Genomic DNA, 55,428 nt, shown 5'->3' with positions numbered 1-55,428 from the left:
AACACATATACGCTCTCAACTGCGATGCCCCCATAGCCCAATTGGCAGAGGCAGCGGACTTAAAATCCGTCCAGTCTGGGTTCGAGTCCCAGTGGGGGCACATCTGGTGACCAGGCCGACGACCGGGTGCACGCCAAGCACCCTGGCGGATCCGAACTTTCAGCCCGCCCGCGGGCTGTCGCCAAGTTGATTCCGCAAACTGTCCGGCATCTGATCGAAATCGCATGTTGCCGCAAGGAACTAGCGAATTACCGGCATTATCCGTCCGCGGTGACGGTACGCTCATTAACACGCAAATTCTGACCAGCAAGGCTGTTGGGCTAATGCGCCGCGCTGATCGGTTGAGTTACGGCGGGGATGCGGGATGAACACATGCGCTATCTGAAGGCCGCACGCGCCGTCGCGGCCATCTGCCTTCTCACCACCGCATGTGGCGGCGGCAGCGATCACGCCGCCGTCAAGTCGACTACGACCAAAACGAAGCCACCGCCTCCTATTACAGAGGCGGGGCTGAAGGGGTTGCTGCTAACCCCTGAAGACGTGAGCGCCGTCATGGGGGCAGGCGAGCTGAAGGTGACGAGATATCGCACCGAGATGTCTGACGACAGCGCCACGATGGAGCCCAAGGAATGCCTGGCCGTCGACGGTGCGGCGCAGGAAAAGGTCTATGCCGGCATCAAATACACCGCTGAGCGCGATGAGACGCTCCAAGAGGGCGATAACTTCACCCACTTTGTCGAGCAGGCGGTAGTGCTGTTTCCCTCCGCCAAGCAGGCCAGCGCCTTTGTCGCCGCCTCGGGCCTCCAGTGGTCAGCGTGTCACCAGTACACCCATACCCAGAGCCACACCGTGTGGGACGTGGGACCGGTATCCAACACCAACGGCATGTTGAGCACCACCGCGACCCAAGAGAACGCCAATGTCGGCGGATGGGGCTGTGGACGGGCGCTGACCTCCCGGAACAACGTGGTCATCGACATCAATACATGCGCGGCCGATCCGAAGAACTCAGCTGTCGAGATCGCCAGCCGGATCGCGGCCAAAGTCCCGAACCAATAAAGCCGTCACCGCAGCCGGCGGCCCCGGGGCGGTCGAAGCCTTCCTGCGCGCGGCATAGACGCCGCCAGTCCAGCGCGCGCGGTATCCATGTGACCTTCGACTCTTTTCAATACCGATGCTGAAAAATTCTTAATTTTTCACACCGTCGCGCCGGCCGCCGGTCAGATTAGCGAGCAACATCCAAAGGCCTGCAAAACTACATTCCTATGTTCGCTCTACGGCGAGCGACTGAGAAGCGGCGATCGACGTCTAAGCGTATCCTGAGATTTTCTCCCCTGACCCTGGGGTAGGCGTCGAAATGCTTGCGTCTTGTGGCAAATTCGGCCGCTAGACTCGGCCGGAAGCGGCGCTGCCTGAGTGCCGAAATCGTGCTTAAGCAGGACCTATTCCGGTCGTCTTGCTGCGGTGACCATTGTCGCGCGGCGTCAAAGCGCGACAAGTACAGCAAAGGCTGGTGTCAATGTGAGCAATGTGGATTATGTGAAAAGCAAGTCAGGCGATAACCCGTCATTCGCCGATGTCCCGACGGCGATGACTTTTTCGGTCGTGGCCGGAATGGCGCTGCATCGTGGGCCCATCAGTGGCATTGACGCCAGCCCTGACGGTGGTCGGCTGCTACTGAGCAACTACGGCGACGACAGTGTGTCGGTTATCCGCACCGGCAGCTGGGCCGAAGTCAACGCAGTCGCCGGGATCAACGAACCCTTCGCCATCGCCATCAGCGGTGCTGACCCCGGCCACGCATACGTCAACGCAGTGTCGCCGGCCTACGACGGCATCGCGGTCATCGACCTGGAAAGCAACAGCGTCGTCGCATCCCATCCCGTGGATCTCACTGTGACCGACTTGGCGGTGAGTCCCGACGGCAGACACGTGTACGTCAGCCGCGTCGCAGCGACGGGCGCCGACGTCGCCGTCCTCGAAACGGCGACCGGCCGGGTCGAGCCGATCGACATCGCCGCCTCAGCCGGCAGCAGCACAGAGTGCGTGCGCGTGACGCCCGACGGCCGGCGTCTCTACGTCGCCGTCCAGCGGCCGTCTGGCGGCGAAGTCGTCGCGATCGACACGCACCTTCGGCGTGTCATCGACACCGTCGACATCGGTTGGGCCATCCGCGATGTCGCGATAAGCCCAGACGGCCGAACCGCCTATGTCGTCAGCAACGGCGCGGACTTCGGGGTGGTCGTCGACGTGATCGACACTCATACCAACAAAGTCACTGTCACGCGCAAGCTGAGCGAGACCGGGGGACTGGTCACCCAGCTGAAGCTCAGCGGCGACGGCGACCGCGCCTACCTGGTCGGCGATGACCGCGTCGCCGTGATGTGCACCTCGACCTATGACGTCATCGGCGCCGTCACCGTGGGCGGCCAGCCGTCATGCGTCGCGGAAAGCCCCGACGGGAAGTACCTCTACGTCGCCGACTATTCCGGCGCGGTCACGGTCATCTCGATTGCCTCGCCGACCGCATCGCTGACCGAAACAGAGGGCGAGCACACCGCGCCGCTCGAGCAGCGCACACGCGAATTCCCGCAGCTCGAACCCGCGTTGACCTAGTTCGAAGTGGTTCACCTGCGCTTCTCGCGGGAACCACTCACAACGGGCCGTCTCGGCGCTAGCATTCGCGCGATGCGAACATGAAGCGACGCTGGGAACGATAACGGGGGCCGTCGATGCAGAGCACAATGCAGAACTTCCCGTTGACCATCACCGCCATCCTGCGGCACGCCTCCGGCGTTCACGGTGCGCGCAAAGTCACCACCGCCACCGGCGACGGCTACCGGCAGTGCACCTACCGCGAACTCGGCCAGCACGCGGCCCGGTTGGCGAACGCGCTGCGCCGTCTTGGCATCACCGGAGACCACCGCGTCGCGACGTTCATGTGGAACAACGCCGAACACCTGACGACCTACGTGGCAGTGCCGGCGATGGGTGCGGTGTTGCATACCCTCAACATCCGGCTCTTCCCCGACCAAGTCGTCTATATCGCCAACGAAGCCGAAGACCAAGTCGTTGTGGTCGACATGTCGCTGACCCAATTGCTGGCGCCGATGCTGCCCCGCCTGGAGACCGTGCACAGTGTGATCGCGGTCGGAGAGGGGGACATCGCGCCGCTGGAACAGGCCGGCAAGACCGTGCTGCGCTACCACGAGCTCATCGCCGGCGAGTCCACCGAGTTCGACTGGCCCGACATCGACGAGAACTCCGCTGCTGCGATGTGCTACACCAGCGGCACCACAGGCAATCCCAAAGGCGTTGTCTACAGCCATCGTTCGAGCTTCTTGCACACCATGGCGGCGTGCACTGCCAACGGAATCGGTGTCGGGTCCAGCGATTGCGTGCTACCGGTTGTGCCGATGTTTCACGCCAATGCCTGGGGCCTGCCGTATGCGGCGCTGATGGCCGGTGCGGATCTGGTGCTGCCCGACCGGCATTTGGACGCCAGGTCGCTGATCGACATGATCGAGAAGCTGCGGCCCACCGTCGCCGGAGCGGTCCCGACCATCTGGAACGACGTCCTGCACTACATGGATAAGAATCCCGACCACGACCTGTCGTCGTTGCGGCTAGTAGCCTGCGGCGGCTCGGCCGTCCCGCTTTCGTTGATCCGGACCTTCGAGGAAAAGCACGGCGTCCAGATCCGCCAGCTGTGGGGCATGACCGAAACATCGCCGATGGCGACCATGGCGTGGCCGCCGCCGGGGACCCCGGACGAGCAGCACTGGTCGCTACGCGCCACGCAGGGCCAGCCCGTATGCGGGGTGGAGGCCCGCATCGTCGACGACGACGACAACGTGCTGCCCAACGACGGCGAAGCCGTCGGCGAATTGGAAGTTCGCGGTGCGTGGATCACCGGCTCCTACTACCGCGGGCATGACCCGTCGAAGTTCGCCTCCGGCTGGCTGCGCACCGGCGATGTGGGCCGTATCGACGAGCGCGGCTTCATCACGCTGACCGACCGCGCCAAGGACGTCATCAAGTCCGGTGGGGAATGGATCTCGTCGGTCGAGCTGGAGAACTACTTGATCGCCCATCCCGACGTGGTGGAGGCCGCGGTCGTCGGTGTGCCCGACGAGCGCTGGCAGGAGCGGCCGCTGGCCGTGGTGGTCCTCAAGGAAGGTGCTGCGACGGATGCCGCCGGGCTGCGAAAGTTCTTGGCGGACAAGGTAGTTCGATGGTGGTTGCCGGAACGGTGGACGTTCGTCGACCAGATTCCGCGCACCAGTGTCGGCAAGTACGACAAGAAGGCGATCCGGGCCAACCACGCCGAGAACTCGTATCAGATCATCGAGTTGCGAGACTAGGGCCAGCAGGGACGGAAGCACCCGATTCGTACCGAAACGGGTGCTTACCCGTCTTCTCGTAGGCAGTCGCTACGGTCGACACCATGTGTCGACTGTTTGCATTGCACGCCGGGACCAACGTCGTGACCGCCACCTTCTGGCTGCTCGACGCCCCCGACAACCTGGACGCTCAGAGCCGGCGGAACCCAGACGGCACCGGGTTGGGTGTCTTCGACGGCCGGGGCTGCCCGGAACTGCGCAAGCAGCCGATCGCGGCTTGGCAGGACCGTGATTTCGCCACCGAAGCCCATGACATGACCGGCACCACCTTCGTCGCACATGTGCGATATGCAACGACGGGCGCACACGACGTGGTCAACACCCATCCGTTTTTGCAGGACGAGCGCATCTTCGCCCACAACGGTGTGGTCGAGGGCCTCGATGTGCTCGACGAGCGGCTCCGCGAGCTCGGCACCGCCGACCTGGTGTTGGGCCAAACCGATTCCGAGCGCGTCTTTGCGTTGATCACCGCGTCGATACGTGCCCGTGGCGGCGACGTGCCGGCCGGTCTGGTCGACGCCATGCAATGGCTGGCGGCCAACGTGCCGATCTATGCGGTCAACGTCCTGCTGAGCACGGCCACCGACGTCTGGGCGCTGCGCTATCCGGAGCCCAACGAGCTGTATATGCTGGACCGCCGCGAATGCCCGCCAGCGGCACGTTTCCACTTGCGCACCAACAGGATTCGTGCGCAGTCCGAACAGCTGGACACCTGTTCGTCGGTGGTGTTCGCCAGCGAACCCATGGACGACGACCCGCGGTGGCGTCTGATCGCGCCGGGCGAACTGGTGCACGTCGACGCTGCCCTGAAGGTCAGCTGCGACGTGGTGCTGCCCGACCCGCCCCGCCACCAGCTGAGCCACGATGATTTGAGCTCGGCGGCTCAGGCGGCGCAGCACACGTCGGCGCGCTAACCGTGTCAGCCAAACGTGCACTGGTCCTCGCAGGCGGGGGAGTCGCAGGGATTGCTTGGGAGACAGGGGTTCTGCGGGGAATCTCCGATGAGTCGCCGGACACGGCGCGAATGCTGCTGGATTCTCACGTACTGGTCGGGACATCGGCCGGCTCAGCGGTCGCGGTGCAGATCAGCAGCGGGCTGGCCCTCGACGAGTTGTACGCGCGGCAAGTCACCGCCACGTCGGCCGAAATAGATCCTGGTGTCGGCATTGACACCATCACCGAGCATTTCCTGACCGCCGTGACCCAGCCGGGCACGACGCGTCAGAAGCTGCAACGGATCGGGGCGATCGCTGCGGCGACCAAAACCGTTCCCGAGCCGGTTCGCCGTGAGGTGATCGCCCACCGCCTGCCGTCACATGACTGGCCGGACCGCGTCTTGCGGGTCACCGCGGTCGACATCGCCAGCGGTGAACGTGTCGTCTTGGACCATGAATCCGGGGTGAGTCTGGTCGACGCAGTGGCTGCCAGCTGCGCGGTACCCGGAGCGTGGCCGCCGGTGACGATCGGAGACCGGCGCTACATGGACGGCGGGGTCGGCAGCAGCGTCAATCTCGACGTCGCGGACGACTGCGACGTGGCTGTGGTGCTGGTGCCTTCCGGTGCGTCGGCACCGTCGCCGTTCGGCGCTGGACCGGCTGCCGAGGTCGCAGCATTCCGTGGCGCGGCGTTCGGGGTGTTCGCCGACGACGACTCGCTGGCCGCGTTCGGGCCCAACGCGCTGGATCCACGGTGCCGGGAAGCGTCGGCGAAAGCCGGTCGGGCGCAGGGTCGCCGAGAGGCGGCCGCCGTCGCCGCATTTCTGGACAGCGTCTAGCGGATCACCGGGATCAGCAGCCGCGCATCCCGGTCCGGTCCCCAATGCAGCGTGCAGTTGTCGCGGGGCCCGCGCTCGTATGCGGCGGGGAACTGGCCGGTGAGCGGGTTGCGTGGCCACAGCCAGCGCCCGGCGACGACCAGCCGAAGTTGTTCGCCGGCCCGAAACAGCGTCGACGATGGCCCGAGCGCAATGTCGACCCCGACAACCTGACCCGGCCGCAACGGGTTCCGCGCATCCAGCCTCGGTACCGGCTCGAACGGCCGGGAAAGCTTCTGGTCGAGCGCCCGCATCGAGGCCTTCAGCCACCCGCAGGTGACCCGATCGCGCCCGAACCCATACGAGCCCTCGAACGGAACGAACTCGCCTCCACGCCACTTTTCGACACCGACGAACAGGTTCACGTCGTCGCCGTGGTGAACCTCCACGAACAGCCGCAGCGCCATCGGCCCGGTGATCTCCGTGTCCTCCGGCAGCGTCCAACCGAAAGACGTTCCGTTCCAACGGGTGTGGAATGTGGTGGAGCCGTGTTGCTCCGCGGGTGTGCTGCCCAGGCCGGCACTGCCGAGATGCAGTGCCGTCCACTGTGTGGACTCCAGCGGCCAGCTGTTTTCGGCTCGCACCTCGACAACACGGTCGCGATCCTCGCGCACCTCCAACCGGACCCGCGGCATCGGTGCTTCGGTGGCGCCTCGCAGGTGCCGGTCGAAGAACGCCAGTTGCGCCTGCAGCGCCGCTGCGGAGTAGAACGTTGCCCACTTGCCGCCACGGTGGGTATGCAGATGCCGATCCGGCGAGCTGATCTGCTCGAAGCCGCGCACCGATCCGCGGCTGTGCAGATTGTCCGCCTTCCACTGCGAGATCGCCAGGTAGGAAACACCGATCATGCCGACCGCACCATCGCTCCACGACTGCGTCGCCGCCCACTCGATGAGGTCGTAGACGTCCTCACCTTCTTGGTCGGACAGCAATGCCCCCACACCGTCGGAGCGTCCGGCCCCGCGCAGATCGCAATTCAGCACGGCGAAACCCTGCGCCGTCCACCACGCGGGATCGGGTGCCTCCCAACTGGTCAGCGTCGAGAACCGCACCGGTGAGGGTTGCCGCAGCACCCGGTATTGAATGGGCACCGAATAGCCGCGTCTGCGCTTTCGGGGAAGGTTGTCCTTGCCGTACGGATGGGCGCACACCAGCACCGGGAAGGGGCCTTCGCCAATCGGCAGGTAAACATTGGCGCGCAGCACGGTCCCGTCGCGGGTCGTCACCGCCACATCACCGCGCACCACGACGGTGTCGGGTTGCGGAGCGTAAACCTCGACGGGCGAACGCCAGAACCCGCGCAGTCGCGTCAACGCGTACCTGAGCGCGCCGGGCCGTTTCCATGGTCGGTCGGCGGCCACGGCGTCCGGAGCAGCGCGTCGAACCATGCTTGGTCAGCTTTCGATTGCCGGCGGTGCAGCTTCGTCGGCGTCGGTGTTCAGGCTGTCCAGCGCACGGGTGGCCAGCGTGCGGCCGACGTCGATCACCTCGGCTGCACGGTGAAAGTCCAGACTGCGGCACACCGATCTGGGCACCTCGATCAGCAGATCGGGCGGATAGGCAGCGATTGTGTGCCGCGCCAGCGCGGCCTGGGCAATATCGATGGTCCGGTTCATCACTTCAAAACTGCCCAGCTTGGGCACTTCGAGCGGCTCGTCGGCGTCGGGCAGCTCGGACTCGTCGTCGGGTTCGGGAATGGCGGCGCCGAACCGGCTGAGCACCGCCCGCGCCGTCGGCCGGTCCAACAACGACCGGGCAGCATTGGTGTCGAACAACGCCGAGGTGCTGCGCACCATGCGGTTCAGCCACTCGGTCGTGGCGCGCGGCTCCGACTCGCGGCTGCCGCCGGTTTCGCTGCCGCTCAGGCTGACTGCGATGGTCAGGTCTGCGTTGACTGCCGAGATCGGCGCCATCGGCAGCGGGTCGAGGATCCCACCGTCGGCCAAGAGCCGCCCGTCGGACACGTGCGGTGCGATCACGCCCGGTATCGCGATGGAGCCACGGATGGCCTCGTCGACCGGGCCGCGCTGCATCCACACGGATTTGCCGGCCAGCAGATCGGTGGCCACTGCGGTGTAGGGAATGGGAAGTTCCTCGATGGTGACGTCGCCAAGGATGTCGCGCACCGCGTCGAGAATCTTTTCGGCCCGAAGTACTCCGGCTGAGGTAAGCGACGGATCCAGCAGACGCAGGATGGCGCGTTGCGTCAGTGACCTTGCCCAATCAGCGAATTCGTGCAGCTTTCCCGCCGCCTGTAGGCCACCGACGAGCGCGCCCATCGACGAACCGGCGATCCCGACGATTTGATACCCGCGCTCCTGCAGCTCGTTGATCACCCCGATGTGGGCGTATCCGCGGGCGCCGCCGCTGCCCAGCGCCAGCGCCACGCGCGGACGCGATGAATTGCTCACCCGAAGCGCAGCAGGCTGCGATGCGCCGAGCGAACGCACCGGATCAGCTACAGCCATCAGTTCATTCTGCGCGCCGCCGCTTGTTCTTTGGCCCGTCTCGCTCACGGGGCGTGCATTTCTTTCACGCCTGATTCGAATTGCGGCGCGGGCGGTGTGCTAGCCGCACTGGTCGTCGGCAGCCGCTTGTACCGCGACGATCACCGCAGCTTGCTGCCCCGGCGTCAGCTGCGCCCACGGCCTGTTGAATGTGCCCTTGCCGGGTTTGGCGTTCGGCGCTTGGACGGTCGCCAGATACGGCTCGATCAGAGCATGGCGGTCGCTGCCGCGGCCGGCCATCCACTCCTGAGCAGCGCGGCAGGCCAGGCCATATTCGTCCTGGGACGAGTCCGCGGGCACGTCGACCTTGGTCGTGACCCCGCCCGGCGAGACGCCGATGGCGCCCGGCGGTGGCGGGCTCGTCGCCGGTAAAGGCGCCAACGTCGTCGGCGCAGAAGACGGAGCAGCCGTGCCGCCGTGATCTGCTGACGAGCAGCTTGCGGTCACCGGCAATCCCGCCGCGAACACCGTGGCCCACACCAGCGGGCGATATCGACACCAGCGCACGCAGCCAATCTATGCAACACTGGCTGCCGTGATGGAGCGCGCCACAGTTCTGGAGTGTTGTCGGCCCTGACGCATCGCCGACCCCAGATCCGTCCATCCCTTCCGGAGTTCTCATGGTTCTCGCCAGCCCTCTCGCGCTGCGGACATCCACCATCCCGTCGGTTTCCGGGCCCACCCGGCTGCGGGTGCCCGACCTGTTGCATGCCACCGACCAGGCCGCCGACGAGGTGCTCAGCGGGCACTACGACCACCTGCTGCCGCCCGACGGTGTGCCGGCCAACGACCGCTGGTTCAGCCGCATCCACGGCGACGACGAGATCGACATCTGGCTGATCAGCTGGGCGCCCGGGCACTCCACCGAGCTGCACGACCACGGCGGATCACTCGGGGCGTTGACGTTGCTGTCCGGGGCCCTCGACGAATTCCGCTGGGAGGAAGAGCAATTGCGTTGCCGACGGCTTGAGGCCGGCGACCAGGCCGGGTTTCCGTTGGGCTGGGTGCACGACGTGGTGTGGGCTCCGCCACCCGCGGACGCACCGGCGGGGCCGACGCTGAGCGTGCATGCGTACTCGCCGCCGCTGACGGCGATGTCGTATTACGAAGTCACCGACCGCAACACGCTGCGCCGCCGGCGCACTGAATTGACCGACCAGGTGCCATGACCAGCCGCATCGACCGGATGCTGGGTGTCGCGCGGGCCCGGTTGTGCCGGCTCACCGCCGAGCAGGTGCCCGATGCGCTGCGACGGGGCGCGGTGCTCGTCGACATCCGTCCGCACGCCCAGCGTGCTGCCGAAGGCGAGGTGCCGGGCGCGCTGGTGATCGAACGCAACGTGCTCGAATGGCGATGCGACCCAACCAGCGACGCCCGGCTGCCCCAAGCCGTCGACGACGACGTCGAGTGGGTGATCGTCTGCTCGGAGGGCTACACGTCCAGCCTGGCGGCGGCCGCCCTGCAGGATCTCGGGCTGCACAAGGCAACCGACGTCGTCGGCGGATATCACGCGTTGGTGTTCGCGGGCGTGGTGGCCTCTACCGGTGCGTGAAGTTCGGCGGGCGTTTCTCGATGAACGCCGCCATGCCTTCCGACTGGTCGTCGGTGGCGAAAGCCGAATGAAATAGCCGACGTTCGTAGAGAAGCCCTTCGGCCAGGGTGGATTCGAACGCGCGGTTGACGGCTTCCTTGGCCATCCGGGTCGCTGACAGCGACATTCCAGCGATGGTGCTGGCCACAGCTTTAGCCTCGGTGAGCAGGTCGTCGGCGGGGACCACGCGTGAGACGAGGCCGCTGCGCTCGGCTTCGGCGGCGTCGATGGTGCGCCCGGTCAGGATGAGATCCATAGCCTTGGCCTTGCCGATGGCCCGCGTCAGCCGCTGCGAGCCGCCCATGCCGGGCAATACGCCGAGTTTGATCTCCGGCTGGCCGAATTTCGCTGTGTCGGCCGCAATCAGCACGTCGCACATCATCGCCAGCTCGCACCCGCCGCCGAGCGCGTGCCCGGCCACTGCGGCGATCGTCGGGGTACGTACCGCGGCCAGCTTCGACCAGGGAGCGAAATAGTCGGCGCTGAAGACGTCGGCGAACGTCAGGTTGGCCATTTCCTTGATGTCCGCACCGGCGGCGAACGCTTTTGCCGAACCGGTGATGATGATCGCGCCGATACCTCGGTTGCTATCGAATTCTGTTGCAGCGCTTGTGACTTCGTTCATCATCTGGCTGTTGAGCGCGTTGAGCGCCTGCGGCCGGTTCAGCGTGATGGTGCCGACGCGTCCGTCGCGTTCGACCAGGATGGTTTCCCATTTGTCGATCATCTGCCGCCTTTCTAGAACTTCAGGTCGTCGTCGACGGGCACGAAATACGCGTCAACATCGGCCGCGCTGACCTCGGCAAGCGACGCCGGCGACCACTTCGGATTGCGGTCCTTGTCCACCAGCTGGGCGCGGATACCTTCGACCAGGTCGTGTGAGCGCAGGGCGGCGCATGACACCCGGTAGTCCTGGGTCAGGACGTCTTCCAGCGTGTCGAGCTTGGCGGCGCGGCGCACCGCCTCGAGTGTCACCGACAACGCGATGGGCGAGCGGGTGCCGATCAGGTTGGCCGCGTCGTTTGCCGAAGCGGAGTCATGACCGCGCAGCGCGGCGACGATGTCGGCAACAGTGTCGCCCGCGTAACACTCGTCGATCCAATCCCGTTGGGCCACAAGGCTGCTGGCGGGCGGTTCGACGGCGTGGTCGGCGAGCGCGCGGTCGACGTTGTCGGTGATGATCGCCTGTGTGAATGCTTGCATCTGGTCGTGCGGCACGTAGTGGTCGGCGAATCCCATTGCAATGGCGTCGGCGCCGGAGAACGGCGCCCCGGTCAGTGCCGCGTGCAGGCCCAGCGACCCAGGAGCCCGCGAGAGCAGATACGTACCGCCGACGTCGGGGATGAACCCGATGCCCACCTCGGGCATCGCCATCTTCGTCGTATCGGTCACCAGCCGGGTGTTGGCATGCGCGCCGACACCCACACCGCCGCCCATCACAATGCCATCCATCAACGACACGTACGGTTTGGGAAACCTGGCGATTTGCGCGTCGAGCAGGTATTCGTCGCGCCAGAAGCGCCGCGCCGCAACACCGTCCGCGCGTGCGCTGTGGTAGATCGCCACGACGTCGCCGCCGGCGCACAGTCCGCGGTCGCCGGCCCCGTCGAGAACCACCGCGTGCACGGCGTCGTCGTGTTCCCATTCGGTGAGAACTGCGCTGAGCGCGTTGACCATGTTCTGGGTCAGCGAGTTGATCGCCTTGGGGCGGTTGAGTGTCACAACGGCGACGCCATCATCGATGCGGGTCAGGACCTCGTCCGATTCGCCCGTCACGCGCCCGGTCTCCTTCCGTCGGATGCACGCCAAGACTGATCAGCAATCTAGATCGTTGCCCCAGGCGGGGCGCCCGCGGGTAAGGTTTAGCTGGAGAGCGGCTTCAAGACGTTTTCGGGCCGGGAACCCGGCCGAGCCGTTGATCGTTGACCAGGTGTTCGCACAGCTCGAAGCCACAGCTCAAGGAGAGGATCCGACGGTGCGGGAAACTAGCAACCCGGTATTTCGTTCGCTGCCCAAGCAGCGCGGCGGATACGCGCAGTTCGGTACTGGCGCTGCCGGTGCCGCGACCCAGTATGGGTACCAGACGGACCCTTACGTGGCTCCGTACGACCGGCGGACCGGCGTTTCGCGCCCGCTGACCATTGACGATGTCGTCACCAAGACCGGTTTCACGCTGGCATTGCTGTCGGCGGTCGCGGTGGTGTCCTACTTCCTGGTGGCGGGCCACCTAGCCCTGGCCATGCCGTTTACCTTCGTCGGCGCGTTCGGCGGGCTGGCCTTGGTGCTGATCGCCACCTTCGCCCGCAAGCAGGACAGCCCGGCGCTGGTGTTGACCTACGCCGCGCTGGAGGGCCTGTTCCTCGGCGCCTTCTCGTTCGTCTTGGCCCACTTCGCCGTGTCGTCCACCAACGCCGGAGTGCTGATCGGGCAGGCGATCCTGGGCACCCTTGGGGTGTTCGCTGGCATGCTCGTCGTCTACAAAACCGGCGCCATTCGTGTTACGCCGAAGTTCACCCGCATGGTCGTCGCCGGGTTGTTCGGCGTGCTGGCCCTGATGATCGGCAACCTGGTCCTGGGCATGTTCGGTGTCGGCCACGGTGAGGGCCTGGGCCTGCGCAGCGGCGGGCCGTTGGCCATCATCTTCTCGCTGGTCTGCATTGGCATCGCGGCGTTCAGCTTCCTCATCGACTTCGACGCGGCCGACCAGATGGTGCGTGCCGGCGCGCCGGAGAAGGCGGCGTGGGGCATTGCTCTGGGCCTGACCGTCACGCTGGTCTGGCTGTACATCGAAATTCTGCGGCTGCTCAGTTACCTGCAGAACGATTAGCTTTGGCGACGAAAAGCCGGCATGCGCACAGCGTGTGCCGGCTTTTCATTGCGCCGTGTCTGCGGGGAACCGCGCCGAGTCTGCGGTGACTCCGTCGAGTCTGCGGTGACAGCCCGGTCCCGGCCCGCAGCAGCGCCGTAGACGCAGAACCGATGTCAACGATGCAGACTCGACGCGGTGGGCGGTTACGAGAGCCGCTCGACGATCATCGCCATGCCCTGGCCGCCGCCGACGCACATGGTTTCCAGGCCGAACGTCTGGTCGTAGGTCTGCAGGTTGTTGAGCAGCGTTGCGGTGATGCGTGCGCCGGTCATGCCGAAGGGATGGCCCAGCGCGATCGCCCCGCCGGACACGTTGACCTTGTCCTCGTCGATACCCAGCTCGCGAGCCGATCCGAGTACCTGCACGGCGAAAGCTTCGTTGATCTCGACCAGGTCGATGTCGCGGATCGACATGCCGGCGTTGGCCAGCGCTTTCTTGGTCGCTTCGATCGGGCCCAAGCCCATGATCTCGGGTGACAGCGCCGACACACCGGTGGCCACGATGCGCGCCAGCGGCGTCAGGCCCAGCTCCTTGGCCTTGGTGTCGCTGCTGATGATTACCGCGGCGGCGCCGTCGTTCAGCGGGCAGGCATTACCCGCGGTGATGGTGCCGTTGGGCCGGAACACCGGCTTGAGCTGGCTGACCTTCTCATAGGTGGTGCCGGGTCGTGGTCCGTCGTCGACGCTGACCGTGGTGCCGTCCGGCAGCGTGACCGGCTCGATCTCACGTTCGAAGAATCCGCTCTTGATCGCCTCTTCCGCGCGGTTCTGGCTGCGCACACCCCAGTGGTCTTGGTCTTCGCGGCTGATCCCGGTCAGCAGCGCGACGTTTTCGGCGGTCTGACCCATCGCGATGTAGATGTCGGGCAGTGTGCCGTCGACGCGTGGGTCGTGCCATTCGTCGGCGCCCTCGGTCGCGGCGGCCGTGCGTTCCTGGGCTTCGGTGAAAATCGGGTTCTTGGTGTCCGGCCAGGAGTCGGAGGTGCCTTTGCCGAAGCGGGATACCGTCTCGACGCCGGCGGAGATGAACGCGTCGCCCTCGCCGGCCTTGATCGCGTGGAAGGCCATCCGGGTGGTCTGCAGCGACGACGAGCAGTACCGGTTGACGGTGGTGCCGGGCAGGAAGTCGTAGCCCAGCTGCACGGCGACCACGCGCGCGATGTTGAAGCCGGACTCACCGCCCGGCTGGCCGCAGCCCATCAGCAGGTCGTCGATCTGGTGCGGGTTGAGCTCGGGCACCTTGTCGAGCGCGGCGCGCACCATCTGCGCGGCGAGATCGTCGGGCCGCATGGTGACCAGGGATCCTTTGGCGGCGCGGCCGATCGGTGAGCGGGCGGTTGAGACGATGACAGCTTCCGGCACGATCGGCTCCCTCCATCGAATGTGGGTTAGACCGGACTATCCGGCTTGCGTTCTGGCCAGGCTGAATCGAATCTAGCGCGACGTCGACGCGGGCCGTGGACCGGGAGCGGTCCGCCCGCGCTAGCCGCCGGTGGGTACGACGACGGGTGCGGGCACCCCGGTCGTGGGCCGGCGCCACAGCCGGGACAAGATCCGCAGGCGGATGCGGCCCACGCCGGTTCTGGCGGCAGCGGACGTGGACGGCAGTTCAGCCGCTAACCCGCCGGTCGATTCGCCCAGCGCACTGCACAGTGCCGGCAACAGCTGATCGGACACCAGGGCATATCCGGCCGCTGACGGGTGGTAGCGGTCTTCGGAGAACAACAGGTCGGGCGACGTGCGGAAATGAGGCACCAGCAGATCCGCCAACGGCACCGGGACACCACCGGCTGCTCTAACCGCTGCGGCCTGGGCGCGAGCCAGCCGCAAACCCCGGGTGCGCGCCAGCCAGCGCAGCGGCTGCGGGATCGCCGTGATCACGCCGAAGTCGGGGCACGTCGCGACGACCACAACCGCGCCGCTGGCCCGCAAGCGCCAGACCGCCGCCCCCAACCGACGCGCCGAGGGCGCGATCCCGTTGAGGGCGGTCACGTCGTTGGCGCCGATCATGATCACTGCCACATCCGGCGGCGGTCCGGCCACGAACATCGCGTCGACCTGGCCGGACAGTCCTTTGGAGGTGGCGCCCACAATCGCTTTGGTGCTCAACCGGATTCGTTTGCCAGTTCGTTCAGCGAGCGCGCGGGCGAGCAGCACACCGGGGACTTCGTCGGCGCTGCGACAGCCGTATCCAGTTGCCGTCGAGTCCCCGAAGACCATCAGGTGCAGATCGAAAGGCACACCGCGATGCCACCGCTCCACCGGCCCGCCTCCGCGGGTGTAGACACCGTCGGCGCGTGGCGGGATGTCCCAAGCCTTGGGAATGACGCTGCGCGCCTGTTGCGCTTGGCCGATCAGCAGGTTACGTGCACCCAGGTAAGCCGTCCCCGTCGACGCCAGTGCACCCGCTGCGGCCAGCGCGATCAAAGATCGGCGTGGCGCGCGTATGTCCACGCCCATAGTTTAGGGCGGGCACTAGCCCGAATCCGGTAGCTGCGTCCCGGGGCGATCACAGGCCGGATCAAATCCGGTATCGAATCGGACTCTTTGATTGTTGAAGTTCTTGTCGGTGCCAAGCTAAGTTGACGAGGTTGGCTGGGTGCCTGGAGCGGGTATACCGAAATATGGAGATCGATGGACCGGTCGCTCCGCTACCTCGTCTACATGCTGTACCGCACTACAACGGCGTAGGAAGTGTTGAGCATGACCGCACCTAGCAAAATAGCGGGATCCCGCGACGACAGATCCGGCGTTGTCCTCCGCGAGACGTTTCGGTCCCCGCAGCTTCCGCGCCGCACTCCGATCAGCGACGGCGTCCCCGTCGAAGTTATCGAGACCGGCCCCAGCCTCCCTGCTCGAGTGCTTTATCTGGCATCGCGGCTGACGATCCGGCCCGCATTGGCATTCGGAAGTCGCATCCCGCATATGCCCTGGCCATTCGGTCTGATCGACTTCGCGTGCCGTGTACTGCTCCCGGCTCCCGGCACCGTTCGCACGACTGTCGAGTTGCCCCACGCGACTGCACAGCTGGTTCGTGCTCCGGGTGTGCTGCCCGCTGACGGCAAGCGTCGGGTCGTGCTCTACCTGCACGGCGGTGCCTTCCTGACCTGCGGGGCCAACTCGCACAGCAGGGTGGTCAACGCGCTGTCCCGATACGCGGACTCACCCGTCTTGGTGGTGAACTACCGGCTGATCCCCAAACACTCCGTGGGCATGGCCATCGACGACTGTCACGACGCCTACCGTTGGCTGCGGCTACGCGGCTATGACCCCGACCAGATCGTGCTGGCGGGCGATTCCGCCGGTGGCTACCTGGCGCTGGCACTTGCGCAGCGGCTGCAGGAGGCCGACGAGGAGCCGGCTGCGATGGTGGCGATCTCGCCGCTGCTGCAGCTGGCCAAGGAGGGTAAGCAGTCGCATCCCAATATCAATACCGATGCCATGTTCTCGGCGCGGGCCTTCGACGCGTTGGTGGCACTGGTCGCCGCTGCCGCCGCCAAGCACATCGTCGACGGTGAGCCGGAAGAGCTTTACGAGCCGCTGGACCACCTCCGGCCGGGACTGCCGCGCACCTTGATCCACGTGTCGGGTTCCGAGGTGTTGCTGCACGACGCGCGCTTGGCGGCCCGCAGGCTGGCTGCGGTCGGGGTGCCGGCCGAGGTGCGGATCTGGCCCGGCCAGATTCACGACTTCCAGCTTGCCGCCCCGGCGGTCCCCGAGGCCAAGCGCTCGCTGCGCCAGATCGGCGAGTACATCCGCGAAGCCACCGACTAGCCGACGGCGACGACGGGCGGCTCACCAGTTGAGGAGCCGAGCGGCGATCGCGCACCTAGCCTGAGACGATGAATGCATGCGGATCGCCCGGCACATCAGTGAACTCATCGGCAATACACCACTGGTTCGGCTGAACTCTGTGGTGCCGCCGGGGGTCGCCACTGTGGTGGCCAAGGTCGAGTACCTCAACCCGGGCGGGAGCGCCAAGGACCGGATCGCGGTCAAGATGATCGACGCCGCCGAGACCGCTGGTCAACTCCAACCGGGCGGCACCATTGTCGAACCGACATCAGGCAACACCGGGGTTGCGTTGGCCATGGTGGCCCAGCAGCGCGGATACAAGTGTGTGTTCGTCTGCCCCGACAAGGTCAGTGAGGACAAGCAGAACGTGCTGCGCGCCTACGGCGCAGACGTGGTGGTCTGCCCGACGGCGGTGCCGCCCGACCACCCGGATAGCTACTACAGCGTCTCCGACCGGCTGGCCTGCGAGATCGACGGTGCCTGGAAGCCGGATCAGTACGCGAATCCCGAAGGGCCGGCGAGCCACTACCAAACCACCGGACCGGAGATCTGGGCCGACACCGACGGCAAGGTCACTCATTTCGTTGCCGGGATCGGCACCGGCGGGACGATCAGCGGCGCCGGCCGTTACCTCAAGGACGTGTCCGGGGGAGCAGTGCGGGTGATCGGCGCCGACCCGGAAGGGTCGGTCTACTCGGGCGGCAGCGGACGGCCTTATCTGGTCGAGGGAGTGGGCGAGGACTTCTGGCCGGCGGCCTATGACCCGAGCGTCCCGGACGAAGTCATCGCGGTGTCGGACGCGGATTCGTTCGAGATGACCCGGCGGCTGGCTCGCGAGGAAGCCATGCTGGTCGGCGGGTCGTGCGGGATGGCGGTGGTGGCGGCGCTCAAAGTCGCGGAGGAGGCCGGCCCCGACGCGCTGATCGTGGTGCTGTTGCCCGACGGCGGCCGCGGTTACATGTCGAAGATCTTCAACGACGCGTGGATGTCCTCGTACGGCTTCCTGCGCAGCCGGCTGGACGGATCGGTGGAACAACCCACGGTCGGAGACGTTTTGCGCGGAAAGTCCGGCGCGCTGCCCGACTTGGTGCATACCCATCCGTCGGAGACCGTGCGCGACGCCATCGGGATTCTGCGCGAGTACGGGGTGTCCCAGATGCCGGTCGTCGGCGCCGAGCCGCCGGTGATGGCCGGCGAGGTGGCCGGGAGCGTGTCCGAACGCGAGCTGCTGTCAGCTGTTTTCGAAGGTCGCGCCAAGCTGGCCGACGCGGTGGGGCTGCATATGAGCCCGCCGCTACCCATGATCGGGGCGGGCGAGTTGGTCAGTGCCGCCGCCAAGGCGCTGCGAGACTGGGACGCGCTGATGGTGGTCGAAGACGGCAAGCCGGTGGGGGTCATCACCCGCCACGACTTGCTGGGCTTTCTGTCTGAGGGTCCAAGGCGCCGGTAGCGAGAGCACCCCGCCGGTAGCGAGAGCGCTGCCAAGCAAATTAATTGCACTACCAAATCAACGGGGCGGTTGGTCCGCTGCCGCCTCCAGGCTTCGGCGACGACATCTTTGGCTGGGCCGGTGGTCGGGTACCGTAAGGCCGCCTGCAGCTAGTTCCTCGTCCATGGAAGGCATCCATGACCGACCAATCCGCCTCACCTACCGCCGGGCCGGATCCCCAGCATCCGCCGCAGGGTGCGTACCCGCCACCGCCTCCGCCGCCAGCGGGCGGATATCCGCCGCCGCCCCCGTCGGCCGGCGGGTATGCACCGCCCCCGCCCGGCCCGGTTATCCGCGGGTTGCCGGCGCACGCCTACACGTCTTGGGTGACCCGAGTCCTGGCGTTCGTCGTCGACTACATCCCGTACGCGATCATCGTCGGTATCGGCTGGCTGGTGCTTGTCGGTACCGAACAGACGGCTTGCGTCACCAACATCTCCCGATACACGGTCGACCAGGTGTGTGCCAGCGGCTACTCCATGTTCGGCGTTACGACATTCTGGTTGGCGCACCTGGTGGGGCTTGGCTACGTCATCTGGAACTACGGCTACCGGCAGGGCACCACCGGCTCGAGCATCGGCAAGTCACTGATGAAGTTCAAGGTTGTCAGCGAAAACACCGGCCAGCCAATCGGATTCGGAATGTCGCTGGTCCGTCAACTCGCGCACTTCCTCGACGCGGTCATCTTTTGCATCGGCTATTTGTTTCCGCTGTGGGACGCCAAGCGGCAAACCTTTGCCGACAAGATCATGTCGACGGTTTGCCTGCCGGTCGAGTAGGTGCCCGTCTGGGTGTCAGCGGCGATTTTCCGGCCGTCGTTAGGCTGATCATCGATGAGCCAACAGCGCAAGACATCCGGCGCCGGCAACGAACGGCGGCTGCGGGGGCAGGCTACTAAGGCCATTCACGCCGGTTTCTCACCGGACCCCTCGACCGGCGCCGTCAACCCGCCAATCAACATGAGCAGCACGTTCGCTCAAGACGGCGTCGGCGGCCTGCGCGGCGGATTCGAATACTCGCGATCCGGCAACCCGACTCGGGCCGCGCTGGAAGCGGCCCTCGCCGCCGTCGAGGAGGGCAGGTACTGCCGCGCGTTCAGTTCCGGGATGGCAGCCACTGACTGTGCGCTGCGGGCGTTGCTGCGGCCGGGCGACCACGTCGTCATCCCCGATGATGCCTACGGCGGCACCTTCCGGCTGATCGACAAGGTGTTCACCGGTTGGGGTATCGACTACACGCCGGTGGCGCTCGGCGATCTCGACGCGGTGCGCGCCGCGATCACCTCGCAGACGCGGCTGATTTGGGTGGAAACGCCCACCAATCCGCTGCTTTCGATCGCCGATATCGCGGCGATCGCCGATATCGGTCAGAAGCACTCGGCAAAAGTTTTGGTTGACAACACGTTTGCCTCCCCGGCACTGCAGCAGCCGCTGACCCTGGGCGCCGACGTGGTGCTGCATTCGACGACCAAGTACATCGGCGGGCACTCCGATGTTGTGGGCGGCGCACTGGTCACCAACGACGAAGAGCTCAACGCGACGTTCGGCTTTCTGCAGAACGGGGCCGGCGCGGTGCCGGGCCCGTTCGACGTCTACCTGACATTGCGCGGGCTGAAGACGCTGGTACTGCGGATGCAGCGGCACAGCGAAAACGCCGCGGCGGTAGCCGAATTCCTTGCCGAGCATCCCGCCGTCGGCACCGTGCTGTATCCAGGCCTGCCGAGTCATCCCGGTCATGAGCTCGCTGCGCGACAGATGCGCGGTTTTGGCGGCATGGTCTCCGTGCGGATGCGCGGAGGCCGGCAAGCCGCGAAGGAGCTGTGCGCCAACACCTCCGTGTTCATCTTGGCCGAGTCGCTGGGCGGGGTGGAGTCGCTGATCGAGCATCCGGTGGCAATGACGCATGCCTCGACCGCCGGCTCGCAGTTGGAGGTTCCCGACGATCTGGTGCGGCTGTCGGTGGGCATCGAGGATGTCGCCGATTTGCTGGCCGACCTCGAGCAGGCCCTGGCCTAGCTGGCGAGCAGACGTAAAAGTCCTCAAAATCAGTCGTTCTGGGGTGCTTTTGCGTCTGCTCGGCGGCGAGTCACGTCAGTGCGTGACGGACGGCCGCGGTCGTCACCGCCAGGTTGACTTCGGGTAGCTCGGGCTCGGATTCATTCACCCAGCTGCCGCTGGCGATATCGCCGGCACGGTCGAGGACCCACTCCCAGCCGCGGTGGTCGAGGCTGTATATCGCTCCCAGCCCATTGACAGCGTGCAGCAGCGAGATGATCGTCGCCGTCGTGGGATCAGGACGCTGCTCATCGAACAGCGCCGCCGTCATCGCCGCCCGTACTTGCGACACCCGGCTGCGGTCCGTCAACTGCCAGCCGTCCACCGGTTTGGATCCATTGGAGTACAACCGGACCCGATGCACTTGACCGGTGCGTTCGAGCTGCGAGAGCAACGCGGTAGGAGTGTCGCGGCGCAGCTTGGCGATCGCCGCAGCGGGGCTCAGTGGACGGCGCAGCAACAGCTGCAACGCAGGCGCGACCGCCGGATCGCCCGGGTCGGGTCCGGTCAGGACCAGCAGGTGTCCCGCTTGAACCGGATCCCCGTCGACCGCCGGGCGGATCCGACATGCGTGCGCCAAATCCAGCAGAACGGCTGCGGCCAGCACGCGCCCAACCCGCGTGCGATCCAGCTCGGGCTGGCCCGACGCATTGTCGAGCAGCAGCAGCAACAGATCCTCGGCGATCTTCGCCATGAGCAGCGGGCCTACTACCGCCCGATTCCCCGACCCCCAGTTCTGCCCTAGGCGCGATATGGCTCCGCGCTGACCAATGTCACCTCGACGGTGTTGCCGTTAGGCACCTTGTAAGTACGGGTTTCGCCGACCTTGGCATTGATGAGCGCACCGCCCAGCGGTGAGTTCGGCGAGTACACCTCGAGCTTGCCGTCGTTGACGCCCTCCTGCCGAGTGGCGATCAGGAACGTTTCGGTGTCGGACTCGTCGCCGTTGTAGTAGACGGTCACCACCGAGCCGGGCAGCGCCACCCCGGACTGCGCGGGCGGTTCGCCGACCTTCGCGTTGTTGAGCAGGTCCTGCAACTGACGGATGCGCGCTTCTTGCTGACCCTGTTCCTCGCGGGCGGCGTGGTATCCGCCGTTCTCCCGCAGGTCACCCTCTTCCCGGCGGTCGTTGATTTCCGCGGCGATGACCGGACGGTTTGCGATCAGCTGGTCGAGCTCGGCCTTGAGTCGGTCATGTGACTCCTGGGTCAACCAGGTCACCTGAGTGTCCGTCATCTCGTCGCGCTCCTTGTATTCGTCGTTTCCACGGTATTCGCGTGGGCAGGCTTTCGGTTCGCTGCCGGCGTATGCGGTTTCGCTGCGCGTGCCGCCGCGCTGTGCCGCGTATGTCGCGCTAATGCAGCAATACACGGTCCCATCAGGAACCGTGTACCCAAATAGGGTACCACTGTGACGCGTGCCGCGACTCACGTTTCGCCGGTTGGCGGTTTTGCTCGGTTACGGCAACCGCGGTGTGGTCACGACGGCCGCATGTAGCTGGGCACGTCGGTGCCGCAGCCGTAGACGTCTCCCATCGTCGGCGGCTGGAAGGACTTCACGATCGTCGTCACCTGCACCGTAGGGCTGTCTGAGGGTGGGATGAGCACTTCCCGCCGGCCGGTCTCGCTGCCGTCTTTGGATCGCGCCCGCACGATGCAGTCGACCGGCCGCGACGGGTCGCGGCGCGTCACGCCGATCGTCACTGCCACGGTCTCGTCGTCGATCAGGCGGTAGCCGACCAGCATCCCGGTTACGTCGCTGGTGCCCAGCCGTTGGTAGCCGATGATCGCCACGACGACGCCGATCGCTACCGCGAGAACTGCCAGGGCGATGACGAGACCGCGGCGCGGCCAGCGGGGTGACCGAGGAGGCCCGTAGCGGGCCGGCGGGGGCTGTGCGGGCCGTTCGCTCATAGGCAGGCTTTTCCGAACCCGGTGGACAGGATGCAACGATTAGGACTGCAACTATAGGGGCACGCCCGGTGCAAGACGGACAGAGAGCAGGTGAGCGAACTGCGACTGATAGCGGTGCATGCGCACCCGGACGACGAGTCCAGCAAGGGTGCTGCGACCCTCGCGCGCTACGCGGACGAGGGTCATCGCGTGCTGGTCGTGACGCTGACCGGCGGCGAACGCGGCGACATCCTCAACCCTGCGATGGACCTGCCCGAGGTGCACGGCCGCATGGCTGAGATCCGTCGCGACGAGATGGCTAAGGCCGCCGAGATCCTCGGCGTCGAGCACACCTGGCTGGGTTTCGTCGACTCCGGTTTGCCGAAGGGTGACCCGCCGCCGCCGCTGCCCGAGGACTGCTTTGCGCTGGTGCCGCTGGAGGTGGCCACCGAAGCGCTGGTGCGGGTTGTCCGGGAGTTTCGGCCGCACGTGATGACGACCTACGACGAAAACGGCGGCTACCCGCATCCCGACCACATCCGCTGCCACCAGGTTTCGGTTGCCGCGTACGAAGCGGCCGGCGACTATCGCCGGTTCCCGGACGCCGGTGAGCCATGGACGGTGTCCAAGCTGTATTACAACCACGGGTTCCTGCGTCAGCGGATGCAGTTACTGCAAGACGAATTCGCCAAGCACGGGCAGCAAGGCCCGTTCGAGAAGTGGCTCAAGCATTGGGATCCCAAGCACGACGTGTTCGCTGCCCGGGTGACGACCCGGGTGGAGTGCTCGGCGTATTTCAGTCAGCGCGACGACGCGCTGCGCGCGCACGCCACCCAGATCGACCCGAAAGGCGACTTCTTCGCCGCGCCGATCGAATGGCAGCAGCGGCTGTGGCCGACCGAGGAGTTCGAGCTGGCCCGTTCGCGGGTGCCGGTCAAGCTTCCTGAGACCGATCTGTTCGCCGGAATCGAGGACGAGTGATGCCTCCAGCGGTGCTCAGCGCGTTCGTCGTGCTGACCGATTTTCAAGCTGACGGCGCACCCCGTCGTACCGGCCCAGATTTCGGTAAGGCCAGCCCGATGGGTCTGCTGGTTATCGTGTTGCTGCTGCTCGCCACGGTGTTTTTGATCCGGTCGATGAACCGGCAACTCAAGAAGGTCCCCGAGTCGTTCGACCCCGAGCACCCCGAGCCGGACCAGGCAGCCGACGAGGGCACGCCGCCCGGCGGGGCGCCGCCCGCCGACCAGCCGGCCGACCACGAGGGACCACCACATGAACCCGACGGCTAGGGCGCGGCGATGAGCCCTGCGGCCAACACGCTCGCCGGGGCGGCCAGCCCCTATCTGCGCCAGCACGCCGACAACCCGGTGCACTGGCAGCAGTGGACGCCGCAGGCCCTGGCCGAGGCGGCCGAGCGCGACGTGCCGATCCTGCTCTCGGTCGGCTACGCCGCCTGCCACTGGTGTCATGTGATGGCGCACGAATCATTCGAGGACTCAGAAGTGGCCGCCGCGATGAACGACGGGTTCGTGTGCGTCAAAGTGGACCGCGAGGAACGGCCCGACATCGACGCCGTCTACATGAACGCCACCGTTGCGCTCACCGGGCAGGGCGGCTGGCCGATGACATGTTTCCTCACACCCGACGGCCGCCCATTCTTCTGCGGCACCTACTACCCGAAACATGCTTTCTTACAGTTGCTTTCGGCTGTGACCGAAACCTGGCGCACCCGGCGCGAGGAAGTCGAGCAGGCCTCCGACCACATCGCGAGCGAGCTGCGCGCGATGGCTTCAGGGCTGCCGGGCGGTGGCCCGCCGGTCGAGCCTGCCCTGTGCGACCACGCCGTCGCGGTGATACTTCGAGACGAAGACACCGCCCGCGGCGGCTTCGGCGGGGCACCGAAATTCCCGCCGTCGGCGCTGCTGGAGGCGTTGCTGCGGCACCACGAACGCACCGGACCGCAGCCAGCCCTGCTGGCCGTCGAGCGCACCTGCACCGCGATGGCCCGCGGCGGCATCTACGACCAGCTGGCCGGTGGATTCGCGCGCTACAGCGTCGACAATGCCTGGGTTGTACCGCATTTCGAGAAGATGCTGTACGACAACGCGCTACTGCTGCGCGTCTATGCGCACTGGGCGCGCCGGACCGGGAATGTGCTGGCTCGTCGGGTGGCCGCGGAAACGGCCCGATTTGTGCTCGACGAGCTCGGCGACCGCGACATGTTCACCTCGTCGCTGGACGCTGACGCCGCCGGCCGGGAGGGCTTGACCTACGTGTGGACGCCGGACCAGCTGACCGAAGTTCTCGGCGAGGACGACGGGCGTTGGGCCGCTTCGGTTTTCGGGGTCACCGCGACAGGAACGTTCGAGCACGGCGCATCGGTGCTGCAACTGCCCGCCGATCCCGACGACCCCGATCGCTTCGAGCGGGTCCGCGCCGCGCTGCTGGACGCCCGGTCGACCCGCCCGCAGCCTGATCGCGACGACAAGGTCGTCACCGCCTGGAACGGCTTGGTCATTACCGCGTTGGCCGAAGCCAGTGTGGCCGTTAGTGATCCACAGTTGGCGGACGCGGCGACGCGGTGCGCGGCCGCGCTGGTGGCCCTGCACATGGTGGACGGGCGACTGCGGCGGGCCAGCCTCGGCGGGCAGGTCGGCGACAGTGCGGCCATTCTGGAAGACCATGCGATGCTGGCCACCGGGCTGTTGACGCTGTACCAGCTGACAATGGACCCGGCATGGCTAGACACGGCCACCCAGCTACTCGATATCGCGTTGGCGCACTTCGCCGATCCTGACCAGCCGGGCCGCTGGTTCGACAGCGCCGACGACGCCGAACGGCTGATGTTCCGTCCGGCCGACCCGGTGGACGGTGCGACACCTTCGGGCGCGTCCTCGATCACCGAGGCGCTGCTGATAGCGGCGCACCTGGTCGGCGGCGAACGCGCCGATAGTTATGGCCAGGCGGTGGCCGATGCGCTGCGGGTGCATTCCCCGCTGCTGGCCCGCGCGCCGCGCTCGGCCGGGCACTGGCTGGCAGTGGCCGAATCCGCCGTGCGCGGGCCGCTGCAGATTGCGGTGGCCTGCGATGCGCCGGGGTCGTCGCTGTTGGCCGACGCGCGCCGGCTGGCGCCGGGCGGGGCGATCGTGGTCGGCGGGGAAGCGGACTCCTGCGAGCTGTTGATCGGCCGCGACCGGGTGGACGGAGCCGACGCCGCCTATGTATGCCGCGGCCGGGTCTGCGACCTGCCGGTCACCACCACCGAGGACCTCGAAGCGGCACTGGCGCGGTAGCCTTCGCCTCATGCCGAGTGCTGAAGTCATCGCCGACACGGTCAACCGCTACATCAGCCTTATTGCCAAGGGCAGCGCCGACGACATCGCCGAGCTCTACGCCGACGATGCGACCGTCGAAGACCCTGTCGGAGGCGAGGTGCACATCGGCCGGCAGGCCATTCGTGGTTTCTACTCCGCGATCGAAGGCGCCGAGCGGGAGTGCGAATTGGTGTCGCTGCGAATCGCGGGCAACGAGGCGGCTTTTCAGTTCCGACTGACGGTGAAGGCCGGTGGCGGTGGGATGGTGATCGAGCCGATCGACGTGATGGTGCTGGGCGACGACGGCAAGGTCACCGCGATGAAGGCCTACTGGTCAGCCGAGAACGTCACCCAGCTCTAGCCCCGGCGAGCAGACGCAAAAGCCCCCATTTCGTGCCGAAATAAGGGGCTTTTGCGTCTGCTCGCCCTATAAGACGGCGAACCACATCGCGATGTAATGGCACGTCGCTGCCACCGCGGTGCAGGCATGGAAGAACTCGTGGTAGCCGAACACCCTCGGCCACGGGTCGGGCCAGCGTAGCCCGTAGAACACGCCGCCGACGCTGTAGATCACCCCACCGACGATGAGCAGCACCATCGCGGCCACCCCGGCGCCGTGCACAATCGGGCCGATAAACCAGATCGCTACCCAACTCAACAGCAGATACAGCGGCACGCCCACCCAACGCGGCGCCGTAGGCCAGCACATCTTCAGGGCGATCCCAGCCAGCGCGCCGCCCCACACGATCCACAGCACCAGGTGCCCATCCCCGGGTGGCATGGCGCATACCGCGAACGGTGTGTAGCTGCCGGCGATGAACACGAAGATCATCGAGTGGTCGAGCCGCCTCATCCAGGTACGCGCAGTCACCGAGTTCCAGTGGATGCGGTGATAGGTGGCGCTGACCCCGAACATGGCCACGATGGCTGCGGTGTAGGCCAGCGTGGCCAGCCCCGCGGAGGTGCCTGACAACGCCCACGACACGGCCACCAGGGTCGCGCCCGCGATGATCGACACAATCGCCGAATAGACGTGGATCCAGCCCCGAAACCGCGGCTTCGTCAGGACCTCTGCTGTGCCCTCGGCGAGCTGCTCGCCCAAATGCTCGGCCGCAGCCAACGGCCCGGACGGAGCGGGATCGTCTGTTACGCCGGTCGAAGCGTTCATATCCCTCCCTCATCAAGATCGCTGGACGCCTACTAGCCACAGTAATGGGCGCGCCGGTGAACCCCCGGGTGCCGCGCATTGAGATCGCCGGTAATTCTCGGCTTCGGCACTAGTCTGGATACCCGTGGAGATCATTCCGCCGCGGCTCAAGGAGCCGCTGTACCGGCTCTATGAGCTGCGGTTACGGCAGGGCCTGGCGGCATCGAAATCCGCGTTACCCCGCCACATCGCCGTTTTGTGCGACGGCAATCGGCGCTGGGCGCGCAGCGCGGGCTACGACGACGTGAGCTACGGCTACCGGATGGGCGCCGCCAAGGTCGCCGAGATGCTGCGCTGGTGCCAAGAAGCCGGCATCGAAATGGCCACCGTCTACCTGCTGTCCGCCGAAAATCTGCAACGCGACCCCGACGAACTCGCCGCACTCATCGAGATCATCACCGACGTCGTCGAGGAGATCTGCGCGCCGGCCAACCGCTGGAGTGTGCGAACCGTGGGCGATCTGGGGCTCGTCGGTGAGGAAACGGCACGCCGACTGCGCGAGGCCGTCGACTCCACCCGGCCCAACAGTGGCTTTCACGTCAATGTCGCCGTCGCCTACGGCGGTCGCCAAGAGATCGTCGACGCCGTGCGCGCTCTGCTCAACAAAGCACTGGCCAACGGAGCCGGCGCCGAAGAGCTCATCGAGGCGGTCACGGTCGAGGCCATCTCCGAAAACCTTTACACGTCAGGGCAACCCGACCCCGATCTGGTCATCCGGACCTCCGGAGAACAGCGGCTGTCGGGTTTCCTGTTGTGGCAGAGCGCCTATTCCGAGATGTGGTTCACCGAGGCGTACTGGCCGGCGTTTCGCCGAGTCGACTTCCTGCGCGCGCTCCGCGATTACAGCTTGCGCCACCGCCGTTACGGCATGTAATTAGCGACGGCCGCCGTGCGACACTGAACGCATGGCTGCGCTGTCAGCGGTGGTGTTCACGCTGAGCTGGTGGCTGGGGCTCTATCTGCTGGCCCGCGACCCGCGCAAACCGGTGCTGGTGCTAGCGGCCATCGGACTATGCGGATTTGCCGCCGTCGTGGCGCTGGACGCGGTGCGGCTCACCGGGCATGCCGACGCGCTGAGCCACGCCGAGATTTACCTGGTCGGGGTGCCCGGCGTGGCGTGGTTCGCGGTGCTCCTCGAGCTGTCCCGGCCGGGCGACAGCTGGCGGGCCCGCACCGGCGAGGTGTTGCTGGTCGCGGCGATGGCTGCGCTGACCTTTCTGGGCGCCGTGCTGGCCGGCAGCGTCGACGGGCCGCTTCGGCCCGGCCACATGCTGATGTTTGCGGTGATCTCGGTCTCCACGCTGGGCGCGATGGTCGTTGCGCTGGTTCGGCCCGCCCAGCCCGTCCCGATGGTCGGGTGGGTCATCGTCGCGACGTTGTTCTTTGCGTTGAGCAACGCCATCCTGATCATTCCGCTCGGTTTGGTGCCCAGCTGGCTGGCATTGGCGTCGACGGGTTTCGACGTCTGCTTGCTCGGGATTGCGGTCGCGCTGTGGGACGCGTTCGACGAGGGCCAGGCGCTGCGATTCGACATGCTGCGCTCATTTGCCGGCAGCATCGTGGTGGCGGTGCTGTTCGGCAGCCAAGCCCTGATCGCCATCGCGGTGACCCGGCAGGAAGCCACTGCACAGCTCGCGTTGACGGTGCTGCTGTTCACCAGCGTGGCGATCGCGATCGCCGCGCAGGTGCTCGCCAACCCGTGGGCCGGGATGCTCGACCGGATGGCGTTCTGGCAGTCGCCGACACTGCGCGCCGACCGGGCCACGCTGCGGCGCACCGAGGCCGCATTGCCGCTGCGCTCGGCTGACCCGCTGGACGACATCGACGACGACACGTTCGCCCGGCTCACCCGCCGCGCGCTCGCCCATTACGGCGACCTGTCCAAGCTGGTGGCCAGCCCCTTGACCGCGCTGCCCGTGATCGACGAGCGGTTGGCCGCCCGAGGCGCGCCTGATCAACCGTTGGAGCGGGCCAACGAGCTCAGGGCTTTGCTGGCGGAGCACATCGCGCGGCTCAAGCCCCGCGACGGCGGCGACTTCGGCACCACCGAGCACTGGCGGTACTACAACTCGCTGTATTTCCCATACGTGGTCGGTGTGCGCGCCTACGCGCAGAACGCCACCGCCGCCGGCTTGGACCCCACAGCCCGGCAGGCGTGGCAGTGGCTGGTCACCGAGGTGCCGCAGCGCTCCCTGCACAACTGGCAGAACGCGGCGGCCAGGCTGATTGCCGCCGACTTACGCGGGCGGGTGCAGGTACACAGCGCGTGAACCCGCGCGGGAATAGCCGCGTATTAAACATAGGTTGAGTTGCGCATGGCAGTGCTTGGCAGTGCCATGTCTCGATCTGGCAGCGCCTAGACCGCAGGCTCAACTATGTGCCACCGCAACCGACGTCCCAAGGAGTTCTGACATGACCGCTGTCTCTGGTCTGGCAACCCGGCCCCTGTACGACTCGACCGATTCGTTGCTGCGCTTTGCGATGCGTGTCGACGCCACCGTCACCGGGCTCGTGGGGCTGGCCGTGGCGGCGGCCGCCGACCCCTTCTCGTCGCTGACCGGGTTCAGCTCCGGCACCGAATATGGCCTGGGCGCGGCCTTCGTGCTCTGCGGCCTGGTCGTGTTCAGCCTTGCGGCGCTGCCGAACCTGCGGCGCGCCGGCATCAGCCTCGCCATCGCCAACATCGTCTGCACCCTGGCCGCGATCGCCGTGGTGGCCGCCGACTGGGTGCCGTTGACCTCGGCTGGCGTCGCCGCCACATTGGGCAGCGGCATATACACCGCCGTTTTCGCGCTGTTGCAGTACCTCGGAGTGCGCCGGCTACCGGCCTGACTCCCACATCGCCGGTGCGGGGACACCGCCGTTCGAGGTTTCGGTGGGACGTCCCCGCATCGGCCCGCGCATCCGACGTGGCTACGCCATCCGTGCCCGTTCGACTCGCGCCCACAACGGCTTGCCGCCGGGCAGACGCGGAAGCACCACCTGTGCGAGCTGATCACGGCGTCGCTGTCGAGGAGGCGCCGTGGTCTTCGCGGTGGCCAAGTCATGCCAGCCGAAAATCGCCCAGGCCGCAGCGACGACCGTATCGAAGATTCCGCCGCGCGCCCGATGAGGATTGACGACCGCTAGGCCGAGCGTGGTCAGCGAATGTACCGAGTCCACCCATACACCCGCAGCGATGACTTCTGGGCTTGGCTTGAGGCCCGACAGCGACGCCTGCACAAGGTGGCGTGCCCCGAGGATCCGGGTGACGACAACGGCGTTGCGGTCGACGTCCACGCCGTGCAGACGAGACAAGACCGCCCGAGGAGCCGTCAAAAGCGTGGTGCCCCACAAAAACCGGGCAACCTCGATCCATCGAAAGCTCATCGAAGGCGAGGTTACAGCTTGCGCAGCCGCAGCCGGTTGATGGAGTGGTCGGCGTCCTTGCGCAGCACCAGAGTGGCCCGTGGCCGCGTGGGCAGGATGTTCTCGACGAGATTGGGCCGGTTGATCGAACGCCAGATTTCCCGGGCGGCAGCGATGGCCTGCTGGTCGTTCAGCCGCGCGTAGTGGTGGAAGTGCGAGGCCGGGTTGGCGAACGCGGTGGTACGCATGGCCAGGAACCGCGAGATGTACCACTGCTCGATATCTTCGATGCGCGCGTCGACGTACAGCGAGAAGTCGAACAGGTCAGAGACCATCAGAGTGGGTCCGGTCTGCAGCACGTTGAGGCCCTCGAGGATCAAGATGTCGGGGTGGCGAACCACCTGCTTGGCGCCCGGGATGATGTCGTAGAGCAAATGTGAATACACCGGCGCGCAGGCATATTCCGAACCGGACTTCACCGAGGTGACGAACCGCATCAGCGCGCGACGGTCATAGCTTTCCGGGAAACCCTTGCGATGCATGAGGTTTCGGCGCTCCAGCTCGGCATTCGGGTAGAGGAAGCCGTCGGTGGTCACCAAGTCCACCTGAGGGTGGTGCTCCCAGCGGGCGAGCAGCGCCTGCATTACCCGGGCGGTGGTCGATTTGCCGACCGCGACGCTGCCGGCCACCCCGATGATGAACGGGACCGGCCGATCGGGGTTCTGTTGCGGCTCGCCGAGGAATTCCGCGGTGGCGGCGAACAGCCGCTGGCGGGCGGCGACCTGAAGGTGGATCAGCCGGGCGAGCGGCAGGTAGACCTCTTCGACTTCGAGCAGGTCGAGCTTTTCCCCCAGACCACGCAGCTTGACCAGCTCTTCCTCGGTGAGTTTGAGCGGTGTCGACATGCGCAGCGCACGCCACTGACTTCGGTCGAACTCCACATACGGGCTCGGCTCGCTCAGCCGCGGCATAGGGGTCAGTCTTGCAGCCGCCGCCGCGCCGTGAGCGGCTGGGGCGACCCCGATAGCGTGGGCCGCTATGGAGCCTGCCGCGCTGATCCGCGAGTACCTGCTGCTGGGTTTGCGCTTCGACCGCGTCGAGCCCGGCTACGTCGACGCCTTCACCGGTGATCCGGGGCTGCGCCGGGCGGCGCGAGACGAGCCGACGCCCGATCCCCGCGAGTTGGCCCGCCAAGCCCAACGGTTGCTCGCGCTTCTGCGGGATGCCCAGCGAATCAAGGGATTTGACCACGCTCGCGCCGACTACCTGCGGGCCCACTTGCGCGCCCTGGCGTGCGCGGGACGCAAGTTCGCCGGAGAGCGGGTCGGGTTCGTCGACGAGGTACACGACTACTTCGACGTCCACATCGGCAAGGGCGACGTGGACAGCTATCGGCAGGCTCACGCCCGGCTCGACGAGGTGCTCGGCGGGGCCGGCCCGCTGGCCGAGAGGATGGCAGCTCATCGCGCTGCCGAGGAGATCCCGCCACAGCGGCTGGCCGACTGTATCGGTGCGTTCTCCAGCGCGCTGCGGGACCGGGTTCGCGCCGAGTATCCGCTGGCGGACACCGAAACCGTCGACTACGAGGTGGTCAGCGACAAACCGTGGTCAGGGTTCAACTACTACCTGGGCAACTACCGCTCGAAAGTCGCTGTCAACGCCGACATCAAACAGTTGATGTCCAACCTGCCGCGGCTGGTGGCCCACGAGTCCTACCCGGGGCATCACACCGAGCATTGCCGCAAGGAAGCCGGGCTTGTCAAGCGCGAAGGCCACGCTGAGCACACCATTTTTCTGGTCAACACCCCGCAGTGCCTGATGGCCGAGGGCCTGGCCGACTTGGCGCTGTATGTGGCGATCGGCCCGGGCTGGGGCCGCTGGGCGGCAGACATCTACGCCGATCTGGGGCTGCGTTTCGACGGCGAGCGCGCCGAAGCCGTCGCGGAGGCTTCCGCGCCGCTGATGAGCGTGCGCCAGGACGCTGCGCTGATGTTGCACGACGAACACCGGGACGCCGACGACGTGACGGACTATCTGCGGCGCTGGCTGCTGGTGCCGGAGAAGCGGGCCCGGCAAATGCTGCGGTTTTTGTGCTCGCCGCTGTGGCGGGCCTACACCAGCACTTATGTCGAGGGTTATCGGCTGCTACGAGCCTGGCTCGATGACCGGCCACCCGGCGTCAGCCTGCAAGAGCGGTTCCGCCGGCTCCTCGACGAGCCGCTCGTCCCGTCGTCGTTGCGAGCAGAGTAGGTTCGGGTGCATGGCAGCTGACTCGACTGGAACCGCCACCTCAGCCCCACCTCTTGGCGCCGAATACGCCGATACCGCCAGCGCCGCCTACCGCGCCGCACTGGACGTCATCGAATCCGTCGAACCTCGTATTGCCGCTGCGACACGTAAAGAGCTTGCTGATCAACGTGATTCGCTCAAGTTGATCGCCAGCGAGAACTATGCGTCGCCCGCGGTGCTGCTCACCATGGGCAGTTGGCTGTCTGACAAATACGCCGAAGGGACCATCGGCCACCGCTTCTACGCCGGATGCCAAAACGTCGACACCGTCGAGAGTGTGGCCGCCGAGCACGCCCGCGAGTTGTTCGGCGCGCCGTATGCCTACGTCCAGCCTCACTCGGGCATCGACGCCAATCTCGTTGCCTACTGGGCGATCCTGGCCACTCGCGTTGAGGCACCCAGCTTGGCCGAGGCCGGCGTCAAGCATGTCAACAACCTCTCGGAGGAAGACTGGGAAACGTTGCGGCACAAGCTCGGCAGCCAGCGGCTGCTGGGCATGTCGCTGGACGCCGGCGGCCACCTCACCCACGGTTTCCGGCCGAACATCTCCGGCAAGATGTTTCACCAGCGCAGCTACGGTACCGACCCGCAGACCGGGCTGCTCGACTACGGCGCGGTCGCCGCAGCCGCGCGCGAATTCAAGCCGCTGATCCTGGTCGCCGGATACTCCGCTTACCCGCGGAGGATCAACTTCGCCACGATGCGCGAAATCGCCGACGAGGTGGGCGCCACCCTGATGGTGGACATGGCCCACTTCGCCGGGCTGGTGGCCGGCAAGGTGTTCACGGGCGACGAGGATCCGGTGCCGCACGCCCACGTCACCACCACCACGACGCATAAGTCGTTGCGCGGACCCCGCGGGGGGCTGATCCTGGCGCAACCGGAGTACGCCGACGCCGTCGACAAGGGCTGCCCGATGGTGCTGGGCGGCCCGCTGCCGCACGTGATGGCCGCCAAGGCGGTGGCGTTGGCCGAGGCCCGCCAGCCCGCGTTTGCGACCTACGCCCAGCGCGTCGCCGACAACGCTCAGGCGCTGGCCGACGGATTCGTGCGACGCGGCGCGCGGCTGGTCACCGGCGGCACCGACAACCACATCGTGCTCCTTGACGTCACCTCGTTCGGGCTAACCGGCCGACAGGCCGAATCCGCTTTGCTGAACGCCGGCGTCGTCACCAACCGCAACTCCATACCCGCCGACCCCAACGGCGCCTGGTACACCAGCGGCATTCGGTTCGGCACTCCGGCGCTGACCACCCGCGGCTTCGGCGCCGCCGACTTCGACCGGGTCGCCGAGCTCGTAGTCGACGTGCTGACCAACACCGCGCCGGTGGGCACCTCGAAGGCGAAGTACACGCTGGCCGACGGCACCGCCGACCGGGTGCGCGCCGCGGCCGCCGAGCTGCTGGCCGCAAACCCGCTCTACCCGGGCCTGACGCTGTAGACAGCCCAGAGGGTCCGACGTGGCCCCCAATTCGTCGGTCTCCCATGCCAGACTGACCTGCGTGACCGCCGCACCTGACACCGCCACCTCCCTGATGTCGGCCCCGCTCGCTGAGGTCGACCCCGAGATCGCCGGCCTGCTGGGCAAAGAACTCGGCCGCCAACGCGACACGCTGGAGATGATCGCCTCCGAGAACTTCGCGCCGCGCTCGGTGCTGCAGGCCCAGGGCAGCGTGCTGACCAACAAATACGCCGAAGGCCTGCCGGGCCGGCGCTACTACGGCGGCTGCGAGTACGTCGACGTCGTGGAGAACATCGCCCGCGACCGGGCCAAGGCGTTGTTCGGCGCCGACTTCGCCAACGTGCAACCGCATTCCGGCGCCCAGGCCAACGCGGCGATCCTGCACGCGCTGATGACACCGGGCGAGCGGCTCCTGGGGCTCGACCTTGCCAACGGCGGTCACCTGACCCACGGCATGCGGCTGAACTTCTCCGGCAAGCTCTACGACGCCGGCTTCTACGGCGTCGACCCGGTGACGCATCTGGTCGACATGGACGCCGTGCGCGCCAAGGCCTGCGAGTTCCGGCCCAAGGTGATCATCGCCGGCTGGTCGGCCTACCCGCGGATTCTTGATTTCGCCGGCTTCCGGTCGATCGCCGACGAGGTCGAGGCCACCCTGTGGGTCGACATGGCCCACTTCGCAGGCATGGTCGCCGCGGGACTGCACCCGTCTCCGATACCGCACGCGCCGGTGGTCTCCACGACCGTGCACAAGACGCTCGGCGGCGCACGCTCGGGCATGATCCTGGGCAAACAGGAATACGCCAAGGCCATCAACTCCGCGGTGTTCCCCGGTCAGCAGGGCGGACCGTTGATGCACGTCATCGCCGCCAAGGCGGTCGCGCTCAAGATCGCGGGCACCCCCGAGTTCGCCGAGCGCCAGCAACGCACGCTGTCGGGCGCGCGGATCATCGCGGAGCGGCTGTTGGCCGCCGACGTCGCCAAGTCCGGGGTGTCGGTGGTCAGCGGCGGCACCGACGTCCACTTGGTGCTGGTCGACCTGCGCAACTCTCCGCTGGACGGCAAAGCGGCCGAGGACCTGCTGCATGACGTCGGGATCACCGTCAACCGCAACGCCGTCCCGAATGACCCGCGCCCGCCGATGGTGACCTCGGGGCTGCGAGTCGGGACGTCCGCGCTGGCCACCCGTGGTTTCGGGGACGCCGAGTTCACCGAGGTCGCCGACATCATCGGGACCGCGCTGGCCGCCGGCGAGTCGGCCGACGTGCCGGCACTGCGCAAGCGAGTCACCCGCTTGACCCGGGAGTTCCCGCTCTACGAGGGCTTGGAGGACTGGAAGCTGGTCTGAACACGCGACCGGCCCCCGATTTTAAACAAACTGTGAATCCGGGTTACAGTTACTTTCATGGCAGTGAAACCCGTTGCTAATGCACTGACCCAGGAACTCGAGCCGGTGGTGGAGCGGCTCATGGACCACCACCTGAACACCGAGGAGCTCTGGTTCGCACACGAGTACGTGCCATTTGAGCGGGGCGAGAACTTCGCGCTTCTGGGCGGACGTGATTGGGACCCCTCGCAAGCGAGCCTGCCCCGGGTGATCACCGACGCCTGCGAGATCCTGCTGATCACCAAAGACAACATGGCCGGGCGTCACCGCGAGCTCGTCGAGCACTTCATCCTCGAGGAGTGGTGGGGCCGGTGGCTGGGCCGGTGGACCGCCGAGGAGCAACTGCACGCCATCGCGTTGCGCGAGTACCTCGTGGTCACACGCGAAGTCGACCCGACCGCCAACGAGCAGGTCCGCGTCCACCACGTGATGAAGGGCTACCGCGCCGACCACTACAGCCAAGTCGAAACCCTGGTCTACATGGCGTTGGCCGAACGTGCCCAGGCGGTGTTCTGCCGCAACGTGGCGGCGCTCGTTGAGGAGCCGATCCTTGCCGGTCTCATGACCCGGATCGCCAAAGACGAAGAGCGGCACGAGGAGTTCTTCGCCAAGCTGGTGGCGCACTGCCTGACCTACACCCGCGACGAGACGGTGGCCGCGATTGCCGCCCGGGCAGCTGAGCTCGACGTCGTCGGCGGAGACATCGACGCCTACCAGGACAAGGTGCAAAACATCGCGCAGGCCGGTATTTTCGGCGACTCCCACCTGCGGCAGGTGATCTCCGACCGCATCACCGAGTGGGGTCTGGCCGACGAGCCCAAGCTGCAGGAGTTCGTCCTCACGTAGCCAACCGGCGCGCCTGCACGGCGGGCAAGGCTCGACCAGAGTAGCGTCGCATTCGATGGCTAGCGACATGCTCTGCTGTCCGAGCGGCGCCTTGTGTCACAACTACGGCAGGACCGGCCCCGGTCCTGGTGCCGCAGCCCCCGCCGAGTCCGCGCGGGGCCGCGCGGGCAGTGACGCCAGGAGCGCTTCGTGACTGATTCGCCGTCGGTTGCACACGACACCATTCGGACGTACGTGCTCGACACTTCCGTGCTGCTGTCCGACCCGTGGGCGTGTACCCGCTTCGCCGAACACCACGTCGTGGTGCCTTTGGTTGTGATCAGCGAACTGGAGGCCAAACGCTACCACCACGAGCTGGGTTGGTTCGCCCGCCAGGCATTGCGCTTGTTCGACGACCTTCGGCTGGAGCACGGACGACTGGATCAGCCTATTCCCGTTGGGACACAAGGCGGTACCTTGCATGTCGAGCTCAATCACAGTGATCCGGCGGTATTGCCCGCGGGATTCCGCACCGAGTGCAACGACTCGCGGATCTTGAGTTGCGCAGCCAACCTCGCTGCCGAGGGCAAGCGGGTTACGTTGGTTAGCAAGGACATTCCGCTGCGAGTCAAGGCCGGCGCAGTGGGCCTGGCCGCCGACGAGTATCACGCCCAAGACGTCATCACCTCCGGATGGACCGGCATGGCCGAGATCGAGACGGCCGTCGAAGATATCGACGCATTGTTCGCCGAGGGTGAGATCGACCTGACGGATGCCCGAGACCTGCCCTGCCACACCGGGGTTCGGCTGCTCGGCGGCAGCTCGCATGCGCTTGGCCGCGTCAACGCGCACAAGCGTGTCCAGCTTGTCCGCGGCGACCGGGAGGTGTTCGGCCTGCGTGGCCGATCCGCCGAGCAACGGGTGGCGCTCGACTTGCTGCTCGACGAGTCGGTGGGCATCGTGTCGCTGGGCGGTAAAGCCGGCACCGGCAAGTCGGCGCTGGCGCTGTGCGCAGGACTGGAAGCGGTGTTGGAGCGCCGGACTCAGCGCAAGGTGGTGGTGTTCCGCCCGTTGTATGCAGTTGGCGGGCAAGACCTGGGTTATTTGCCGGGCAGCGAGAGCGAGAAGATGGGCCCGTGGGCGCAGGCGGTGTTCGACACCCTCGAGGGGCTGGCCAGCCCGGCGGTGCTGGACGAGGTGCTGTCGCGCGGCATGCTCGAAGTTTTGCCGCTCACCCATATCCGGGGGCGCTCGCTGCACGACTCGTTTGTGATCGTCGACGAGGCGCAATCCCTGGAGCGCAACGTGCTACTGACGGTGCTGTCGCGGCTGGGCGCGGGCTCGCGAGTGGTGTTGACCCACGACGTGGCCCAGCGCGACAACCTGCGAGTCGGTCGCCACGACGGGGTGGCGGCAGTGATCGAGAAGCTCAAGGGGCACCCGTTGTTCGCGCACATCACCCTGGTGCGCAGTGAGCGGTCGCCGATTGCCGCGCTGGTCACCGAGATGCTGGAGGAAATCGCCGGGCCTCGTTGACCGAGCGTTTCGGTAGGCTGCCAGCGTGCCGAAACGACCCGACAGCCAGGCCTGGCGATACTGGCGAACCGTTCTCGGTTTGCTTGCTGCCGCGACGGTGCTGGTGATCGGTGCGCTGACCGGTCATGTGAAACGGGCCCACGCCGACGATGTCGATTGTTCGCGGGTCAAGTGCGTGGCGCTGACTTTCGACGACGGGCCGACGCCCTACACCGACCGGCTGTTGCAGGTGCTCAAGGACAACAACGCTAAGGCGACATTCTTCTTGATCGGCAACAAGGTGGCGGCCAACCCCGCGGGCGCCAAACGCATCGCGGACGCCGGGATGGAAATCGGCAACCACACGTGGGAACACCCCAACATGACGACCATCCCGGCCGCGGACATCCTGCCGCAATTGGCGAAGGCCAAAGATGCGATCACTGCCGCCACCGGCCACGCGCCGACGCTGTACCGGCCCGCGGGAGGCTTGTCCAACGCCGCGGTGCGCCAAGCCGCCGGTCAGCTTGGGCAGGCCGAGATCCTCTGGGACGTCATCCCGTTCGACTGGATCAACGACTCCAACACCGCCGCCACCCGTCAGGTGCTCATGACGCAGATCAAGCCCGGCTCGGTGGTGTTGTTCCACGACACCTACTCCAGCACCGTCGATCTGGTGTACCAATTCATTCCGGTGTTGAAAGCCAACGGCTATCACCCGGTGACAGTCAGCCAATTGCTCGGACCGCGAAGTCCCGGCAGCAGTTATGGCGGTCGCGAGAACGGGCCACCGGCCAACGACCTGCACGACATCCCGGCCAGCGAGATTCCGACACTGCCCAACACGCCGTCGCCCAAGCCGATGCCCAACTTCCCGATCACCGACATCCCGGGCCAGAATTCGGGTGGGCCCAACAACGGCGCCTAGCCGCGCGACGCGGCAGGGTGGGTCACACCGGCACAGCAGCCTAGCCCTCGTCCACCTTGGTCATCGCCAACACGTCCAGGCGGCGGTCCAGTTCCTCGATCGACAGCTTGTCGCCGATCAGGCCGCGGTCGATCACAGCCTGCCGGACGGTCTTTCGTTCTTTGAGCGCTTCCTTTGCCACCGCGGCGGCTTCCTCGTAGCCGATTGCCGAATTGAGCGGCGTGACGATCGACGGCGACGACTCGGCGAGTTCCCGCAGCCGCTCGACGTTGGCCGACAGCCCGCTGATGCACCGCTCGGCGAACAGCCGGGACACATTGGTCAACAGCTCGAACGATTCGAGTATGTTGCGGGCCATCATCGGGATGTAGACGTTCAGTTCGAAGGCGCCGTTCGCGCCGCCCCAGGCGATCGCGGCGTCGTTGCCGATAACCTGAGCGGCCACTTGCGTAACCGCTTCCGGGATAACGGGATTCACCTTGCCAGGCATGATCGAGCTGCCCGGCTGCAGATCAGGCAGCTGGATTTCGGCCAAACCGGTCAGCGGCCCGGATCCCATCCAGCGGATGTCGTTGGCGATTTTGGTCAGCGATACCGCGATGGTGCGCAGCGCACCAGAGGCCTCGACCAGGCCGTCGCGGGCGGCTTGGGCCTCGAAAGAGTTTGTCGCGGTGCGCAATTCGGTCAATCCGGTCTGCTTGACGAGCACTTCGACAACTTTGGCGCCGAACCCGTCGGGCGCGTTGAGCCCGGTGCCCACAGCGGTGCCGCCGATGGCCAGCTCACCCAGCCGGGGCAGGGTGGCCCTCACCCGTTCGATGCCGGCCTCGATCTGGCGCGCGTAGCCGGAGAACTCCTGGCCGAGCGTCACCGGCACGGCGTCCATCAAATGCGTGCGTCCCGACTTCACCACGGTGCGCCACTCGCGGGCCTTGGCCGCCAGTGCGTCGTGCAGCACTTCCAGTGCCGGGATGAGATGGCGGACAGCAGCTTCGGTGGCCGCGATGTGGGTTGCGGTCGGGAAGGTGTCGTTGGACGACTGCGACATGTTGACGTCGTCGTTGGGATGCACCGTAACGCCGTTGGCGGCAGCGATCGACGCGATCACCTCGTTGGTGTTCATGTTCGAGCTCGTGCCCGACCCGGTCTGGAAGACGTCGATGGGGAACTGGTCGTCCTGGCGACCGTCGGCAATCTCCGCCGCGGCAGCAATGATCGCGTCGGCTTTCTCCGGTGCCAGCAGCCCGAGGTCCTTGTTCACCTGCGCGCACGCGCCCTTGAGCAAACCGAGGGCGCGGATCTGAGTGCGCTCGAGTCCCCGCCCAGAGATCGGAAAGTTCTCCACTGCACGCTGAGTCTGGGCGCGCCACAACGCTTTTGCCGGCACCCGGACTTCGCCCATGGTGTCGTGTTCGATGCGGTACTCGTCGGCCATGCAGGTCCTTCCTGGGTTACGGCAGCGGATATTGCGCGTTGGAGTCGCCGGTGAAGTCAATCGCGGAGTATTCGTTGAGCTTCGAAAGTCGGTGGTAGGCCTCGATCATGCGCACGGTGCCAGACTTCGAGCGCATCACGATGGACTGGGTGGTGCAGCCGCCGGGGTAGTAGCGCACACCCTTGAGCAGATCGCCGTCGGTGACGCCGGTGGCGCAGAAGAACACGTTTTCACCGGCAACCAAGTCTTCGGTCGTCAACACCGCATCCAGGTCGTAGCCGGCGTCGATGGCCTTCTGGCGTTCGGCATCATCCTTGGGAGCGAGTTGCGCCTGGATAGCACCGCCCATGCAGCGGATCGCCGCCGCGGCGATGATGCCTTCCGGCGTTCCGCCGATACCGGCCAACATGTCGGTGCCCGAGTCGGGCCGGCAGGCCGAGATCGCGCCGGCCACGTCACCGTCGGTGATCAACCGGATGCGCGCCCCGGTCGCGCGGACATCCTGGATCAGCTGATCATGCCGCGGCCGCTCCAGGATGCACACCGTCATGTCGCGCACCGACAGGTCCTTGGCCTTCGCGACCGCGCGGATGTTGTCGGCGATCGGCGCGGTGATGTCGAGAACGTGCGCAGCCTCGGGCCCCACAGCGATCTTGTTCATGTAATACACCGCCGACGGGTCGAACATCGCGCCGCGCTCGGCCACCGCCAGCACCGAGATGGCGTTGGGCATGCCCTTGCTCATCAACGTGGTGCCGTCGATCGGGTCGACGGCGAAGTCGCACTCCGGGCCGTCGCCGTTGCCGACCTCTTCGCCGTTGTAGAGCATCGGCGCGTGGTCCTTCTCGCCCTCGCCGATGACCACCACGCCGCGCATCGACACCGAGTTCACCAGTTCACGCATCGCGTCGACGGCCGCGCCGTCGCCGCCTTCCTTGTCACCGCGACCTACCCAGCGGCCGGCGGCCATGGCGCCGGCTTCGGTCACCCGCACCAGTTCCAAGGCCAGGTTGCGGTCGGGTGCTTCACGACGGGAAGGCTGTCCGCTCACCGTTCGCGACGACGAGCCGGGTTCCGGCGAGGAGGTAGCGGCGTCATCAGCGCGAGTTCGCGACGACGAGCCGGGTTCCGGCGAGGAGGTAGCGGCGCGATCGCTCATGGGTCCGATTCTCCCAGAAGCAGGTCGGCCGTCGGGAGCTGGGATACTGGATTCGTGACTACGCAGCAGCCTGCTCCGGCGCCCAAGCCGGCCAAGCCACGGCTGCTGCAGGATGGGCGCGACATGTTCTGGTCGATCGCCCCGTTGGCGGTGGCGTGCATCCTGTTGGCGGGCTTGGTCGGGATGTGTTCGTTTGCCCCCAGCGGCACGAACACCGGCCCCGTCCCGTCCTACGACGCGGCCAGCGCGCTTCGGGCCGACGCCCAGACACTCGGTTTCCCCATCCGGCTGCCGCGGTTGCCGCAGGGCTGGCAGTCCAACTCCGGCAGCCGCGGCGGAATCGAGAACGGGCGAACCGACTCCACCAACGGTCAGCGGCTCAACGCGGCCACCTCGACCGTCGGATACATCAGCCCGACCGGGATGTACCTTGCGCTGACCCAGAGCAACGCCGACGAGGACAAGCTGGTCCGCTCCATCCACTCGTCGATGTACCCCACCGGCACGGTCGAGGTCGACGGCACCCGCTGGATCGTCTACCAGGGTGACAGCTCGGAGCCGGTGTGGACCACGCGGTTGGGCGGCGCGGCCGGCACCCAGATCGCGATAACCGGCGCCGGAAGCACCGACCAATTCCGTACGCTAGCGGCGGCCACCCAATCCCAACCGCCGCTGCCGGCAAGCCGATAAAAGGGACCCGTCGATGACCGCACCCGAAGCCGACCTCTCCGGGTGGTCGGCCGCCCCCTTCACCGGTGGCGGCTACACCCACGACGTTTACCGCAAGGGCGAGGGCCCTGGTGTGGTGCTGATTCCCGAGATCCCCGGCATCCACCCCGGTGTCCTGGCATTGGGAAACCACCTGGTGGACAACAACTTCAGCGTGGCGATCCCGTCGTTGTTCGGCACGCCGGGGCGGCCGCTGTCGCCCGGCTATGTGCTGCCGACGATGGCCCGCGCCTGCGTGGCAAGGGAATTCGCGGCGTTCGCCACCAACAAGCAGCGGCCGGTGACGGTATTCCTGCGGGCGCTGGCCCGCGAACTCAACGCGGCCACGCCGGGCAAGGGCGTCGGCGTCATCGGCCAGTGCTTCACCGGCGGCTTCGCGCTGGCCGCCGCGGTCGACGACAGCGTGCTGGCGCCGGTGATCAGCCAGCCGTCGCTGCCGGTCCCGATCGCTGCCGCCCAGCGGCGCGACCCCGGGGTGAGCGAACACGAACTGGGCGTCGTAGCCGAGCGCGCTGAAAACGACGGATTGTGCGCCATGGGATTACGGTTCAGCGAGGACAAGCTGTCTCCGCGCGAACGGTTCCAAACACTCAAGGACAAGCTCGGCGACGCGTTCGAGGTGATCGAAATCGACTCGGGCCCGGGCAATGAGCACGGCTTCTCCCGGATGGCGCATTCGGTGCTGACCGACGAGGTCCGGGAAGTCGACGGCCACCCGGCTTACGAAGCCCGCAAGCGGGTCGTCGAGTTCCTCACCCAGCGCTTGACCTAGCAGCCTGCCGGGCGCGTTGGCGCTCGACGAACCCGACCGACATCCGTTGCAGCAGACCGGGTGCCAGCCTCGCGAATAGCCATGACGCATAAGCGCGTTTGGGAACCACCAGCAGCGCCTTGTTGCGTTGGATCGCCCGCAACGTGTCGCAGGCCAGCCGGTCAGGGTCGTAGGCGGCCTTCATGCCCTGGCCGCGCAGGTAGTAGTCGCGGCCGACGAACCCGCCCACCGCGCCCTTGTCCAGGATCGGCGTCTCCACGGCAGCAGGGCAGATGGCCAGCACACCCACCCCGCGCGAGACGGCCTCCGAGCGCAACGCCAGCGAGAGCCCCACAACGGCGTGCTTGGTCATCACGTAGCTGGTGATCTGTCCGGCCGCGGTCAGCCCGGCCATCGACGCGGTGTTGACGAGGTGGCCATGCCCCTGGCGCAGCATCACCGGATAGGCGGCGGCCACACCATGCACCACGCCACGGATGTTGACGTCGATGATCGCGTTCCACTGCTCAAGCGTCAGCAGCTCCGTGTCGCCGCCCCACGCGATGCCGGCGTTGTTGAACATCAAATCGAGCCGGCCGGCGCGGGCCACCACGTCGTCGACGACGCCCTGCACCGCGGCCGCATCGGTGACGTCGACCTTGGCGGAACGAGCGGTGCCGGGGCCCGTGAGGCTTTCAGCGGTGAGGGCGGCGGCCTCGCCGTCGATGTCGGTGCACACGACGTCGGCGCCCGCGGCCACCAGTGCTCGGCACAGTGCGGCGCCGATACCCGAGCCCGCGCCGGTGACGATCGCCTGCTTGCCGGTGAAAATCATTGCTGCTCTGCCAGTTTCATCACATGCCCATAGACGTCGGGATAGCGTTTGAGGTGCGCACCACCGTTGAGGTCGAGCACTTCGCCGGTCAGCCAGGACGCCTTGCACATGAACACCACCGCCTCGGCGACTTCCTCGGGGGTGCCGGCGCGGCCTAGCGGAGTGTTCTGCAGGTAGTCGTCCAGCACGCCGGGAATCTGCGCGGCCGGTTCGGTCAGCGGCGTGTGCACGAACCCGGGCGCCACCGCGTTGACCCGAATGCCGCGCGGAGCCAATTCCAGCGCGGCGACCTGGGTGAGCATCGTCAGGCCTGCCTTGGCCGCGCAGTAGGCGCTCATCGCGGCGGCGGGCTGGCGGCCGTTCAGCGAACTCAGCGACACCAGCGCGCCGCCGTCGCGCAGCGCCGGTGCGGCGTGTTTGATCACCAGGAAAGCGCCGGTGAGGCAGACGTCGACGACCGCGCGAAACTCCGCGACCGCCAGCTCGGCGATCAGCCCGAGGCCGCTGAAACCGGCGGTGTTGACGACGACGTCGAGCGGCGCCGGCTGCGCGAACAACTCTTGAACCGACGCTTCGTCGGTGACCTCGACGGTCGCCGCCAGATGCGGATCGCCCAGCTCCAGCCGGACCCGCTCGGCGCCCTTGGTGTTGCGGTCGGCGACGGTGACGCGGTACTTGTCGGCGGCCAGCGCATGCGCGACCGCTCGGCCGATTCCGGACGCTCCTCCCACGACGACAGCGTTGCGGTTGGTCATGTCGGGCTCCTGTCGGGTCGGGGTCGCCGGGTAGCGATAGTACGGTGCGCGCACGGTAGGCGAAAAACCTGTCGCCGAACGCCGTTTCGCGGTTAGCTTGGCAATAGAGAAGGTGATTGCTATGTACGACCGTGATTTGAACAGCAACTGGCATGTCGACATCGAGTTCGACGAGGACGACACGCACACCCATGCGACGGTGCGTGCCCAACTCGCTGACGGCGAAACCATGACCACCCTGGGCGACGCGTACCGTCATCCGAACGATGCGAGCCAGCCCATGATCGGCGAACAGATCGCCGCCGCCCGAGGGTTGATCGCGTTGGGCACAGAGCTCTTGCAGAGCGCGTCACGGCGGATCGAGCAGGTCACGCACCAGCCCGTGCACCTCTATCGCTGATCCGTGGCCCTGGCCGTCTGCCTGCTGTTCGACCGACATTCCGAGCGGGCGGTCCGTGCGCTGTGGGACCGCATCGAGCAGCAGGGCGTCCCGAGCCTGCGCTCCCATACCCACGGCCGGCACGTGCCACACGTCTCATATGCGGTGTTGCGCAGATGGGACCAGACGGCGGTCACCGCCGCCCTGGAAGGCCTCGGCGACGGCTCGCCGGTGGAGCTCAGCTTCGACGGCGTAGGGCTGTTCCGACGCGGCCGCACGTGGCTGGTCGCCGGGGTGAGCGCCGATTTCGTCGCCCGGCAGGCACGGGTTGTCGAGGCCGTCACCGCCACCGGTGCCGAACTGCACAAGCACTACGTGCCCGGAATTTGGCTGCCGCACTGTTCGCTTGCACCGCGCGCGATGCTGGCGCAGTTGCCCGTGGTCGTGGGCGCTGTTTTGGACGTGTTACCGCTGCGGGCCCGGCTGGACCGCGCCGCGTTGGTCAACAGCGCGACAGGCGAGATCCGTGCGCTGGCGAGACTGCCCTGACTAAGATGCGTGGGCTGGCACCGTCACCGCCGACGCCGCGTGATGCTTGGCGGTGGCTTTTACGGTTTCGAAAAGCTCGACGTAGTAGGGCAGGCATTCCTTCATCGCCTGCTCGGTGGTGAACAGCGGCCGGTAACCCAAGTCGCGCTCTGCCTTGGCGATCGAAAAGTAGTTGTCCAGGTAAAGCCGTTCCACCGCAAGGGGTTCGAGTGGAGGCCGGGGCAGCCCGAACCGGAAGTGCAGCCGCTGCCACGTCGACATCACCGAGCGGACCACGGCACCGGAGATCCGTAGCCGCGGCCAGCGTTGCCCACAAGCTTTGATGACGGGTCGTGCGAACTCGAACATGTTGATCGGCTCGCCATCGTTGATGAAATAGGCCTGACCGGGCGCGGTGCCATCTGGAACCAGATGCTGGGCGGCCAGGATAAACCCGTGAATCAGGTTGTGAATGTAGGAGTTATCGAGCTTGGCGGTCTTGCGTCCGATCAGCACTTTCACGTGCCCGGCGACCATGCTCTCGAATATCTTGCGGAACATGGTCTGGTCGCCGCGGCCCCAGATACCGCTCGGGCGGATGGCGCAGGTCAGCATGCCGCCAACACCGTTCTGCGACAACACAAACCGCTCGGCGACCACCTTGGTCTCGGTGTAGAGATCGTTGAACCGGTCAGTGTAGGGCAGTGTTTCGTCGCCGCCGGCGATGCGCTTGCCGCTCATCACCACGCTGTTGGACGAGGTGTAGACGAACCGTTTCACCCCGGCGACCTGGGCGGCGCGCACCAGGTTCTCGGTGCCGCCGACGTTGACCGCAAAGCTGCGTTGCCGGTATTCGTCGGTCGCCGACGCGCCACCGAGCAGCTCGATGATCGCCGCGGTGTGAAACACCGTGTCGATGCCATCGACTGCGGCCGCGACGATGCCGGGATCGCAGATATCGCCTTGCAGCACCTCCAGCTGCGGATGCTCCGGTAGCGGTGACGGCGCCCGGTCGAAGGATCGCACGTGGCATCCGCGGTCGAGAAGCGTGGACACGAGGTGGGCGCCGACGAAGCCGGAGCCGCCTGTGACCAGCACACGGCCCAGTTCAGTGGTCAACGAAGGATCACTCATGCGGCCGAGCATAACTGAAACGTGTTCCAGTTTCGAGTACTAATGGCTAAAGTATTTGCGCCCTCAGGTTTCCCCGACGTCGTTCGCGCCCAGCACGTCCTCGATTCGCTTACGTGCGCCAGCTAAGTGCTCTTCACAGCGTTTAGCCAGCTGTTCGCCTCTTTCCCACAGGGCTAGCGATGCATCTAGGTCCAGTCCGCCTTGCTCCAAGAGCCGGACCACTTCGACCAGTTGATCGCGGCATTCTTCGTACCCGAGTTCACTAATAGGCGTAGCATCACCGCGCTCTTTTTCACCGCCCATCCGTCGGCCCCTCGCTGAGCGCCGCCACAGCACCGTCGGCGACCCGGACCCGCAAGTGGGTGCCCGCGGGAGCGTCGGCCACCGACCGCAACACCGTGGCCGGCCCGGACGCGGGAACCGTCTGCACCACCGCATAGCCGCGGGCCAGGGTGGCCGCCGGGCCGAGCGAGGCGAGACGGGCGCCCAGATGGCCGATGCGTTCGGTCTCCGCGTCGACCAGGCGGGAGATGTCCCGGCGCAGCGCCGACCGGGCGCGGTGGATCTCGTCGGCGCGCGTCTGCAGCGCCGTCATCGGCTCCGCTAACACCGGACGGCTGCGCAGCGCAGCCAGCGCGCGCTCTTCGCGGGCCACCCAACTGCGCAACGCGTGAGCACTGCGGCGACGCAGGTCGTCAATCAAAGCCTGTTCGGCGGCCGTATCCGGGACGATCTTCTTGGCCGCATCGGTAGGGGTGGCGGCACGCAGGTCGGCGACCAGGTCGCACAGCGGGTTGTCGGGCTCGTGCCCGACCGCGCTGACCACTGGTGTGCGGCACGCCGCGATCGCGCGGCACAACGTCTCGTCGGAGAACGGCAACAAGTCCTCCACACTGCCACCGCCGCGGGCCACCACGATGACGTCCACCTCGGGATCGGCATCCAACTCACGCAGCGCCTCGACGATCTGCGAAACGGCGTTGGGCCCTTGCACAGCGGTGTTGCGCACCGCAAAGCGCACCGCCGGCCAGCGGGCGGCGGCCACGGTGGTCACGTCGTGTTCGGCCGCGCTGGCGCGGCCGGTGATCAGCCCGATCATGTTGGGCAAGAAGGGGATTGGCCGCTTCAGTCGTGGGTCGAAGAGTCCCTCGGCATCCAGCAGCCCGCGCAGCCGCTCGATGCGTGCCAGCAGCTCACCGATCCCGACAGCGCGGATCTCGCTGAGCCGCAACGAGAATGTGCCGCGTCCGGTGTAAAACGTCGGCTTGCCGCATACCACCACCTGGGTGCCTTCAGCGAGTTTCACCGGCGCGCCCAGCACCAGATCCCGCGGACAGGTCACACTCAGCGACATGTCGGCCGCGGGATCACGCAGCACCATGAACACCGTCTTGGAGTCGGGCCGGATGTTGATCTGCGTCAGCTGGCCCTCGACCCAGACGGTGCCCAGCTTGTCGATCCAGCCCGCGATCCGGATGGCCACCGCACGCACGGGAAACGGGTTCTCGGGAGAATTCGCCGGCTGGACCGGCACCGCTCGGGTCACTTTGCGGTCGCGCGGGTGATCCTGTTGGCGAGCAGCGTCTGGAACGGTGCACGCGCCTTGGTGGCCTCCTCATAGGCCAGCAAGGCCTCGAGTTCCTCCACGTCCAGCGAGTGCAGTCTGGCTCGCAGCTGGGCCAGGGTCAGCGTCTCGTAGTCAAGTTCGGCGGCCACGGGCGGCACCGGGACGGTCGCGGTGGTCGCCGGGTTCTTCGTGGCGCGTGTCGGCTTGGTCGGCGCCTCGGATGCGGTACCGGGCTCCCGGTTGTCGTCCGCGGCGTCGGACACCGAGTACAACGCGAAGCGCCCCTCGGCGCGGCGCTCGGCGTCAGCGGCGCCCGAAGTCGGCGCGTCGTCGGTCAGCTCGGCGATGTCCTCGTCGAAGGTGGCCCACTCCGGCTGCTCGTCTTTGGGCGGAAAGATCGTCTCCAGCGTGGCGTCGCCCTTGATGGCCAGCTCGGCCAGGTTTTGCTGGAACCGCATCACAATGTGCGCCGCAGTACTGGCCAGCGTCATCGGATACATCAGGATGGTCCGCGGCAGTTTCCTGGTTTCCTCGATGGCGAGCGTTGCAGCCCCCACCAGCAGCCGGATCCCATACGGAGCAGTAGCCATGAGTCCAAGACTGCCTTAAGCGGCGGTCAACTCCAAGCCGACGGCGCGACGTGGCGGTGCTGTACGGGCGGAAAGTACGCTGGCTGGCATGCCACCGACCGTCAACATGGGGATCCCGGGCGCTTCGCGTTCGGCGGTCGACACTCCGGTGGGTAAGCGGGTGCTGTTGGCCGAGCCGCGTGGCTATTGCGCTGGGGTGGACCGCGCCGTCGAGACGGTCGAGCGTGCGCTGGAAAAGCACGGCCCTCCGGTCTACGTCCGCCACGAGATCGTCCACAACCGGCACGTGGTGGAGACCCTGGCCAAGGCCGGCGCCGTGTTCGTCGACGAAACCGAGGAGGTCCCTGAAGGCGCCATCGTGGTGTTTTCCGCGCACGGTGTGGCCCCCAGCGTTCACGCCTCGGCCGCCGAGCGGCAGCTGCAGGTGATCGATGCCACCTGCCCGCTGGTCACCAAGGTGCACAACGAGGCGAAACGCTTCGCCCGGGACGACTACGACATCCTGCTCATCGGCCATGAGGGCCATGAGGAAGTCATCGGAACTGCCGGCGAAGCCCCCGACCACGTGCAGCTGGTCGACGGGCCCGCTGCCGTGGACAGGGTCAACGTGCGCGACGAGAACAAGGTGATCTGGTTGTCGCAGACCACGTTGTCGGTCGACGAGACCATGGACATCGTTGAGCGGCTGCGGCAGCGGTTCCCGAAGCTGCAGGACCCGCCCAGTGACGACATCTGCTACGCCACGCAGAACCGGCAGGTCGCGGTCAAGGCGATGGCACCGGAGTGTCAGCTGGTGATCGTGGTGGGCTCGGCCAACTCGTCCAACTCGGTGCGGCTGGTCGAGGTGGCGCTCGGCGCCGGATCACGGGCCGCGCACCTGGTGGACTGCGCCGACGACATCGACCCGGCGTGGCTCGACGACGTCACCACGGTCGGCGTCACCTCCGGCGCCTCGGTGCCCGAGATACTGGTGCGCGGCGTGCTGGAACGGCTGGCCGAATACGGCTACGACTTCGTGCAGTCCGTGACCACCGCGAACGAGACGCTGGTGTTCGCGTTACCGCGGGAGATCCGGCCCGCCCGGTCCTAATGGCGAGCAGCTGCCAGGGGGGCTTCGCCCCGCGGTGGAAGATGAAAATTAGCACTGGCAGTTCGGCTGGGTGGGTGGTTGCTTCGCGGGCCGGTGCGGGTTGACGCTTTAGGGGTGTTTCGGTGACCCCGTTGCGTCTGTGTTGCCGGTGAGCACGGCGAGCAGCTTGGTGGCTGGAGGGCACCCCCTGGTGGTTGTGCGGGGGCGGTGGATTGTTGCCTGTGAGCACGTGAGTGAGACTCCTGTTTTGTTTTCGCCCTCTCCGAAACACGCTCCACCACAAGATATCTGGACGGAAAGGGTGTGATCGGCCATGGAGGTGATCCATCCGCGGTGCGCGGGCATTGATGTGTCGAAGAAAGACGCGAAGGTCTGCGTTCGGGTTCAGGGCCGAGGGCGGCGTGGCACGTCGACAACGGTCAGTACGTGGGGGTCGACCACCGGCGAGATCCTGGCGTTACGCGAGCATCTGCTCGCTGAGCGGGTCTCCTGTGTGGTGATCGAATCCACCTCCGATTACTGGAAGCCGTTTTACTACCTACTCGAAGGCCAGCTGAACGTGATGCTGGTCAATGCCAAGGCGGCGCGCAATGTGCCCGGGCGCAAGACCGATGTCTCGGATGCGGCGTGGCTGGCCGATCTGGGCGCCCACGGGCTGCTGCGCGCCTCGTTTGTGCCGCCGGAGCCGATTCGGGTGTTACGCGATCTGACCCGGGCTCGCACCACCATCACCCGGGCGCGCACCAAAGAGATTCAGCGGCTGGAGAAGCTGCTCGAAGACACCGGAATCAAACTCTCCGCGGTGGCCTCCAACATCGTCGGAGTCTCCGGGCGGGCAATGCTAGAAGCGCTGATCGCCGGCCAACGCGATTCGGTGGTCCTCGCTGATCTGGCCAAACAACGGATGCGTCAAAAGATCCCAGCGCTCACCGAGGCGCTGCGCGGACGGTTCACCGAGCATCACGCCTTTATGGTGCGGTTGTATTTGGATCGCATCGATGCCCACACCGCCGATATCGCCCGCCTGGATGCACGCATCGAGGAGGCGATCGCTCCCTTTCGACCCATCCGGGAGTTGCTGATGAGCATCCCGGGCTGGTCGCGGCTGGTGGCCGATGTGTTCATCGCCGAAACCGGTGCGGACATGAGCGTATTTCCCACCGCCGCGCACCTGGCGTCGTGGGCCGGGTGGTGCCGGGCTGCGACGAGTCAGCAGGCCGGGTCAAATCGGGCGCCACCCGCCCGGGCAACCGTCACCTTAAAGCCGCGCTCGGCGTGGCAGCCCTGTCGGCCGCTCGCACCAAAGGCACCTACTACAGCATCCGCTACCGGCGCATCGCCGGCCGGCGCCGGGCCGCCCAATCGCGCAGAGACAAAACCGCCGGTATGTCGATCGCCGGCCAGATCGCCCTAGTCTCCATCGAACACAAGATGCTCACCGACGCCTGGAACATGCTGACCAACGGCGCCTTCTACCGCGATCCCGGCCCCGACTACTACACCCGACACCAGCCCGGCAAAGCCAAGGCACGAGCCATCAAGCAATTGGAGAGCCTGGGATACAAAGTCACCCTCGAGCCACCCACCCAAGCCGCCTAACACCTAATGCCAGCGACTCATCAGCAAGGGGTCGCCTCATTTTCGAGTGAGACGCAAAATCCCCTGATGACGGGCGATTTTTGGGGCTTTTGCGTCTGCTCGCCCACGGTCAGATGTCGTACTCCCACGAGTCAGCCGCCGATTTGGGAGTTCTGCGGGGGCGGCTGCCCGGATCCGCGTCGGCATCTTCTTTAGGGCCTGCTGCGCGATAGCGGACCCGGGAAATGGGGTGGTGTGTCGCACCGGTGGCACTGGCCGCGTTCGATGCTGTGCGACGGCGCGGCGGCGGCTCGTAGGCGTCCATGGGCTCATACGGGTCGAAGCGGCTGCTGCGAGTCGTCGGCCGGGCGCTGCGCACGTGCGGATCGCGCCGGATTTCCCGCGGCGGTTGATCGCGAAGGTCCGGGTCACGCGGCGGCCGCGGCCGGCGGCGCGGGGTAGCCGGCGGCTCGGCGGCATCCAGATCTCGAGCGTGGGTCGGCCGACGGCGTCGCCTGCGCTCGACGGCAGGATCGGGCGCCTCATCCAGCGGCGGTCGAGCATGGCGCGACCGGGTAGGCGCCGGGCGTTTGGCGGGCCGGCCCCGGCTGGTCGACCTGGCGGATTTCGACTGACCCACTGCGTGCACTCGACGCGACCTTCTCGCTGGTCTCTTCTCGGCCTCAGCCGAGTCTCGACTGAACAGCGACGCGATCTTCCCCGCGATTGCGCCACTGCGCGTGCCGGTGTCGGCGTCGGTTTCGGGGGTCGCCGTGCTGCGGGTCGCCATCCCGAGGTACCAGCGCACCATGCCGATCAGCAGGACCCCGACCGAGGTGAACAGCATCAGCGGAAAGCGCTCGATCAGCGGATAGCCGCAGTTGATCAGGATGTCTTTGACACCGGCGATCTTGGCGCCGTGGAAAAGCCAATAGGCCCCCGGCACGGTGCAGAACAAGATCAGAGGTGGCTGGATGACGGCGGTGAATACGCCGGACTGCCGCACCACCAGCACCGCCACCACGCAGCCGATGACATACAGCGCGGTAAAGACGCTCGTCAGCTCCTTGTTACCAGAGCCGGCGTCGTAGGCGAAGCCGACGGCCGCTGCCGTCACCGCGATAACGATCGCCGCCCACCAGGGCACACCGGCGAGGTTGGGGTGGATCGAGCGATGATCCGCCGCTACCGCCGACCGCGCCCGCTGTGCTGACACACGTCTGACCGTACCGGCTGGGGACCCAAACCACCGTAAAGAGCTAGTGAACCGCCCGGGCGTGCCATGGCTAGGTGCGGTGCTGCCGCTAGCGCGGCTGATCCATAGACTTAGATTCCCGTGGGTCTGAATCTGGGGATCGTCGGTCTGCCCAACGTCGGCAAGTCGACGCTGTTCAACGCGTTGACCAAAAACGATGTGGTGGCCGCCAACTATCCGTTCGCCACGATCGAACCGAACGAGGGCGTCGTACCGCTGCCCGATTCACGGTTGGCCAAGTTGGCCGAGATGTTCCACTCGGAACGGGTCGTCCCGGCCCCGGTGACTTTTGTCGACATCGCAGGCCTGGTCAAAGGGGCATCCGAGGGAGCGGGCCTGGGCAACAAATTCTTGGCCAACATCCGCGAATGCGATGCGATCTGCCAGGTGGTGCGCGTGTTCTCCGACGACGATGTGGCCCACGTCGCCGGGAAGATCGACCCGAAATCGGATATCGAGATCGTCGAGACCGAGTTGATCCTGGCTGATCTGCAGACCCTGGAACGAGCGGTGCCGAGGCTGGAGAAAGAAGCCCGCAACAACAAGGAACGCAAACCCGTTCATGACGCAGCCGTGGCCGCCCAACAGGTGCTCGACGGGGGGACGACATTGTTCGCCGCCGGCATGGACGCCTCGCTGCTGCGGGAGCTGAACCTGCTGACCACCAAACCATTCCTTTATGTCTTCAACGCCGACGAGGCGGTGCTCACCGACACCACGCGGGTTACCGAACTGCGCGAGCTCGTCGCACCCGCCGACGCGGTCTTCCTCGACGCCAAGATCGAAGCCGAACTCGCCGAGCTCGACGACGAATCCGCGGCCGAGCTGCTGGAGTCGATCGGGCAGACTGAGCGCGGACTGGATGCATTGGCGCGCGCCGGTTTTCACACTCTCAAGCTGCAAACCTTTTTGACGGCAGGTCCCAAGGAAGCTCGCGCCTGGACGATCCATCAAGGCGACACCGCGCCGAAAGCGGCCGGGGTCATCCACTCTGACTTCGAGAAGGGCTTCATCAAAGCCGAGATCGTGTCCTACGACGACTTGGTCGCCGCCGGATCGATGGCCGCGGCCAGAGCCGCCGGCAAGGTCCGCATGGAAGGCAAGGACTACGTGATGGCCGACGGCGACGTCGTCGAGTTCCGGTTTCAAGCAACGTCAGGACAGCAGCCGAAGAAGAATTGACGGGGCGGACTTGTCGGAGTGGGCCCCTATCATGCGGTTCGACCAGCCCATCCGCCGGGCTGTCCGACAGACACCCTGAGGAGTACGTCCGATGAAATTCGTTTCGACCCGCCTCATCACTGCCGACGTGAAACAGCTGGTCAGGTTCTATGAGATGGTCACTGGTGCAACCGCGAACTGGGGTAACGACCTGTTCGCGGAAATTCCCACTGCTGTGGGCACCCTGGCCATCGGAAGTGACCGAACCGTAGCTCTGTTCGGGGACGGATCAGCCGAGCCGGCGGCAAACCGCACGGCGATCATCGAATTCATCGTCGACGACGTGGACGCCCAGTGGGAGCGACTTCGCGGACATGTCTCAGAAGTGGTCACCGAGCCGACCACAATGCCGTGGGGAAACCGTGCACTGTTGTTCCGGGATCCGGATGGAAACCTGGTCAACCTATTCACGCCCGTCACGGAGGAAGCTCGGGCCAAATTCGGAGTGTGATCGTCGGCACGGGTTGTGCGGGGCGTGGTGGTGGAGTTCCGGTTCAACGTCTGACCAAGGGTCGAGTTCAAGTTCAACGTCTAGCGGCGAGGCGGCTGCTCGCGAGCCATGGCGGGCGGTCCCTGCGGCGTTAAACTGAGCCGTGGCCGCTGACGACCGTAGCGATGGTCCGGGCCAACCCGATTGGCGCAGCACTGAGTTGGATAAGCGCGACAAGGTGCTTGCGCGTCGTGAAAGTGAGCTCGCCAGGCGCGAGCGAGTCGCCGACGAACGCGATCACGTCGCCGATGAGCGCGACCGAATCGCAGATGAACGCGAGCAGCAGGCCGATGAACGAGAGCTGGCAGCGGACGAACGCGAGGGTGCGACGGCACAGCGTGAGCGCGAGCGACTGCAACGCGTTGACGAAGAGGCCGAACGCCGGCAAGCCGCTGCGGAACGGGAGAATGCCGAAATCAGACGCGCGGTAGCTGAAACCCGACGCCGTCTGGAAGCACAGACCGCGCGGGACGCCAAGGCGTAGCCGAGTTCGACCCAGGCGAGGCGGTCCTGCTCGACCGTTGGCGTAGCTGGATGTAGCACACTCTGCTACGATAGCGGTCATGGCTCACGTTATCGCCCAGCGGGAGTTACGCAACCGGAACGCGCAGGTGATTGACTCCGTCGCCGCCGGGGAAAGCTTCATCATCACGCGCAACGGCGAGCCGGTGGCCGAGCTCCGGCCGATCCGCGCGGGACGTCGGGTCTTCATCTCTCGGGACGAGGTAGCCGCACTGGCAGCAGCCAACGTCCGGATCGACCGGCACAAGTTCCGCGCCGACCTCGACCGCGTGGTCGATCAGAAGCTGTGACCGTGCGGCCGGGGTTACTCGACACGTCGGTGGTCGTCGACTGGCACGACCCACCCGTCGTCCAGGCGTTGCCTGATGAAATGGCGATCTCAGCGATCACCGCGGCTGAGCTGGCGGCAGGACCGCAGCTTGCTGACACCCCCAGCGAGGCGGCGAAACGGCAGCAGCGGCTGCAAGAAATCGAGTCGAAATTCGAGCCGCTCCCTTTCGACGGCGCGGCAGTGCGCAGCTATGGACTGGTAGTCGCCGCCATGGTCCGAGGAGGGCGAAAGCCGCGAAGCCGGTTCGCGGACCTGCTGATTGCTGCCACGGCACATGCCAACGGGCTGGATCTGTACACCAGAAACCCTGACGACTTCGCCGGACTTGACCCTCTGGTCCGGGTCGTATCAATCTGACTCGAACCCTCCGTCCCCGATTACGTTGCAGTGAC

Annotated in this window: 58 protein-coding genes, 1 tRNA gene and 1 pseudogene (1 of these 60 running past the window's edge); 36 read left to right on the top strand and 24 right to left on the bottom strand. The window is 66.4% G+C overall.

Annotated elements, in window-relative coordinates:
* Nucleotides 1–26 precede the first annotated feature (26 nt).
* The 6 genes from G6N15_RS03270 to G6N15_RS03245 all read left to right on the top strand — a co-directional run bounded on the left by G6N15_RS03270 (nucleotide 27) and on the right by G6N15_RS03245 (nucleotide 6,177).
* Nucleotides 27–100 (top strand) — tRNA-Leu (locus G6N15_RS03270).
* A gap of 272 nt (nucleotides 101–372) precedes the next feature.
* On the top strand, nucleotides 373–1,059 hold the full coding sequence (locus tag G6N15_RS03265) for a sensor domain-containing protein (protein ID WP_083089802.1): 687 nt from the start codon (nucleotides 373–375) through the stop codon (nucleotides 1,057–1,059).
* Nucleotides 1,060–1,539: 480 nt separating this feature from the next.
* Nucleotides 1,540–2,616 (top strand): beta-propeller fold lactonase family protein, encoded by a 1,077-nt coding sequence (locus G6N15_RS03260; protein WP_139798026.1) that lies wholly within the window; start codon nucleotides 1,540–1,542, stop codon nucleotides 2,614–2,616.
* A 116-nt stretch (nucleotides 2,617–2,732) separates the two neighbouring features.
* Complete coding sequence (locus tag G6N15_RS03255) at nucleotides 2,733–4,364, top strand: long-chain fatty acid--CoA ligase (RefSeq protein ID WP_083089790.1); 1,632 nt, start codon at nucleotides 2,733–2,735, stop codon at nucleotides 4,362–4,364.
* 83 nt (nucleotides 4,365–4,447) lie between these two features.
* Nucleotides 4,448–5,317, top strand: a complete 870-nt coding sequence (locus tag G6N15_RS03250) for a class II glutamine amidotransferase (RefSeq protein ID WP_083089791.1) — start codon at nucleotides 4,448–4,450, stop codon at nucleotides 5,315–5,317.
* A gap of 2 nt (nucleotides 5,318–5,319) precedes the next feature.
* Nucleotides 5,320–6,177 carry a patatin-like phospholipase family protein gene (locus G6N15_RS03245; protein ID WP_083089792.1) on the top strand — a complete coding sequence of 286 codons (858 nt, stop codon included), beginning with the start codon at nucleotides 5,320–5,322 and terminating at the stop codon, nucleotides 6,175–6,177.
* Here the strand turns inward: G6N15_RS03245 and G6N15_RS03240 are convergent.
* The 3 genes from G6N15_RS03240 to lpqV form a co-directional block, all read right to left on the bottom strand.
* Nucleotides 6,174–7,604 (bottom strand): CocE/NonD family hydrolase, encoded by a 1,431-nt coding sequence (locus G6N15_RS03240; RefSeq protein ID WP_083089793.1) that lies wholly within the window; start codon nucleotides 7,602–7,604, stop codon nucleotides 6,174–6,176. The two genes, G6N15_RS03245 and G6N15_RS03240, sit on opposite strands and share 4 nt — an antisense overlap.
* 6 nt (nucleotides 7,605–7,610) lie before the next feature.
* Nucleotides 7,611–8,684: a patatin-like phospholipase family protein gene (locus G6N15_RS03235; protein ID WP_083089803.1), complete on the bottom strand. Its 1,074-nt coding sequence runs from the start codon at nucleotides 8,682–8,684 to the stop codon at nucleotides 7,611–7,613.
* A 99-nt stretch (nucleotides 8,685–8,783) separates the two neighbouring features.
* Nucleotides 8,784–9,230, bottom strand: coding sequence for a lipoprotein LpqV (gene lpqV, locus G6N15_RS03230; protein ID WP_083089794.1), 447 nt, complete (start codon nucleotides 9,228–9,230; stop codon nucleotides 8,784–8,786).
* A gap of 113 nt (nucleotides 9,231–9,343) precedes the next feature.
* Between lpqV and G6N15_RS03225 the strand changes: the two genes are divergently transcribed.
* Entirely contained in the window at nucleotides 9,344–9,892 is a 549-nt protein-coding gene (locus G6N15_RS03225) for a cupin domain-containing protein (protein WP_083089795.1), read from the top strand.
* The gene (locus G6N15_RS03220; RefSeq protein WP_083089796.1) at nucleotides 9,889–10,275 is read left to right on the top strand and encodes a rhodanese-like domain-containing protein; all 387 of its coding nucleotides are present in this window, start codon (nucleotides 9,889–9,891) and stop codon (nucleotides 10,273–10,275) included. The genes G6N15_RS03225 and G6N15_RS03220 overlap by 4 nt, the downstream gene beginning before the upstream one ends.
* Here the strand turns inward: G6N15_RS03220 and G6N15_RS03215 are convergent.
* Nucleotides 10,262–11,041, bottom strand: coding sequence for an enoyl-CoA hydratase (locus G6N15_RS03215; protein WP_083089797.1), 780 nt, complete (start codon nucleotides 11,039–11,041; stop codon nucleotides 10,262–10,264). The two genes, G6N15_RS03220 and G6N15_RS03215, sit on opposite strands and share 14 nt — an antisense overlap.
* An 11-nt stretch (nucleotides 11,042–11,052) precedes the next feature.
* Entirely contained in the window at nucleotides 11,053–12,090 is a 1,038-nt protein-coding gene (locus G6N15_RS03210; RefSeq protein WP_083089798.1) for an enoyl-CoA hydratase/isomerase family protein, read from the bottom strand.
* Nucleotides 12,091–12,289: 199 nt separating this feature from the next.
* On the opposite strand from G6N15_RS03210, the gene G6N15_RS03205 reads away from it, so the two are divergent.
* On the top strand, nucleotides 12,290–13,141 hold the full coding sequence (locus tag G6N15_RS03205; RefSeq protein ID WP_083089804.1) for a Bax inhibitor-1/YccA family protein: 852 nt from the start codon (nucleotides 12,290–12,292) through the stop codon (nucleotides 13,139–13,141).
* A 185-nt stretch (nucleotides 13,142–13,326) separates the two neighbouring features.
* On the opposite strand, the gene G6N15_RS03200 is transcribed toward G6N15_RS03205, so the two are convergent.
* Nucleotides 13,327–14,544, bottom strand: coding sequence for an acetyl-CoA C-acetyltransferase (locus G6N15_RS03200; RefSeq protein WP_083089799.1), 1,218 nt, complete (start codon nucleotides 14,542–14,544; stop codon nucleotides 13,327–13,329).
* A gap of 120 nt (nucleotides 14,545–14,664) precedes the next feature.
* Nucleotides 14,665–15,642, bottom strand: coding sequence for an SGNH/GDSL hydrolase family protein (locus tag G6N15_RS03195; protein WP_275998470.1), 978 nt, complete (start codon nucleotides 15,640–15,642; stop codon nucleotides 14,665–14,667).
* Between the two features lie 243 nt (nucleotides 15,643–15,885).
* Between G6N15_RS03195 and G6N15_RS03190 the strand changes: the two genes are divergently transcribed.
* From G6N15_RS03190 to G6N15_RS03175, 4 genes are all read left to right on the top strand, one after another.
* Nucleotides 15,886–16,956 carry an alpha/beta hydrolase gene (locus G6N15_RS03190; protein WP_083089800.1) on the top strand — a complete coding sequence of 357 codons (1,071 nt, stop codon included), beginning with the start codon at nucleotides 15,886–15,888 and terminating at the stop codon, nucleotides 16,954–16,956.
* A 76-nt stretch (nucleotides 16,957–17,032) separates the two neighbouring features.
* Entirely contained in the window at nucleotides 17,033–18,427 is a 1,395-nt protein-coding gene (locus G6N15_RS03185) for a cystathionine beta-synthase (RefSeq protein WP_083089801.1), read from the top strand.
* Nucleotides 18,428–18,603: 176 nt separating this feature from the next.
* On the top strand, nucleotides 18,604–19,245 hold the full coding sequence (locus tag G6N15_RS03180) for an RDD family protein (RefSeq protein ID WP_163747915.1): 642 nt from the start codon (nucleotides 18,604–18,606) through the stop codon (nucleotides 19,243–19,245).
* Nucleotides 19,246–19,299: 54 nt separating this feature from the next.
* Complete coding sequence (locus tag G6N15_RS03175) at nucleotides 19,300–20,481, top strand: cystathionine gamma-synthase (protein ID WP_083089532.1); 1,182 nt, start codon at nucleotides 19,300–19,302, stop codon at nucleotides 20,479–20,481.
* 70 nt (nucleotides 20,482–20,551) lie between these two features.
* On the opposite strand, the gene G6N15_RS03170 is transcribed toward G6N15_RS03175, so the two are convergent.
* The 3 genes from G6N15_RS03170 to G6N15_RS03160 form a co-directional block, all read right to left on the bottom strand.
* Nucleotides 20,552–21,214, bottom strand: coding sequence for a GOLPH3/VPS74 family protein (locus G6N15_RS03170; RefSeq protein WP_083089534.1), 663 nt, complete (start codon nucleotides 21,212–21,214; stop codon nucleotides 20,552–20,554).
* Between the two features lie 47 nt (nucleotides 21,215–21,261).
* Nucleotides 21,262–21,756, bottom strand: a complete 495-nt coding sequence (greA, locus tag G6N15_RS03165; protein ID WP_083089594.1) for a transcription elongation factor GreA — start codon at nucleotides 21,754–21,756, stop codon at nucleotides 21,262–21,264.
* Nucleotides 21,757–21,998: 242 nt separating this feature from the next.
* On the bottom strand, nucleotides 21,999–22,433 hold the full coding sequence (locus G6N15_RS03160) for a DUF4307 domain-containing protein (RefSeq protein WP_083089535.1): 435 nt from the start codon (nucleotides 22,431–22,433) through the stop codon (nucleotides 21,999–22,001).
* A 90-nt stretch (nucleotides 22,434–22,523) separates the two neighbouring features.
* Here G6N15_RS03160 and mca point away from each other — a divergent pair, with 90 nt between their 5' ends.
* The 4 genes from mca to G6N15_RS03140 are packed head-to-tail and all read left to right on the top strand — an operon-like array spanning nucleotide 22,524 to nucleotide 26,087.
* On the top strand, nucleotides 22,524–23,393 hold the full coding sequence (gene mca / locus G6N15_RS03155; protein WP_083089537.1) for a mycothiol conjugate amidase Mca: 870 nt from the start codon (nucleotides 22,524–22,526) through the stop codon (nucleotides 23,391–23,393).
* A complete protein-coding gene (locus tag G6N15_RS03150; protein WP_083089539.1) occupies nucleotides 23,393–23,701 on the top strand; it encodes a hypothetical protein in 309 nt (102 codons plus the stop codon). The genes mca and G6N15_RS03150 overlap by 1 nt, the downstream gene beginning before the upstream one ends.
* Before the next feature lie 9 nt (nucleotides 23,702–23,710).
* Nucleotides 23,711–25,705 (top strand): thioredoxin domain-containing protein, encoded by a 1,995-nt coding sequence (locus G6N15_RS03145; protein WP_083089541.1) that lies wholly within the window; start codon nucleotides 23,711–23,713, stop codon nucleotides 25,703–25,705.
* 10 nt (nucleotides 25,706–25,715) lie between these two features.
* Nucleotides 25,716–26,087 (top strand): nuclear transport factor 2 family protein, encoded by a 372-nt coding sequence (locus tag G6N15_RS03140; protein WP_083089543.1) that lies wholly within the window; start codon nucleotides 25,716–25,718, stop codon nucleotides 26,085–26,087.
* A gap of 66 nt (nucleotides 26,088–26,153) precedes the next feature.
* Here G6N15_RS03140 and trhA read toward each other — a convergent pair whose 3' ends face one another.
* Entirely contained in the window at nucleotides 26,154–26,894 is a 741-nt protein-coding gene (gene trhA, locus G6N15_RS03135) for a PAQR family membrane homeostasis protein TrhA (RefSeq protein ID WP_083089545.1), read from the bottom strand.
* A 124-nt stretch (nucleotides 26,895–27,018) separates the two neighbouring features.
* On the opposite strand from trhA, the gene G6N15_RS03130 reads away from it, so the two are divergent.
* From G6N15_RS03130 to G6N15_RS03120, 3 genes are all read left to right on the top strand, one after another.
* On the top strand, nucleotides 27,019–27,807 hold the full coding sequence (locus G6N15_RS03130; protein WP_083089546.1) for a (2Z,6E)-farnesyl diphosphate synthase: 789 nt from the start codon (nucleotides 27,019–27,021) through the stop codon (nucleotides 27,805–27,807).
* 31 nt (nucleotides 27,808–27,838) lie between these two features.
* On the top strand, nucleotides 27,839–29,203 hold the full coding sequence (locus G6N15_RS03125) for a hypothetical protein (RefSeq protein ID WP_163747913.1): 1,365 nt from the start codon (nucleotides 27,839–27,841) through the stop codon (nucleotides 29,201–29,203).
* A gap of 142 nt (nucleotides 29,204–29,345) precedes the next feature.
* Complete coding sequence (locus G6N15_RS03120; RefSeq protein WP_083089552.1) at nucleotides 29,346–29,765, top strand: hypothetical protein; 420 nt, start codon at nucleotides 29,346–29,348, stop codon at nucleotides 29,763–29,765.
* A gap of 81 nt (nucleotides 29,766–29,846) precedes the next feature.
* On the opposite strand, the gene G6N15_RS03115 is transcribed toward G6N15_RS03120, so the two are convergent.
* On the bottom strand, nucleotides 29,847–30,302 hold the full coding sequence (locus G6N15_RS03115) for a hypothetical protein (protein ID WP_083089555.1): 456 nt from the start codon (nucleotides 30,300–30,302) through the stop codon (nucleotides 29,847–29,849).
* 11 nt (nucleotides 30,303–30,313) lie between these two features.
* Entirely contained in the window at nucleotides 30,314–31,252 is a 939-nt protein-coding gene (gene coaA / locus G6N15_RS03110) for a type I pantothenate kinase (RefSeq protein WP_083089557.1), read from the bottom strand.
* A gap of 67 nt (nucleotides 31,253–31,319) precedes the next feature.
* On the opposite strand from coaA, the gene G6N15_RS03105 reads away from it, so the two are divergent.
* The 6 genes from G6N15_RS03105 (at nucleotide 31,320) to G6N15_RS03080 (ending at nucleotide 38,687) form a co-directional block, all read left to right on the top strand.
* Complete coding sequence (locus G6N15_RS03105; RefSeq protein WP_083089559.1) at nucleotides 31,320–32,531, top strand: DUF885 domain-containing protein; 1,212 nt, start codon at nucleotides 31,320–31,322, stop codon at nucleotides 32,529–32,531.
* A gap of 10 nt (nucleotides 32,532–32,541) precedes the next feature.
* Nucleotides 32,542–34,011, top strand: a complete 1,470-nt coding sequence (locus G6N15_RS03100; protein WP_083089561.1) for a glycine hydroxymethyltransferase — start codon at nucleotides 32,542–32,544, stop codon at nucleotides 34,009–34,011.
* A 94-nt stretch (nucleotides 34,012–34,105) separates the two neighbouring features.
* On the top strand, nucleotides 34,106–35,380 hold the full coding sequence (gene glyA, locus G6N15_RS03095; RefSeq protein WP_083089597.1) for a serine hydroxymethyltransferase: 1,275 nt from the start codon (nucleotides 34,106–34,108) through the stop codon (nucleotides 35,378–35,380).
* A gap of 57 nt (nucleotides 35,381–35,437) precedes the next feature.
* A complete protein-coding gene (locus tag G6N15_RS03090; protein ID WP_083089563.1) occupies nucleotides 35,438–36,265 on the top strand; it encodes an acyl-ACP desaturase in 828 nt (275 codons plus the stop codon).
* A 222-nt stretch (nucleotides 36,266–36,487) separates the two neighbouring features.
* Nucleotides 36,488–37,780, top strand: coding sequence for a PhoH family protein (locus G6N15_RS03085; protein WP_372506510.1), 1,293 nt, complete (start codon nucleotides 36,488–36,490; stop codon nucleotides 37,778–37,780).
* Between the two features lie 25 nt (nucleotides 37,781–37,805).
* A complete protein-coding gene (locus tag G6N15_RS03080) occupies nucleotides 37,806–38,687 on the top strand; it encodes a polysaccharide deacetylase family protein (protein WP_083089567.1) in 882 nt (293 codons plus the stop codon).
* Nucleotides 38,688–38,727: 40 nt separating this feature from the next.
* Here G6N15_RS03080 and G6N15_RS03075 read toward each other — a convergent pair whose 3' ends face one another.
* Together G6N15_RS03075 and glpX are read right to left on the bottom strand one after the other, a co-directional pair.
* Nucleotides 38,728–40,122, bottom strand: coding sequence for a class II fumarate hydratase (locus G6N15_RS03075; RefSeq protein ID WP_083089569.1), 1,395 nt, complete (start codon nucleotides 40,120–40,122; stop codon nucleotides 38,728–38,730).
* A 16-nt stretch (nucleotides 40,123–40,138) separates the two neighbouring features.
* Nucleotides 40,139–41,281: a class II fructose-bisphosphatase gene (gene glpX, locus G6N15_RS03070; protein ID WP_232070338.1), complete on the bottom strand. Its 1,143-nt coding sequence runs from the start codon at nucleotides 41,279–41,281 to the stop codon at nucleotides 40,139–40,141.
* A 54-nt stretch (nucleotides 41,282–41,335) separates the two neighbouring features.
* On the opposite strand from glpX, the gene G6N15_RS03065 reads away from it, so the two are divergent.
* A complete protein-coding gene (locus tag G6N15_RS03065) occupies nucleotides 41,336–41,971 on the top strand; it encodes a DUF4245 domain-containing protein (protein WP_179961777.1) in 636 nt (211 codons plus the stop codon).
* Nucleotides 41,972–41,984: 13 nt separating this feature from the next.
* Nucleotides 41,985–42,782 (top strand): dienelactone hydrolase family protein, encoded by a 798-nt coding sequence (locus G6N15_RS03060; protein WP_083089573.1) that lies wholly within the window; start codon nucleotides 41,985–41,987, stop codon nucleotides 42,780–42,782.
* Here G6N15_RS03060 and G6N15_RS03055 read toward each other — a convergent pair.
* A complete protein-coding gene (locus tag G6N15_RS03055; RefSeq protein WP_083089575.1) occupies nucleotides 42,763–43,596 on the bottom strand; it encodes an SDR family NAD(P)-dependent oxidoreductase in 834 nt (277 codons plus the stop codon). The two genes, G6N15_RS03060 and G6N15_RS03055, sit on opposite strands and share 20 nt — an antisense overlap.
* A complete protein-coding gene (locus tag G6N15_RS03050) occupies nucleotides 43,593–44,351 on the bottom strand; it encodes an SDR family NAD(P)-dependent oxidoreductase (protein WP_083089602.1) in 759 nt (252 codons plus the stop codon). The genes G6N15_RS03055 and G6N15_RS03050 overlap by 4 nt, the downstream gene beginning before the upstream one ends.
* Nucleotides 44,352–44,472: 121 nt before the next feature.
* On the opposite strand from G6N15_RS03050, the gene G6N15_RS03045 reads away from it, so the two are divergent.
* Nucleotides 44,473–44,751, top strand: coding sequence for a DUF1876 domain-containing protein (locus G6N15_RS03045; RefSeq protein WP_083089578.1), 279 nt, complete (start codon nucleotides 44,473–44,475; stop codon nucleotides 44,749–44,751).
* Between the two features lie 3 nt (nucleotides 44,752–44,754).
* Nucleotides 44,755–45,279: a 2'-5' RNA ligase family protein gene (locus G6N15_RS03040; protein WP_083089580.1), complete on the top strand. Its 525-nt coding sequence runs from the start codon at nucleotides 44,755–44,757 to the stop codon at nucleotides 45,277–45,279.
* Here the strand turns inward: G6N15_RS03040 and G6N15_RS03035 are convergent, their stop codons facing one another.
* Genes G6N15_RS03035 through G6N15_RS03020 form a run of 4 tightly spaced genes read right to left on the bottom strand, consistent with a single transcriptional unit; the run spans nucleotide 45,280 to nucleotide 48,549 of the window.
* Nucleotides 45,280–46,404 carry a 3-beta-hydroxysteroid dehydrogenase gene (locus G6N15_RS03035; RefSeq protein ID WP_083089582.1) on the bottom strand — a complete coding sequence of 375 codons (1,125 nt, stop codon included), beginning with the start codon at nucleotides 46,402–46,404 and terminating at the stop codon, nucleotides 45,280–45,282. It lies immediately after the preceding gene.
* A gap of 51 nt (nucleotides 46,405–46,455) precedes the next feature.
* A complete protein-coding gene (locus G6N15_RS03030) occupies nucleotides 46,456–46,695 on the bottom strand; it encodes an exodeoxyribonuclease VII small subunit (protein ID WP_083089584.1) in 240 nt (79 codons plus the stop codon).
* A complete protein-coding gene (gene xseA / locus G6N15_RS03025; protein ID WP_372506508.1) occupies nucleotides 46,685–47,926 on the bottom strand; it encodes an exodeoxyribonuclease VII large subunit in 1,242 nt (413 codons plus the stop codon). Before xseA ends, G6N15_RS03030 begins: the two co-directional genes overlap by 11 nt.
* Before the next feature lie 8 nt (nucleotides 47,927–47,934).
* Nucleotides 47,935–48,549 (bottom strand): lipid droplet-associated protein, encoded by a 615-nt coding sequence (locus tag G6N15_RS03020; protein WP_083089588.1) that lies wholly within the window; start codon nucleotides 48,547–48,549, stop codon nucleotides 47,935–47,937.
* A gap of 88 nt (nucleotides 48,550–48,637) precedes the next feature.
* On the opposite strand from G6N15_RS03020, the gene G6N15_RS03015 reads away from it, so the two are divergent.
* Together G6N15_RS03015 and G6N15_RS03010 are read left to right on the top strand one after the other, a co-directional pair.
* The gene (locus G6N15_RS03015; protein WP_083089590.1) at nucleotides 48,638–49,639 is read left to right on the top strand and encodes a 4-hydroxy-3-methylbut-2-enyl diphosphate reductase; all 1,002 of its coding nucleotides are present in this window, start codon (nucleotides 48,638–48,640) and stop codon (nucleotides 49,637–49,639) included.
* A gap of 313 nt (nucleotides 49,640–49,952) precedes the next feature.
* Nucleotides 49,953–51,238: pseudogene (locus G6N15_RS03010) on the top strand (IS110 family RNA-guided transposase).
* A gap of 109 nt (nucleotides 51,239–51,347) precedes the next feature.
* On the opposite strand, the gene G6N15_RS03005 reads toward G6N15_RS03010, so the two are convergent.
* Nucleotides 51,348–52,433 (bottom strand): DUF6542 domain-containing protein, encoded by a 1,086-nt coding sequence (locus G6N15_RS03005; RefSeq protein WP_083084638.1) that lies wholly within the window; start codon nucleotides 52,431–52,433, stop codon nucleotides 51,348–51,350.
* Between the two features lie 120 nt (nucleotides 52,434–52,553).
* Between G6N15_RS03005 and ychF the strand changes: the two genes are divergently transcribed.
* Both ychF and G6N15_RS02995 read left to right on the top strand, forming a co-directional pair.
* On the top strand, nucleotides 52,554–53,654 hold the full coding sequence (ychF, locus tag G6N15_RS03000) for a redox-regulated ATPase YchF (RefSeq protein ID WP_083084639.1): 1,101 nt from the start codon (nucleotides 52,554–52,556) through the stop codon (nucleotides 53,652–53,654).
* A 91-nt stretch (nucleotides 53,655–53,745) separates the two neighbouring features.
* Nucleotides 53,746–54,144: a VOC family protein gene (locus tag G6N15_RS02995; protein ID WP_083084640.1), complete on the top strand. Its 399-nt coding sequence runs from the start codon at nucleotides 53,746–53,748 to the stop codon at nucleotides 54,142–54,144.
* A gap of 130 nt (nucleotides 54,145–54,274) precedes the next feature.
* Here G6N15_RS02995 and G6N15_RS02990 read toward each other — a convergent pair whose 3' ends face one another.
* Nucleotides 54,275–54,571 carry a hypothetical protein gene (locus G6N15_RS02990; protein ID WP_163747911.1) on the bottom strand — a complete coding sequence of 99 codons (297 nt, stop codon included), beginning with the start codon at nucleotides 54,569–54,571 and terminating at the stop codon, nucleotides 54,275–54,277.
* 175 nt (nucleotides 54,572–54,746) lie between these two features.
* Between G6N15_RS02990 and G6N15_RS02985 the strand changes: the two genes are divergently transcribed.
* Nucleotides 54,747–54,995: a type II toxin-antitoxin system Phd/YefM family antitoxin gene (locus tag G6N15_RS02985; RefSeq protein WP_083084641.1), complete on the top strand. Its 249-nt coding sequence runs from the start codon at nucleotides 54,747–54,749 to the stop codon at nucleotides 54,993–54,995.
* On the top strand, nucleotides 54,992–55,393 hold the full coding sequence (locus G6N15_RS02980) for a type II toxin-antitoxin system VapC family toxin (protein WP_197910678.1): 402 nt from the start codon (nucleotides 54,992–54,994) through the stop codon (nucleotides 55,391–55,393). The genes G6N15_RS02985 and G6N15_RS02980 overlap by 4 nt, the downstream gene beginning before the upstream one ends.
* 20 nt (nucleotides 55,394–55,413) lie before the next feature.
* Here the strand turns inward: G6N15_RS02980 and G6N15_RS02975 are convergent, their stop codons facing one another.
* Nucleotides 55,414–55,428, bottom strand: partial view of a guanylate cyclase gene (locus tag G6N15_RS02975; protein WP_372506463.1) — the 3' end only. 666 nt of this gene lie beyond the right edge of the window; only the last 15 of its 681 coding nucleotides appear in the window; the start codon falls outside the window, past its right edge; its stop codon occupies nucleotides 55,414–55,416.

It is taken from the genome of Mycobacterium noviomagense (assembly GCF_010731635.1).
GTDB lineage: Bacteria > Actinomycetota > Actinomycetes > Mycobacteriales > Mycobacteriaceae > Mycobacterium > Mycobacterium noviomagense.
This window is presented reverse-complemented; position numbering and strand designations above follow the sequence as displayed.

Excerpts from the sequence above, each read along its gene's own strand:
- G6N15_RS03265 (WP_083089802.1), top strand. The coding sequence starts at position 373 with ATGCGCTATCTGAAGGCCGCACGCGCCGTCGCGGCCATCTGCCTTCTC.
- G6N15_RS03255 (WP_083089790.1), top strand. The coding sequence starts at position 2,733 with ATGCAGAGCACAATGCAGAACTTCCCGTTGACCATCACCGCCATCCTG.
- G6N15_RS03250 (WP_083089791.1), top strand. The coding sequence starts at position 4,448 with ATGTGTCGACTGTTTGCATTGCACGCCGGGACCAACGTCGTGACCGCC.
- G6N15_RS03240 (WP_083089793.1), bottom strand. The coding sequence starts at position 7,604 with ATGGTTCGACGCGCTGCTCCGGACGCCGTGGCCGCCGACCGACCATGG.
- G6N15_RS03235 (WP_083089803.1), bottom strand. The coding sequence starts at position 8,684 with ATGGCTGTAGCTGATCCGGTGCGTTCGCTCGGCGCATCGCAGCCTGCT.
- G6N15_RS03225 (WP_083089795.1), top strand. The coding sequence starts at position 9,344 with ATGGTTCTCGCCAGCCCTCTCGCGCTGCGGACATCCACCATCCCGTCG.
- G6N15_RS03220 (WP_083089796.1), top strand. The coding sequence starts at position 9,889 with ATGACCAGCCGCATCGACCGGATGCTGGGTGTCGCGCGGGCCCGGTTG.
- G6N15_RS03215 (WP_083089797.1), bottom strand. The coding sequence starts at position 11,041 with ATGATCGACAAATGGGAAACCATCCTGGTCGAACGCGACGGACGCGTC.
- G6N15_RS03195 (WP_275998470.1), bottom strand. The coding sequence starts at position 15,642 with ATGGGCGTGGACATACGCGCGCCACGCCGATCTTTGATCGCGCTGGCC.
- G6N15_RS03190 (WP_083089800.1), top strand. The coding sequence starts at position 15,886 with ATGACCGCACCTAGCAAAATAGCGGGATCCCGCGACGACAGATCCGGC.
- G6N15_RS03185 (WP_083089801.1), top strand. The coding sequence starts at position 17,033 with ATGCGGATCGCCCGGCACATCAGTGAACTCATCGGCAATACACCACTG.
- G6N15_RS03180 (WP_163747915.1), top strand. The coding sequence starts at position 18,604 with ATGACCGACCAATCCGCCTCACCTACCGCCGGGCCGGATCCCCAGCAT.
- G6N15_RS03175 (WP_083089532.1), top strand. The coding sequence starts at position 19,300 with ATGAGCCAACAGCGCAAGACATCCGGCGCCGGCAACGAACGGCGGCTG.
- G6N15_RS03170 (WP_083089534.1), bottom strand. The coding sequence starts at position 21,214 with ATGGCGAAGATCGCCGAGGATCTGTTGCTGCTGCTGCTCGACAATGCG.
- greA (WP_083089594.1), bottom strand. The coding sequence starts at position 21,756 with ATGACGGACACTCAGGTGACCTGGTTGACCCAGGAGTCACATGACCGA.
- G6N15_RS03160 (WP_083089535.1), bottom strand. The coding sequence starts at position 22,433 with ATGAGCGAACGGCCCGCACAGCCCCCGCCGGCCCGCTACGGGCCTCCT.
- G6N15_RS03150 (WP_083089539.1), top strand. The coding sequence starts at position 23,393 with ATGCCTCCAGCGGTGCTCAGCGCGTTCGTCGTGCTGACCGATTTTCAA.
- G6N15_RS03145 (WP_083089541.1), top strand. The coding sequence starts at position 23,711 with ATGAGCCCTGCGGCCAACACGCTCGCCGGGGCGGCCAGCCCCTATCTG.
- G6N15_RS03140 (WP_083089543.1), top strand. The coding sequence starts at position 25,716 with ATGCCGAGTGCTGAAGTCATCGCCGACACGGTCAACCGCTACATCAGC.
- trhA (WP_083089545.1), bottom strand. The coding sequence starts at position 26,894 with ATGAACGCTTCGACCGGCGTAACAGACGATCCCGCTCCGTCCGGGCCG.
- G6N15_RS03125 (WP_163747913.1), top strand. The coding sequence starts at position 27,839 with ATGGCTGCGCTGTCAGCGGTGGTGTTCACGCTGAGCTGGTGGCTGGGG.
- G6N15_RS03120 (WP_083089552.1), top strand. The coding sequence starts at position 29,346 with ATGACCGCTGTCTCTGGTCTGGCAACCCGGCCCCTGTACGACTCGACC.
- G6N15_RS03115 (WP_083089555.1), bottom strand. The coding sequence starts at position 30,302 with ATGAGCTTTCGATGGATCGAGGTTGCCCGGTTTTTGTGGGGCACCACG.
- coaA (WP_083089557.1), bottom strand. The coding sequence starts at position 31,252 with ATGCCGCGGCTGAGCGAGCCGAGCCCGTATGTGGAGTTCGACCGAAGT.
- G6N15_RS03105 (WP_083089559.1), top strand. The coding sequence starts at position 31,320 with ATGGAGCCTGCCGCGCTGATCCGCGAGTACCTGCTGCTGGGTTTGCGC.
- G6N15_RS03100 (WP_083089561.1), top strand. The coding sequence starts at position 32,542 with ATGGCAGCTGACTCGACTGGAACCGCCACCTCAGCCCCACCTCTTGGC.
- glyA (WP_083089597.1), top strand. The coding sequence starts at position 34,106 with ATGTCGGCCCCGCTCGCTGAGGTCGACCCCGAGATCGCCGGCCTGCTG.
- G6N15_RS03090 (WP_083089563.1), top strand. The coding sequence starts at position 35,438 with ATGGCAGTGAAACCCGTTGCTAATGCACTGACCCAGGAACTCGAGCCG.
- G6N15_RS03075 (WP_083089569.1), bottom strand. The coding sequence starts at position 40,122 with ATGGCCGACGAGTACCGCATCGAACACGACACCATGGGCGAAGTCCGG.
- glpX (WP_232070338.1), bottom strand. The coding sequence starts at position 41,281 with ATGAGCGATCGCGCCGCTACCTCCTCGCCGGAACCCGGCTCGTCGTCG.
- G6N15_RS03060 (WP_083089573.1), top strand. The coding sequence starts at position 41,985 with ATGACCGCACCCGAAGCCGACCTCTCCGGGTGGTCGGCCGCCCCCTTC.
- G6N15_RS03055 (WP_083089575.1), bottom strand. The coding sequence starts at position 43,596 with ATGATTTTCACCGGCAAGCAGGCGATCGTCACCGGCGCGGGCTCGGGT.
- G6N15_RS03050 (WP_083089602.1), bottom strand. The coding sequence starts at position 44,351 with ATGACCAACCGCAACGCTGTCGTCGTGGGAGGAGCGTCCGGAATCGGC.
- G6N15_RS03045 (WP_083089578.1), top strand. The coding sequence starts at position 44,473 with ATGTACGACCGTGATTTGAACAGCAACTGGCATGTCGACATCGAGTTC.
- G6N15_RS03035 (WP_083089582.1), bottom strand. The coding sequence starts at position 46,404 with ATGCTCGGCCGCATGAGTGATCCTTCGTTGACCACTGAACTGGGCCGT.
- G6N15_RS03030 (WP_083089584.1), bottom strand. The coding sequence starts at position 46,695 with ATGGGCGGTGAAAAAGAGCGCGGTGATGCTACGCCTATTAGTGAACTC.
- G6N15_RS03020 (WP_083089588.1), bottom strand. The coding sequence starts at position 48,549 with ATGGCTACTGCTCCGTATGGGATCCGGCTGCTGGTGGGGGCTGCAACG.
- G6N15_RS03015 (WP_083089590.1), top strand. The coding sequence starts at position 48,638 with ATGCCACCGACCGTCAACATGGGGATCCCGGGCGCTTCGCGTTCGGCG.
- G6N15_RS02995 (WP_083084640.1), top strand. The coding sequence starts at position 53,746 with ATGAAATTCGTTTCGACCCGCCTCATCACTGCCGACGTGAAACAGCTG.
- G6N15_RS02985 (WP_083084641.1), top strand. The coding sequence starts at position 54,747 with ATGGCTCACGTTATCGCCCAGCGGGAGTTACGCAACCGGAACGCGCAG.